Origin of the sequence: Lacrimispora amygdalina (genome assembly GCF_003432035.1) — a bacterium.
In the GTDB taxonomy this organism is placed as follows: Bacteria; Bacillota; Clostridia; order Lachnospirales; family Lachnospiraceae; genus Lacrimispora; species Lacrimispora amygdalina.
Genome location: NZ_QOHO01000012.1, coordinates 115,344 through 162,889, shown reverse-complemented (window position 1 = coordinate 162,889; position 47,546 = coordinate 115,344). Strand labels below are relative to the sequence as shown.

Below are 47,546 nucleotides of genomic sequence, written 5' to 3'. Positions count from 1 at the left end.
AGGTATATCATACCAAAGCTTTCGACAAAAGTCAACACTTATTATGAATATTTTGTCGATAACTTTTTAAGGTTTCAAACTATGTTTTTTATCATTAAAGTAACCAAAAATCAATCATATGTGTTATATTATTGTTACAAACTGCCGATATAAATATATATTTCATAACTATATAGAAAAGGAGGTGTTCTCTGCTGCCTGATTGTTTGGATTATTATGTAGTTTTTGATCATTATACAGTACTTCTGTATCCCGGTTTCAGGTAAACCAATCCAGGCATAATACGAAACCATAAACAATCTATATATTTATTTAACCGGCGAATGTAATATGAAGTAACTAAGGTATTGCAGTCTTACATATGATTGCTTTCCTTATGAGAGTGCAATTATGGGGATTACATTATACTCTATTTGCCGACACCGGATAAGATATGTCTGGTAGTCCATATGTTAGGGGAGAAAAAAATGAAAGATAAAAACAGAAAAGGATTCTTTGGCCTTTTTCAAAATGCAAAACGAACTTCAGAGTCTTTGGAAGAAACCGAAACACCGCAATCTGAACCAGTCGAATCACCAGAAAGTGAAGAAAGCGGGGTTATCGATAATAATACATCAACAAGTTCCAATTTGCCCCCAAGTCCTGATCCGTCAGACGAACCAGATCTCAAGGAATCTACTGAGCCTGTATCAATATGGGAACCTTCTGATGATCCTTTGATTCTTCGTGTCAATGAAGATCTTCTGGATGTTGAACGCAGACAATTTGCAATGAAAATGAAAACACTGTCCAATATTTATAAGAAAAATGCAGAAACTATTGCTGAACCATCTGGTGAACCAGAACCAAAAGCTGCTCAGCCACAATTACTTATTTCCAGAGACTGCATGGCTGCATGGGTATACGTCATTCCGTCTTTAAACGGCGGTCCGGATATCACCGAAGAGAATCTGCGGTCTCTTCTTGCGCAGGAACGTGTTAAAACAGGAATATTAGATGAGACGGTAAAATCGATTGCAAAGGAACATATTTATGATCAGGTATTATTGATCGCCAGAGGTGTTCTTGCAAGGAATGGTATTGATGGTTCGATAAAAGACTACTTTGAACGTGTGGTACAGCTGGAGTTCGAAGAGGATGAAAATGGTTCTGTCGATTATAAAAACCTGAATAATATACAGGCGGTGAAAGAGGGCCAGGTCATTTGTGAAATCACTCCAGCTGTTCCCGGAGAAAACGGAATGACCATAGAGGGTCAGGTTTATCCCTGCACCGTTAAAGGTACACCCATAGCGGTTCCCGCCGGACGCAACACACAGCTGTCAGAGGATGGCACACTCCTGATCTCTCAGAAAACCGGGCATGTTACCTTTTCAAATGGTAAATTTCAGGTTGATCCACTGCTGAAGATAAACGGAAATATCGATAATAGTACAGGAAACGTAGATTATGACGGAGATATTTTTATTTCAGGAGATGTAAGAAACGGATTTTCTGTAAAAGCCACCGGAGGTATTGATATCCGGGGATCCGTAGAAGGAGCTGAGATTTCAGCACAGGGACCTATTACGATCGCCAGCGGAATGTCTGGAAACGGACGGGGAACCCTTACTTCTGAATCATACATCAAATGCCGTTATCTGGAACATTGTACCGTAAAAGCCGAAGGCAATGTCTATGCAGAAAGTATTATCAACTCTAAAATACAAAGCGGTGAGGATATTGTAGTAACTTCAGGAATCGGTGTCATTATTGGAGGCTCTCTCCTTGCTGGAAGCAATATCAATGCAAACATTATCGGTTCTAAAGTGCGCCGTCTGATTACAGAATTAATAATTGCGAATGTACCAAAAAACGTAGAAGAATCTTCCCGTCTCACAAGAGAGATGGAACAGCTGCATCACAATCTGTCGGAAATCAGAAAAAATATCAATTATCTTGAATCAGTACAAAGACCTGATAAGCAGCAGCTGCTTGACAGTTTAAAGCAGGCTGCAGACTATTTAAATATCAGAGAACAGGAAATAAACAATCGTTTAAATGAAATTGCTTCAAAAGATTCAGAACAGGTCGGTCTGATAAAATGCAGGCAGCTTTTACCGGTAGTCCGTGTGCGAATGGGCTCCTCCAGTCTTTTAATTCAGGAGGAATGCTCCAGCAGTATTATATATAAAAACAGCGAAGGCGAGATTACTATAGGAACTAATTAGTTCTTAGAAAGGGAAAGATTATGAAAAAGACGATTATGATTGTTGATGATTCCATTTTAATAAGGAATGAAATTGGAAAAATTCTTGAGGGAACAGATTACGAAGTGGTCTGCCAGTGCCGCAGCGGAGAAGAGGCGTTGGAAACATACGAGAAAATAATGCCTGATATCGTCACTATGGATATAATTTTGCCAGGAATAGACGGATTAGAGACTTCCAAACGCATTCTGAATAAGCACCCGAAGGCAGGCATTGTTATTATCAGTTCACTAGTGTATGATAAGACACTGCAGGTTGTTAAGGAACTGGGTCCGGCAATTCCTTTTGTCTTTAAGCCCATTAACAAATCATTTTTTATTGAATCGCTTAAAAAGGTGAGCACTAATTCAGAATCAACTTCATAAATACATAACACACAGTAAGGTTGGTTAGGAATAAGCCGGCATCTGCCAGTGCAAAAAATACACCATCAATTGTATATGCAGCAATTGATGGTGTATTTTTTTCCGCCATTATCTGACCATAAGATCAATAACAGACATAATATTATAATAAACTTCCGTTACTGGAATCATTTACATCAAACTGACCGGATACTCCGCTTGAAGCCATCTGCATCCGAAGCTTCATAAGTTCAATCAGATATAATGAATTCGTTTTCTGAGATGCAAGATCCACATTAGTTCCATCTGCATTTCCAGCTATTGATTTCAGCACATCCAGCCACTGAGATGCCCCATATCCATTAATGGGTCCCTGATCCGAAAAATAGTCTGATAGGCCGGAAACAGTATTTTCAGAATAGCCCGATGCGTATATGGCTGTATCTTCCTGATCATCTGACACGCCCATATCTCTCATGATCTTCTTAACATATTCCTGAGTCTCTTTAAATGGAGGAATACCTCCATACTTTTTCACGTTGTTGCTTCCTGCATTATATGCTGCAAGAGCCAGCGTTACATCTCCATTATACTTATCCAGTTTTTCTCTTAAGTATTTGGCTCCCCCCAGTATATTGCTGCGTGCATCATAGGGGTCGGAAACTCCCAATGATCTGGCTGTAGCCGGCATCAGCTGCATCACTCCTGCTGCACCTTTGGGAGAAGTGGCCGCCGGGTTATAATTAGACTCAGCCTTGGCGACTGCTTTCAGCAGTTTTTTTGAAACCCCATATGTCCTGGAAGCCTCTGAAAAAAAAGATTCCAAGTTTTGGGGCACATCCATAACTGACTTCAGAACCTTTTTAAAATTACCTGCTGAGTTTCCTGTAGTCTTTCCTTTTTCCAATGACTGCGTTCTCCCTAACGCCATCATCTGCAACTGATCTATCGTCGCCACTTTTTCATCCTCCTGCTGCTCTTAACTTCTACTGTATCCATCTTCCGTCAGCACCAATCTGATAACCGCCAATATTTGTGCTGCTTGCCATACTTCCATCAGTATTCATGTAGTACCAGATTCCAGGCTGGGGTTGAATCCAGCCTGTCAGCATCTCTCCGCCTGTTGGATTTAGATAATACCATTTTCCGTTTACAAACTGCCAGCCTGTAAGAAGCTTCCCATCAGTGGGATTTAAATAATACCACCTGATTCCCGTTTGAACCCAGCCGGTCCGGCGTACTCCGTTGCCATCAAAATAGTACCAGTCATTTAAAATCTGCTTCCAGCTGTTTCTCGGCTTACCCCCGTCTTCTTCTACATAGCTGCTGCCCTTCCATGTACCGGAGGTACTTCCTTCATACTCCATAGTTATATCCTGTGAGGTAATATAGTCTCCCTCTTTTAAGTACTTACGGTCATCTGCTGTAAAGCCAATTGCTTTAACTTCATAATAATAAACTGCGTTCTTATCCATAAGATCTGAAAAATCTGCCGTATTGGTTTCTACTGATATTCTCTTTTTTAATTTATCATCTGCATAAAGGGCAACCTGATAACCTGTTGCAAATTCCACTTTATCCCATACTGCTTTTGTCTTCTTACTGTCAGCCCAGCCTGCACGTGCCGTATTACCAAGTTTTACTACCGGAGTATAATCTACTTTCACTTCCAGAGTATGATTGTCCAAAGCTTTCGCAGAGACAAATTTAGCACCTGTGATCTTACATTCTGTACGGTTGTATGTCTCTGCAAAGATCATATTGGAAGAGGTTAAAATAACACTCACACGCTCCTGTTTAGCTGCTTTCCATTTGTCAATATCACGCTTCCACAGCGTATCCTGAATACTGACATCTGCTGTTGTTGTGGTTATCTCCGGCATGAGAATCTCCTGGTCTCCAAACTGACTGGTGAATTTTAAATTCAGACTTCGGATTACCACTGATTCCGCAGCATGAATCCTGATCACTGCTATTCCTGACAGCAGCACTGCTATAAGAACAGCTGATATCAGACAACAGAAATATCTTCTTTTCATACTTATCATTGTTGCCATACTCCATCCTCATCTATGTGATAGCCGTCAATTACCGTGCTGACAGCCATAACACCATCCTGCTGGTTAAAATAACGCCATACTCCGTCCACCTTTTGCCAGCCGGTCAGCATTACTCCATCTTCACCAGTATAGTATGTCTTGCCTTCACGGGTAAACAGCCCCTTTAACATAGCCCCCTCTAAGTTACCCTGTACCGTATTCAGATAATACCATCTTCCGGCCTGATTGATCCAGCCTTTCTGCATGGCACCCTGATTATTAAAATAGTGATGATAGCCATCAACAACCTGCCAGCCGGTTGCAGCCGCGCCCATTGGTGCTTCATAACCATTATCCGGATAGAAATAGTACCAGCTGTTGTCGATCTTATTCCAGCCTTTTACCATGGCTCCCTTTGAATCCATATAATAAATATCGGAGTCTGATACAAACCAGCCTGTTATCATCTTTCCATTCTGGTCAAAGCGGTAGTAAACATCATCCAGCATGAGCCAGGAATTGGCCTGAACACTTCCATCCGCATACCGGTAATACCAGACTCCGGACTGTTCTTCCCAGCCGGTCTTCTTTTCCGGATTGGCTGTCGTTCCCGCAGTCGTATCAGACTCTTTTCCTGTCCCATCTGAAACATCCCTGTCCCTGATGACCAGTTCATCTGACTCAACCCAGCCGCTTTTCTTTCCGTTCTTAAGTTCATCTGCTTTAAATGGAACTGAACGGATCTTAAAGGAATACGTTCCTTCCTCCGTCATATATGGATAAAAATTATAGGTAGTAGCTTTTACCTGTTCTTTCTTAAAAATCACTTTTTTACCGAGGTACAGCCATATCTCATAAGCTCCTGAAGTGTTATCTCCCTTGGACCAGACAGCCTGCCCCAGTCTCGTATCCTTCCAGCCAATATCTTCCGGTTCCGCATACAGTCCCTTAATTGCCTTGGCTCTCAGTGTGACAACCAGATCACTGCCGCTTCGTTTGGCGCTCACATAGGATCCGCCGCTTATCTTAATCTTTGATGCCTCATAGTTCGATTTAAAGTAAGCATCATATTCATCGGAAGGTGTCAGTGTAACATTCATCTTAGGTTCTTCCCCGATTGTCATATCCTTGGAGGTAGAGGTCACCCACTCCGCTTCTCTGATTGTATATTTCTTATCACCGGAATTTACATAACAATCGCCATCAGTCTTATTAATCTGAATGTTGGGCAGCCGGTCACCGGCTTCAATATTCATTGATACTTTGATACTTACTCTGTCGATGGACTCCGTCGCTGTTACCTTCTGAGCTGTCAGACAAAGACAAAGTGCGCTTAGAATGCCCACTGCCAAAGCTTTCCTCTGTTGTTTCATTCAATCGCTCCTTTACTTATAACTTCTTAGGACAATAAAGCCTATAAGTAATGTATCGGCATAAAATGACAAGGTCATAAGCATTTACTGGATTTTTCTTCTTTTCAGCTGTTCCTGAAACGTGAATTTACGAACCATGGACTCCTGATAAGTGGATAAACCGAAATATCGGCTTCCATAGCGGTAAAATGGTTCTTCTCCATTCTCTGAGACTTCTCTGACCCATAAAACGCTTGCCTTAAGTCTGGTATCTCCGGCATCTGTCTCAAACATAAAGGAAAATATCTGATTCTCCTTTAGCTTTTCCGGCGATTCAAATCCGATTCCTCCGGCACTGATGTCTTTTAGCTTTGCTGGCAGGTGGATTACTTTTCCCTGTTCGTCAGCAGTTTCCAGCATAACAGGAATCGAGACCCTTACCTTTAGGTCTCTTCTTCTTTGCTCCACCCCAATGAGCTCATCAATTCTGCAGGGAACCTTATAAATGGCTCTTCCTAAGTCTCCGCTCTCAGTTCCAACTACTTTGACTCTTGCAGACAGACTGCATTTGCATGTTACAAGTCCCTGTATGCCATCATAGAATACAATAACCGATTCCGTATTGACCTTATCCATGTCTTCTTCCTCAAAGATCAGCGCCATACTATCCTTCTCGGAATCAACCACTTTTACCTCTGCAAGAAAAACGCCATCAAATGAATAAATACAAGCCTTATCACATTCCCTTAACATAAATTATTCCACCGTTTCTTCTATTATTGTTTCCTCTTCCTCTGTCTCTTCCAAATCTTCTTTTACTATGTCTTTTTGTTTACCAGGTACATAATCCAGAAAATAAAGGTAGATGTCTACAATAGCCTGGTACAATTCTTCCGGGATCTGACTCCCTAATTCAAGCTGTGTGAGTATGGTAGCAAGGGAATTGTCCTCATAAACAGGGATTCCGTTCTCATTGGCTAATTCCACAATTTTTTCTGCCGTATAACCCATTCCGGATGCAACGATTACCGGAGACGGATTTTTTGCATCATCGTATTTTAAGGCAACCGCCTTTTTATTGAGTGTACTTTTAAATTCTGACATCGACTGAATTCTTCCTTTCCTGTATTTTAGGAAATACCGATACAAGAGAAGAAGGCCCCTCTCCCGCCTGGAGGATCACCCGATCAGCACGGAGGTGATTTTTTTCGAGAATCCCCTTAATTCCTCGCTGGATACTGGCTTCTGATTTTTTCATCTTCTCGGGATAATAGAGCTGGAAGGATGAAGTGTTTTCACCATAAAGCATTAACAGTCTGAACTGGCCAAGCTCTGCTATTTCAAATTTAATGAAAATTCTTGCAACCCGTTCTGCGCCTGCCTGGGTGCTGCTGCCCTCTTCATCCGGATCAATCCACATCTCGGTGAACAGTTTTCTGCCATTAATATCCATAGGAAAAGCCAGATGGAGAAGCGGCATATATACGCTTTCATTCATTACAAGTGACTGGATTATATTCAGAAACATCTGTCTGTTTTCAAGTCCTGCTCCACCGCTGACTCCGGTTCTTAAAAAATCAACAAATTTGTCTGACCACTGATTTTTTCCTGCTGCCTGATCCATATCAACCTGGCTAAGCAGCTCTCCAAACTCTTCTGCAGTCGTGGAACCAAAATGCTTGCGAAATCCCTGATAGCCCGTAAGCTTTGCAAATGCCTGAAGGACTTCCTGCCTGTTTCCGTTTTCATATCTGGCCATAAGCACCGTCAACAGGGAAATTTTGTCACGTATGGTACCCATATCATGGTTTGCAGCAATGTAACGGCCTAAAAACGGAAGGATCTTTTCTTTCAGCAGAGCACTGTTTCCTTCTGTATCTCCTTCTGCTGCATTTGTATCCAGTTCCTTAAGCATCTCCCCGATCTGGGCAGCGGTCTGCTTAAATACATACCCTTCCATATCTTTCACTGTATTAAATATATCATGAAGAATATGCTTTCCGGAAGACATATCGTTAAATTTTTTTATAAAATTTAAAATATCTGCTTTTAAATCCACAGAGCCTGTCTCAGCCATGACCTGCCTTAACTGGTCAAAAATTCCCCCATTGAAGCGGACTGATGATTCTGTCTGCTCTTTTAAAAAGCCCAGAACATCTTCCTCCTGCATCTGGGTGGCTTTAAAAAAAGAAGCGATCTGCCTGGCTGCTTCTTCCCCCATCACACCTCCGGTTAACATCTCTTCTCCCTGGAAAAAAATATCGGAAAATATCCGGGAAATATCCGGTGAATTTTTTATCATATTGAGAAATGTACCAAAATTGGAACGATACTGAAATGCCAGCTGCTGTTCCTGATTTCCTCCGGAATCAGTCCGGTTATCCCCCCGCATCACTTTCGACGGATCTACAGGATTCTGTATCTGCGGTCCCTGGCCTGCCTGGGGGTTATTTTTAATCGTTGAATTATCATAGCCGGACATTGGAGTTGTTACTTTCAGAATATCTGCCATATTATGCCTCCATACAAGTTGTGTTTCATATATTTTTTTCAAAAGGTTATTCGATTTACTATTATTTTTTTTCCAGCCATACCGATAAATAATTATATACTATACTAGACAAGGCGGTGTAAATATTATGGATAACGGCATGGATAATATGCTTGATATGTATCTCTTTGAAACCAATTCCCTATTGGAGCAATTGGATGAACTCCTGATAGAAGCCGAAAAAGCAGGAGATTTTACGGTGGACGATGTGAATGAAATTTTTCGTATCATGCATACCGTTAAGGGTTCTTCTGCAATGATGGAGTTTAATTCTTTGATGCAGATCGCTCATCACATTGAAGATTTATTCTTTTTTATCCGTGAGAACGGTTTGGATTCACTTGAAAGTTCTCACAAAAGCACCCTTTTTGATTTAATGTTCCGCTCTACCGATTTACTTCGTGCTGAAGTTTCAAAGATTCAAAACAATGAACCACTTAGTGATAATGTCGACAATCTGACCGAGGAAATTAATAGTTTCCTGAAAAAAATCAGTAAGGATAATAAAGATGCACCTGCAGAAGCCAAGAAACCGGAAAAGCCGGCAGTAAAAGAATGTGCAAAACCGGCAGCTTCTTCTCCCGTTACAGCTGTGGATCTGGACGAAGTCCGCATGGATCTTGCAGAATGCCCGGATGATAACTCCCCCTATTTTCTCCGTATCTTTTTTGACGAAGGCTGCGGAATGGAGAACCTCCGCGCATTTATGCTCATCAGCTCATTAAAGGAATCCGGTCTGGAATTTAATTTTTATCCCAGCGATGTGGAAACCAACAGTCAGAGCAGTTCTTTCATTATTGAGAAGGGATTTTTTCTCGCTCTTGACTCCCGTGAGACTGCAGATACAGCAATCTCCCAGATTAACAACATGAATAACCTCCGTTCTTATGAGCTGATTCAGAATGTACGGGCAAAGAGTGCAGTGGAAGAAAAGACAGCAGAGACTGCCGCCGCTCCCGTTAACCGTGAAAATACCGCACCCGCAAGCACACCCGCCGCAAGCACCAGTCATCAGATGCCCAGCAAGCAGAATCTGATCAGTGTTAATTTAGCAAAGCTTGATAACCTCGTTGCAATTGTTGGAGAGATCGTCATAACTGAATCCATGGTAACCTCTTCACCTGAAATCCAGAATCTGAAGAATCTGGACAGTTTCTTAAAGGCCACCAGACAGCTTCGCAAGCTGACAGATGATCTGCAGGATATTGTTATGTCTCTGCGCATGGTTCCTGTTTCCGGTGTATTCCAGAAAATGAACCGTATTGTAAGAGATATGAAGCAGAAACTGAAAAAAGATGTCCGCCTTACAATTGTGGGCGAGAATACGGAAGTTGACAAATCTATTGTGGACAGTATCGGTGATCCGATTATGCACATTGTACGTAACTCAATGGATCATGGAATCGAGGAGACTGCGGAAGAACGTATCAGAGTTGGGAAAAATCCTCAGGGCGAAATCATTCTTTCTGCCAGCCATACGACCAATGAAGTCATTATTTCCATACGTGATGACGGACGGGGTGTGAATCCTGCCGGTGTTCTTGCAAAAGCAAAGAGAAACGGAATTCTTACAAAGCCGGAAAGCGAATACACTCAGAAAGAGATTCTTGCTCTCCTGTTAGCTCCGGGCTTTTCCACCAACGAAACCGTTACCGAGTTTTCAGGCCGCGGCGTGGGTATGGATGTAGTGAAGAAGAACGTGGAAGCAATCGGCGGAACCGTTACCATTACAAGCGAACTCGGAAAGGGAATGTGCACCACCTTAAAGATCCCGCTTACCATGGCAATTGTTGACGGTATGGAGATCTCTGTTGGTAAATCAGTATTTACGATTCCGATTGCCAATATCCGCCAGTCTTTCAAGGTGAAAAACGAAGAAGTTATTTATGATACAGAAGGAAATGAAATTATCAGATGCATGAACCAGTTCTATCCGATTATCCGGATTCACAGACTCTACAATATTGAGACAGAAGTGACCAATATTGAAGACGGTATCCTGGTATGGGTTGAGTCCGGTGATAAATCCTATTGTCTTTTCGTAGATGACCTTCTGGGCGAACAGCAGGTTGTTGTGAAGCCTCTGCCGGTATACTTAAACAGCTTTAATATCAAAGATTCCGGTATCAGCGGATGTACCATTCTTGGTGACGGCAATATCAGCATCATATTAGACGTTTTAAATCTGTATGCTGCAGCTCATAATTAATTTTAATTAGAAATGGAGGAATACAAATGTCAGCAGAAAGTACTAAAACAGCTATGGATGGTGCAGATAATTTATCACATGACGATTTTATTTCTGGCGCAACGGAAGCCATGGAGCGTTATCTCACCTTTCGCACCGATAATTTAATTTTTGGTGTAAGCACAAACTATATAATAGAAATCATTACCAATCATGTCATTACTGCCATGCCTATGATGCCAAATTACGTAAAGGGCATTATCAATTTAAGAGGCCAGATCGTACCGATCATCGATATACGTCTGAGGCTGGGGAAGCCGGCCATTGAATACACCAGCACTACCTGCGTCATCGTGCTGAATGTTGATTCTGTATTCATCGGCATTATTGTAGATGCAGTGGAGCAGGTACTGGATATCGATTATTCCAGAATTTCCTCTGTTCCTGCAAGCAACCGGGAAGAACTGGTCAGCGGCATGATATCCATGCCGGACAACAAAGTTGTTCTGCTTCTGGATTGCGAAACATTAGTTAATAACTCATAAAGGACGGCTATCTATGTTAACACTCTCACAGCAAGACTTCACACGGCTGGTTCAGTTCGTGAAAAAAAATTACGGCATCGATCTTTCTAAAAAGATGCAGCTGATTATGGGGCGGTTATCCAATACCATTATCTCTATGGGATACACCTCCTTTACGGATTATATAGATCAGATCACCTCATCAAGAAACCCAGCCGACCTTGAAGTAATGCTGAATAAGCTTACAACAAATTATACTTATTTTATGAGGGAAGAAGCCCATTTTAATTTCTTCCGGGATACCATTCTCCCATATTTGTTAGCCACTAAGAAAAACAAGGTTTTAAGTATATGGAGTGCAGGCTGTTCTTCTGGTGAGGAACCCTATACAATTTCAATGATTATAAAGGAAACCCTGGGGGCGCAGGCCGCCCTCTGGGATACCCGGGTTCTGGCTACCGATATATCCCAGAACGCTTTGCGGGCTGCAAAGGAGGCCGTGTACGACGAGGACTCCCTCAAAAATTTATCACCTGCATGGATATCCAAATATTTTGTTAAAACAGCAGAAAAGGGGATCTATGCGGTAGCACCTTCCATTAAATCCAATGTTATTTTCCAGACATTTAATTTAATGGATCCCATTCGGTTCCGATTGAAATTTGATGTCATTTTCTGCAGAAATGTAATGATTTATTTTGACCAGAACACCAAAGACGCTTTAATCCAGCGTTTCTATGATGCGACTGCTCCAGGCGGCTATTTACTGATTGGACATTCGGAGACGATAAACAAGGAAAAAACACCTTATAAATATCTCATGCCAGCTACATACCGAAAAGAATAATCTGCCTAATATAAAATCTATTTACTGGTGTTAAACCCGGTAAATGGATTTTATATTACACAGATTTATCCATATAATATGGATGACCATAAAATCATTTTCTGACTGTATAGTTTCAGTATAAAGAATGGAGTATATTATGAATGAGAAAATTAAAGTTTTTATAGTAGATGATTCCATGCTTTTTCGCAAGGTTTTAATTGATAATCTCTCACAGAATCCAAATATAGAAGTAGTCGGGTATGCCATTGATGCATTTGATGCAGAGCGCAAAATCCCAGCAGTAAAACCTGATGTGGTTACGGTAGATGTGGAAATGCCTCGTTTAAACGGGATTGATTTTGTAAAAAAACTGCTACCGATCTATCCGGTTCCTGTAATTTTAGTTTCATCCCTGAATTTAAATGTATTTGAGGCTCTTTCTGCAGGAGCTGTAGACTTTGTAAGGAAGCCGGATATGTCTATGAGCATTAATACCAATACATTTCTTAATACATTAATGAGCAAGATATTTATAGCCTCCCGTGCAAAAATCAAGGTTCCAGCAAAAGCGGTTCCTCCTGCCGTTCCTGTCGCTGCATTAGGAGGGAATAAGCCTTTCGGCCTGAATGCCTATAATACAGTTATTGCGATCGGCGCTTCAACCGGAGGAACCGAGGCCACGCTCCAGGTTTTAAAAGATCTTCCTGCAGACACGCCCGGCATCGTAGTTACGCAGCACATGCCAGAGGGTTTTACCAAGATGTATGCAGACCGTTTAAACCGTCTCTGCCATATGAAAGTGAAAGAGGCACAAAGCGGTGATGCGATTGAACGGGGTCAGGTACTGATTGCTCCCGGTGATTACCAGATGAAAGTGGTCCGTGTGGGAAACCGTTACAGTGTAAACTGCTATTCCGGTGAAAAGGTAAGCGGACACCGGCCTTCTGTAGATGTACTGTTTCAGTCCGTCGCAGACACAGCAGGCGCTTCCTCCGTTGGTATTATTATGACCGGTATGGGCCGTGACGGAGCAGACGGACTTCTCAGTATGAAGAAGAAAGGTGCTTTCACAATCGGACAGGATGCGGAAAGCTGTGTGGTGTACGGAATGCCCATGGTCGCCTACAACATAGGTGCTGTGAAGACCCAAGTTTCCTGTTCTAACATTTCCAATGTGCTTTTAAAGCATTTATACTCACTTTAATAAAGAAAATACAAGATAAAAAGTTAATATTTCTTATAAATTGACGATAATATAACTGTGATATAAAAGTAAAGTTATATAGAAGCTCTCAGAAAGGAGTAATTTCATGCGTATCTCATCGAATTATCTTAATACGCTGTATAATACATCCATGATACGACAAAATCAGGACTCCAGCAGCCCGGCTTATGAATCAGCAAAAACCAATTACGATGAAATCACCATACGTTCCGCTTCCCTGGAAGATATGGATTCCAAATTTGCTGCCACGCTAAAGAATATGCTCATGAATGAAATCAAGAATCCGGCGTCCGACGAAAAGCTGAATCAGTTAAAGGAACGAATGGAAAGCGGTACCTATCAGGTAGATGCCAATAAGATCGCAGAGAAGATTCTCTGGTACAAAGGAGCAGATAGCAATGAATGAGTTTACAGCTGTAGTGGAAGATCTGGTTGAACTCTTCGAAGAGTTGATCGAGATAGAACAGATAAAAATAGAAGCGGTAAAGAAGAACATGGTCTCTTATGTGGAGGACTGCATGAACAGGGAACAGGCTGCAGTGTTAAAGCTGAGAGGTCTGGAGAAAAAACGGGAAACCTGCCAGAAGAACATGGGTTTTGAGGGATATACCTTTAAACAGATACTGGAAAACACAACAGGTGAAGAACACAGCCGGCTCCAGATGCTGTTTGACACACTCTCCCACCATGTCAGCCTTTTTCAGGATACAAACGAAAGTGCCCGGGCTATGCTTGAAATAAGCTTACATAATATTAACAAAGCCATCCTGCGCACACATCAGAATAACGCAAAAGATAAAAAGAATTGGGAGGGTCTCATATGACACGATCTACATTTTCCGGCTTTACAATTGCTCAGCTTGCTATGTCCGCCAGTCAGCGAGCCCTTGATGTTACCGGACAGAATATTGCCAATATTAACACGAAGGGGTATACAAGACAGCAGGTCGACCTTGTCAGCCTTAATTTAAGGGGGGCCGATCCCACCAGCAGTAACCCGGGATCAAAGATTGGTTATGGTGTTGAGATCACAGGAATCTCCCAAGTCAGAGATCCGTTTCTCGATGTACAGTATCGTAACCAGATTGCGAAAGTAGGCACTGCTGATGCCCGCCAGGCAGGTCTGGACCAACTGGCGGATATCTTTGACGAAACAGACAGAGATGCTTTAAAAACGGCTCTCAGTAATTTAAGCAGCAGTTTAGACCAGTTATCTTCTAATGCAAACAACAGCGAATTTGACAGTATTGTGCGTTCCAGATCTCAGGTTCTTTTAAACTATATTCATCAAAAGGCTACAGATTTAAAGACCACCCGGGAAGAGACAATATACGGTCTGGAGAACACAGATATAAAAACCGTTAACGGCCTTCTCTCTGATATTGGTGAATTAAACGATACTATTTGGAATGGTCAGATATTGGGTAACCCATCTCTGGAACTGATGGATCAGAGAAATAACAAGCTGGATGAGCTTGCTGGTTATCTTCCTATCAGTGTAAGCTACAAAGAGGTTACTATTGGATCCAGTGAAAAATATAATTACCCTGTTGTGACATTTAATGGATCCAATGGGCTGAGCTATGAACTGACAGCCGGAGAGCATGGAGAAAATTTTGCTACCTTTTCCATGGAGGAGCATAAGGACTCAGACGGAAACCCTGATGGAACCGTTCGCATTTCTATGATTCCAGCCACCAATTATCCCAAGGGTGTGGATACTTCTTCTCTGAAGACGGATGTTACCGATTATTTAAAAGATGGTTCTATAAAAGGTACAGTGGATTTGCTAAATAAATCCGGCGAGCTGGATGATCCTGCTACGGATTTCAGAGGATTTGGATATTACGAAAAAACACTCGATTCCTTTGTTCAGACCTTTGCAAAGACCTTTAATGATTTAAATGGTAACATGCAGCCTTACACAGGAGCCAATGTCATGCCATCTTCCGGTGCAGCCAATGCCATGACAACCAATGGAACACAGAAAGCAGAATTTGCTTTCGGGTTTTCCAATACAATCGGCAACTTTTTAACTGGTGAGACAATTAATTTTAATGGTACTGAATATACATTTGGTGACGGTTCAGCAGGTACCATTGAAATTGGTGACACCCTGGATAAAAGCCTTGAAAATCTGGCAGTTAAGCTTAATACAGGTTTTGCCAGCTTAAATGTGAATGGCTCATCTGTACCTGGTCAGTGGAAATATAGTGTCAGTGGCAAAAAACTGGTTTGGACCAGTGATTCAGCCATGGCTTCCGGAACAGTCATCACAAAAGACAGCATTAAGTTTACAGACAATAACACAATCAGCTTTTTGTACAAAGCAAATCCTTACAACGTTAAAAATTTCGATTTATTCAAGACATCTGACGGCAGTAAGAAATTTACTGCATCAAATATTAAAATAAACGACGACTGGATGAATAACTCCATTCATATTATTTCTTCCCATGATCCGAATGCAGGATCTACAGCTAATGACAATATTCTTAAGATGCTTAAATCATTAACTGACAGCAGAGAATTTAAATATGAATATACCAAATTGGATAGCGGCGGTAATAAGACAACCAATTATATATCATTTTATACGGGAAACTTTTCCCAGTGCTATTCAACTCTGGAGAATAATCAGGGTATTGACAGTTCAACAAACAAGGCAATACTGGATAATCATGTTTCAGTTGTAAAGCAGACTGCCAATAATAAGGATTCAGTATCCGGTGTATCATTAGATGAGGAAGGTATAAATCTGATGCATTATCAGAAATCCTTCAGTGCAGCTGCCCGTTTTATGACAACTCTGGACCAGGCACTCGATACTCTAATCAACAATACTGGAGTAGTTGGCAGATAAAAGGAGGTTAGTAAATGAGAATCACCACAAATGCGATTATAAGAGATTACAAAACCAATCTTTCAACATCAATCAATAACTTAAATATTTCACGAACCCATGTTATGACTCAGCGAAGTTTTAATAGTGCCGCTGAGGATCCTGCTTCTGCCGCCAGAGCCTCACAGCTTCACCGGAAATATTACAAGAACCAGGATAACTTAAAAATGCTGGATGAAGTGCAGTCCAGACAGGATGGTCAGGAAGATTCACTGAGACAGGTTTCTGATATGGTTAAAACGATCAGTAAAAATTATAATATTCAGGCATTGAATGGAACCAATCAGACTAAGGAAGTACGTCAGAGTTATGCTTCTGCTATCCGCCAGTTTCAGCAGTCCATGGTACTTAGTCTGAATTCATCTTATGAGGACACTTTTCTTTTTGCGGGCTCCGATGGAAAGAACCCACCCTTTGAACTGACATCTGATGGTACTCTTAACTATCGTGGAATTGATGTCAATGCACCCAAAGGATCTGCTGACTACGAAAAACTAAAGACCTTGTCAAATGAAAACCTGTATGTTGATCTTGGAATGGGATTATCAATGGATGATTTTGATCAGGTTGTTTCTTCCAGTGCCTTTAACATGTCTCTTCCAGGAATCAATGCGGTTGGATACGGGGTTGATGATAAAGGAATGAGCAATAACATAATTGTAATGGCCGGTAAGCTTGCAGATGCATTGGAAGCAGAGACTTTTGATGCAGATCAGTACCGTGATCTAATGGTCAAGTTTGATACTCTCAATACCAGTCTGCAAAATCAAATTACAGAGTTAGGTGTTAAATCCGAATTTTTAACCACTACAAAAGACCGGCTTGATAATGCCGAAATATCGATACAGGAACAGATGTCAAGTGTGGAAGGCGTTGACATGGCGGAGGCTATTACCAATTACTCTTGGGATCAATACGCTTATAATGCTGCATTGAAAGTCGGAACCAGCATTTTATCCTCGTCATTCATCGATTTCATGCGCTAAGGTTTACAGGAGGGATTTTATATGGAACCATTGCTTCAGATAAAAACCATACCAATAAAATATGAGATGAAGATACAGAAGGCCGAACTCAGATATACAAAATCTAAGACCGATGTATTAATAAATAATGAACACGGTGGCCTGGACATTAACAGCAAACCGATTAAGCTGTACCTTGATACTTACGATGCCCGCAGTTCAATTTCTCCAACCACCATGGAAAGCGTCCGTCAGGCCGCTGCTTCCGGATTGGAGGCTGCATCAGAAGCTACTGCTACCTATACAGAGGAGGCTGCACTATTGTTAGACGCCAAAGTTTCTAATCCCCTTGATCAGATTTTCCGTCAGCGTGCTCAAATGCCCACAGGAGAATTTGGATTAGCTTTTATTCCAACTACAGGTCCGGATCTCGAATGGTCTGCCCCGGATCTGAATATTAAGTATCAAATGGATAAGATTAGTTTTGACATCAGGGCCGCTAAGGGAGATTTTGAATTCATACCTGGCAGCATTGAAATTTCCATCACTCAAATGCCAGATGTAGAAATAGAATATATCGGCAAGCCGATGTATGTTCCTCCCAGTGCTGCTAAATATTTTGATCACACCCCGATTGATGTCCTGGCTTAAATTTATATTTGGAGGTACACATGGAAATAAAAACGCAATATTTTGGTTCAATTCCCTGTTCTGAGGAGGAACTGATTCATTTTTCTGACGGTTTATTTGGATTCTCAGAATTAAAAAATTATGTACCCCTTGCATTTCAGGATAACAGTGATGCCCTGATATCTCTGCAATCAATTGATGATTGTAGAATATCATTTATACTTATGAATCCGTTTCAGCTATATTCCGAATACGCTCCTGTTTTATCTGCAGAAGACAGCAATTTATTAAAAGCTTCCTATGATGAAAAAAATATTTCTTATTATGTGATCTGTGTCATACATGACCAGATGGAAGAAAGTACTGTTAATTTAAAGGCCCCCATCGCAGTTAATACAGATACCAGAGAAGCAAAACAGATAATTTTAGATAACCCTCTTTATAAATTCCGCCATCCAATCAAAGACTTTATGAAAAGGGGGAAATAATATGCTGATACTTCAGAGAAAAAAGGAACAGGCTCTAAACATTGGCGATAACATTTCGATTACTGTACTGGAAATCGGAAATGATTGGGTCAAATTAGCAATTGATGCTCCCAGAGATGTATCTATATTAAGATCCGAATTGGTAGAAGCAGTTTCTGCTAATCAGGAAGCAGTTTCTATTCCTCTGAATGCCGGATCAATTTCTAAAATAAAAGAGTTTTTTTCAGAGCAACACAAAAACAGCGAAAATACCTGATATTACTTGGGTATTTCCGCTGTTTCTTTTGATTCTTCCTCTGTATTCTCACTCTTTGCTTTCTTATTAATAATAGGGAGCCTTTTTACTGCCTTCTGAAACAAGCTTTTTAACTTTGGAAACACGTTGTTCCGTAAAGGGTTTGTGCATAATCTGCTTAAATATCGCAATAACCGTATTATCCAAAATAACGGCAATAAAATTCTAATCTTCCCTAATAAGGGATATATCGTTTCCATATATCTTCGATCAGGAAAAAGCCAGGCAACCATCTTTCTCATTTCTTCCAATCTTCGGTTCCTTGCATAGCAATCTGCAACCGTCTTAATCAAAGGCAGAAGCTTTGAGCTGATCTCTCTTCCATCTGTTCCCTTTGACAGGATATAAGACTCCATAGCTTCATAGATTTCAACATTTTCAATAACTGCACCAGTTCCAAACCATCGCAGGATCAAATGTTCCAGGCGCTCTGCAAAATCAGCTATTTTTAATTTTTTTAATCTGCCATATATATATGGCCAATTAAAATTTTCACCATAAGTCTTATAAAAAATCCAAAAATCCATAATCTGGCTTAAACTGATATTTCCCCTCGCATAACTATCAGTCAGTCTGCACATCAAAAACAGGTATCTGTCATCAAGGGGCAGTTCACGAATATATCTGCTTCCAGCCTGGAGTGGAGATAATTTAAGCAGGCTCCTAAAAAACCTGCGCATGGAGGCACTGAAAAAAAGTGTATAGTCAAAATTTAACACTCTTATTCCAGGAATACGATAATACAACCTTCCAGCCTCATCTGTTCTGCGTTCTTCGAAATCTATCTTTTCCAGAATCCCCCATATCACACTGGTACATTTTCTACTGGACCCAATCTCAATCGACTCACGGCAGCACATCTCTTCGATTGGATAATGTTTTACTATATCTGAATAACTGAGATAAAAGCAGTTAATTCTTTCACGTTCCAACAGTGCCACCAGCTGCGTCTCGCTTTTCTGTAAACGTCCTACCCGATAAACTGATTCTAAATATTTATCGAAAAACTGTTGTCTTACCGCTTGGGGTATCTCCTCGTCAAGCCCCAGAATACCATAATGTACAGCATGTGCCACACCATGGTAATCAGCTAACCGAAACATCTTTTCCCAATCAAGTGATCGTATGGGCTCTGGTGAAGGTTTCTGATTCATCACTGCAGATAGTAATATTAGTAAATACCGCTCTTCATAACCTTTAATCATTCATTTTTCCATCCTTAATTAAATCCCATGTGCCACACACCGCCTGCAATATCATACAGGTCTATAATATATATATCGGACTTTTCATCTCAATCTTAACTTTATGGAGTGTCTATCCGATAAATAACATATAATATTAAAGTTAAAGGTGAGCCGTATGAACAGATTATTTAAAACACTATTCAAGACCCTGTTCGTAATCGTCATCCCGTTTGCGATTTTTTCTTCAAATTATCAGATTGACGGATCAGCCGCTGATGTCTCTCAACCTACAACCTCGCTACTGCCTGAGACAGTTGAAGCAGATATTCCTCAGGAAGGCAAATACGATGTAATGCTGGACAGCGTTTGCGGTCCTCTCACTTATTATAATCAGGCTGATGCCAGATGGGGAAATTATCTGTGGGGGGGAAGAGATCCTCTGGTTACCTATGGATGCGGACCTACTGTTATGGCCATGGTCATAACCAGTCTGACTGGTAATCAGGTCCTTCCAACCGATATGGCAAACTGGGCCGCAGTCAATAACAGCTGGTGCCCCGGACAGGGTTCTTATCACCGCCTCATTCCTGACAGTGCGTCAGCATATGGTCTTTTAGTTTCACCGATTAAAAACCGTACCGTAGAGGGGATTAGGAATGCATTGGATTCCGGACAACTGGTTATTGCCTTAATGAGAAAGGGACATTTTACTCAGCAGGGACATTTTATTATCATAACAAGTTATACCGCTGACGGTTCCTTTCGTATCGCGGATTCTAATAATTATGATAATACAAAGTGCAATTGGGATCCTGCTGTGATACTGCATGAACTGAATTACCGAGCATCCAATGGAGGACCACTTTGGGCTATTTCTCCTCCAAAGTAAAAAGCTATATTTAATTATAAAAGGAATGGGTACCTGCGATACGCGTACTGATGTGTCTGTCGATTTCAATAGTACGTTTCAGTATATGCTGGATATTCTTTCCTTTTTCCATTATTTTTTCTGATATCTGTTCATTTGGATTCCAGTTTTCCTGCCCTTTCACCCAATTATCCACTTTGGCAGCTTCTTCCGGAGGCAGAACAGATATAAGACAGTTTATATTTTTAGTAAACATATCAGCCTTATCCATCTCCTCCTGGCGCATTCCCAAAAGCATCTGTACTGAAGTCTGGTCATTGCGGGAAAGGAATTCACCAACTTCACGGGTTATCCTCTCTATTTCTGCCATACACTGATATTTTTTCTGCATCTCTTTTAGAATCTCCAACAGTATGGATTCTTCCATTTGTACTTCCTCCTGTTTGCAGCTTATTGATAAATGGCTGGAGAGAACGTTCCTCTCCAGCCTGAATAAAATCAACCGCCGATGCGCTGTGCCTCTCTAAAGGAGTCCCTCAGATCCACAATCAATGGTCTGATCTCTCCTATTACTGCAGAATTCCTGCCTGCTTTAATACGAACTAATTCATAAAGGAAAAACTCATAAAGACGTTTTAATTCATTACTTATTTCATATTGAAAATTAAGAGTATCTCTTAAGTATGTAACTATATCCATAGACCGTTGTATGGACTGCTCGAAAAGTTCATAATCTTTATTTTCCAATGCCAATTCTGATCTGGTCAGCCGCTTTAATAATTCATCATATAAAAGATTAAGCATTTCGCCCGGAGTCATTGTATTCACGGTCTGTTCCTTGTAATGTTGATATCCATTTACTGCCATCTTACACTCCGTTCCTTATGAACCAAAGGATTGACTCAACCAGCTGCTTTGAGAATTCATCTGGGAAATCAATGTTTCCAAATTGGTAAATTGCTTGATATACCGGTCTGTCTCTGTTTTAAGCTGTTTGTTAAGCCGGTCAATTACAGTATCCTGGCTGTCCATGGACTTCTGTAAAGAATTCTTAAGAATACTGGTAGGTGCATAAACGGAACCAGCTTTTTCAATCAGAATACCCTTTGTCGCGCCTGTTGTACTAGCATACTTTTCCGTAATCTCAGACATTCTGGCCATGACACCGCCTTTGTCGCCTGTTGATGGATCCGCAGCTCTTGTGAACAATTTCTGTAAATCTGCTGAATTCGATTCCAATGATGCCCTGAATTTTGTCTCATCAAGAACCAGCTTACCGTTATCACCGTAATTTGTGCTTGTCGATATTCCAAAAGAAGCCAAAGCAGCTTTATCAGCAGAACCACTTTCAAAAATAAACCTCATGCTGTCAGAAAGGCCACGTAAATCTGAATCATTAAAAAGCAGGCCTGTTTTAGCCTTTTCTTCCCATTTTTTAATCTGATCCTCTGTCATATCCGCTTTCTGTTCATCTGTAAGAGGCTCATAACTGCGGTTTGGTTTGGTGGAAACCTCTTTATTCACCAGTTCAATCATATCATTATAATCTTTAATCATATCTGTGACAGCTTTCACAATACTGTCAGAATCAGTCTTGGCATTAAATTTAACAGGTTCTGTTCCTTCAATCAATGTATCTCCGCTATAGCCGAATGTACCATTCAGTGTGATATTCAGACCATCCATATTGAACGTGTTACTTTCACGCGTCAGATTTACCACATCATCGGATCCGGCATATTTAACACTGACAATAGCGTCTTGTCCCTGGGTTACAGTATAGTCTGTATCCTTTACACCAAACAGCATCTCTGCATCAGAACCCTCGATTTTAACATCACCGGCTACCCCGCCAACGGTAGACTGAATCAAAAATTTATCTGCATTCTTCATATAGCTGATTGAAACTTTGGCATCCGAACTATTTATCTTGTTCATAATGTCGGTAATTGTGGAATTATACGTTAAGCCTTTTATGTCCACACCATTAATTTTTAATTTCATCTCACGGCTGTCTACGTAAGAATTCAGCTTGGTGTTCAAATCACCAACATTGGCTGCTGACTCATAATCTATAGCATCATTAATACTGCTTAAATCCTGATCTGACATGTTAGGATTTTTTGTAGCGATCAACTGTTTTAAATCGGCTATAGATGTACTGTCATTTACAAGGCTTCCAAGTTCCTTAATCGCAGCCTGAGCCTTTATGGATCCTGAAAAATAGGTAGTGTCCTGATCCAGTTTACCTTTTGCGATCAGGTTTTGCTCAATATTTTTTAAACCTGAGTCTGCTAAAGATGCATACGTATTCAGGCGGTTTGATTCGCCGCTTGAAACTCTTAATGCACCATTTTTACCAAGTACACCGTTATCTGCACTTGATAAAGACAGAATTGATGATGTATCATCTAAACCTGTAGCTGCATCTTTTGTCTTAAATACAAGCTGATATTTTCCGTCAACAGTATTCAGCTGAGTATCGACTTTTATTCTTCCAGTACCAAACTGATTGTCCAGTTTTCCCTGCAGATCGGCAGCAACAGACTTGAGGGCTGTTTCATCATTGCCTCCTGCATCTGTTACCATCTGCTGGATATCTGCAGCACTGGCAAACTGAATAGACTTAGTTGTACCGTTATAAGTAAAGCTGATATTCGTATCGCCAACACGCTGGGCAAATGTCTTCGGTTCAAAAAATTTCTGATTATTCATAAAATCAGCTGTAAAACCTGTACTGGTAATGGTTCGTGCTTCAGTACTTAAACTATTAAAATTTGTAAATCCAAGAGCTTTAATCGCGGTTTCACTTCCACCGTCGAAAAGAATTGTATTGCCTGCTGTATCAGCAGATTTGAAATTCAGTTTAAAAGGGGTACCTTCAAGATTCGCCGGATCAGCCGGATCAGCCGTAACTTTAATCACATCTGCCAATGTTTTTCCGTCACCAATGGACACCTCTTTTAAAGACCTTGTAATAGACTCCTGAGCCTTTATACCATTGGAATAATCATAGGTATATCCATCTGTAGTAGTACCGCTTTTTAAAGAGACAGAGTATGATTTGGTCCCATACTTAAAATACAGATACTGTCCTTCCAGATTACTCACCTGGCTTTCTCCCAGGTTAATGCTGCCAGTTGTAAGACTATTATCAGATACTACTGTTTTAGAGGTCATGGATGCATTCTTGGCAAGCTGTTTTACCCCTACTATAGACATTGAGTCAGATAGGGCTGAACTGCCGGATACGCTGACATAATTGCTGTTAGCGCCCACAGGTGTAATACTGCTTTTAGCCCAAAAGCTGGGACTGGATAAATTGGTAGACTGATTCGTATAAGAGGTGTATTTTTTGGAGAACTCCACAAGCTTTGAGCTGATGGAACGATACGACTCCTGTTGCCATGCATAGGTCTGTTTCTTCTTCTGCTGTTTTGCAATCTTCGCCTTTGTGGATGCTGTCATGCCCTCAATCAGAGTATCTCTGTCCAGACCACTTGCCAGACCACCGTAACCCCTTAAGGAAGAGGCTGAACTGTTTTTGATACTATTCAATGCTGTTGCCATACGAATAACTCCTTTCTTAACTATCTAAATAATCCATTTTTCGTCAAAAATCGGTTTTTTTTATGTTTTGGCTATACTTATTTATCGTCATATTGTATACTAAAGATAATAGTATTATCTTAATTTACGAATGGAGGAATACAATTTGTCAACTGTAATTACTATTACAAATCAAAAGGGCGGCGTAGGCAAAACCACCACTTCCTGTTCCCTTGCCTGCGGTCTTGCCATGAACAATAAAAGAGTACTGGCCGTTGATTTAGACCCTCAGGGTAATCTGGGATTTAGTCTGGGACTGGAAATTGAAAACTGTGCAACAATCTACGAGGTATTTCAGGGTTCTGCCACTCTGCAGGAGGCTATCCGTCCTGCAAAATATTGCGACGTGATATCATCTAATATTCTTTTAAGCGGCGCTGAGCTGGAATTTACCGGAAAGCAGAGAGAGAGTATGTTAAAGAATTTACTGTCTACTGTTGCCGGTTATTACGATTATATTATTATTGATACTCCCCCCGCTCTGAATATTTTAACAGTTAATGCCTATGCTGCTGCGGATTATCTGATTATTCCCATGGTTCCTGAGATTCTTAGTCTTCTTGGAGTTTCCCAGATCAAGGATACCATTAATACTGTCCGTGCTTCTGTTAACCCAAATCTGGTCGTACTGGGAATTCTGCTGAATAAATTTAATCCCAGAACGCTGCTGTCCAGAGAAGTGAAGGAGATGGCTCAAAGCATTGCTTCTCAGATCGGGACACGTGTTTTTGAAACGCATATAAGATCCAGTGTCAGTGTCGCGGAAGCCCCCGCTCAGGGAGAAAGCCTGCTGGATTATGCCCCAAGATCCAATCCTGCTCAGGATTACAAAGCTTTGGTAACGGAAGTTCTTGACCTGATTAAAAAATCAAAATAATTTAACTTGAGAGGAGCATATAAACATGGCTAGGAAAAGCAGCAAAACAGCTCATGTCATGAATCTTCTGGCCGGAGGTGAGGCTGAATCTTCGAAATCAGAAGCTGCTAAGGAAAATCTTGCTGCCAGCCAGGCAGCCGAGTCAAAGGGAACAATTAAAGAATTGACAGTATTGGCTCAGCAGGCCTCCATACAAATGCAGGAGGGACCCTTGTCTCCCAGCCCAATTTCTATTATTGACCTTTCTTCTTCCGTACAGGATCCGGTAGCTGAATTAATCAGGCAGCAGCTTGAGGAAGATGAGAAGGCAGAGAACCAAACTGACTTAAATCAAGACGGGGCAGATAATGCAATTGCAGAACCTGAAGAGGAATCTGTTTCTGACTTAACGGAACCGGATTTTGATGAGAAACCACCAACTGATACAGAAGAATTACCAGCAGCCGAACCGTACACCGAACCGTCTGACAATCAGACAAATACGGAGAATGAACATAGTAATTCAGATGGATTCGATACTGATGATGGAGTTCCAACGGATCTGTCAGATAGTGATAACCGTATAGCAGCGGATCTGTCGGACACTGATATACAGATTCCAGTTGATCTGCCGGTCGCAGACGACCAGATTCCAGCTGATATATCAGACACTGATGAGCAGCTTCCAGCTGATCTGCCGGTCGCAGATGACCAGATTCTAAGAGATCTGTCGATCACTGATAATCCTTCCCCTCCTCTCACTCCTAATTTTAAATATTTAAATGTTATGGAACATGTAGTGGAGAATATTGCAAAGGATTATATGGAGCGGCTTGGTGGCTGTACCTGTGAGCGCTGTATTGCTGATGTCATTGCACTGACATTGACAAAACTTCCTCCCAAATATGTGGTGGTAGAACCTCCGGCTGCCTCTCCCCTGCTGAATTTCTATTCCAGCCGTTTCGCTCCTCAAGTAATTGTAGAAGTGACAAAATCCTGCTTTACAGTAAAAGAAAACCCACACCATTAAGTCAATGTCATTAAGTTAACTTTGGTACAAGGACTAGGGATTTCGAAAAGAGGTTGAAGAATTGTTTTCTTCAGCCTCTTTTCTGTATTTTTAGATACTACAATTAGACGGATACAATTGCTTATTTTCAATGACTACGTGCGAGGTAATCATTTCTGCAAAGGTATACATTATTAGATGCGCATAAATTTCCTGCTGGATACACATCACCTTTTTTGAATGAAAATCTAGCATTCCAATCGTATATTTCAAATCCCTAAAAGATGTCTCAATTCCCCAACGCGACGCGCAATACGTTTGTGGGTTATCCGCAACACTTTTGATTTCAGACATTAACAGTTTCCTTACATGTTTTGGTTTTATGTGTTTCCTCCTTGCAATCATTTTTTTCTTAATTACAACGGCACTCTCGCTACCTCTTTAACCAATCAGTAGCGAGAGCGGTCGCACATTTCTTTTCTCATGTCAGCATTTTCTCTGAAAAAGCAGTAAAAAAGACCCCATACCATTGTTTGGTATGGAGATCTCATTCTTTCAACTTAACTTAATGACATTGACCATTAAGTGCGGGTTTTTTTACTTACAGGCATTTCAGCTTCCTGCTCTGTATTGCTGCTTGTCAAACCGTTCCAGATCTCATTAACAGCTTCTACACAATCCATATAAGTCTGTGCCAGCTGTCCGGATGGTATATTCAGCTTATCGGAAAGCTGCTTTACTTTTTTCCATTCTGCGCTTTCATAGCTAAGAATCAATTCGTATAAATCACCGCAGATTCCTTCCTTACGGATAAGTGCATCTTTTATTTCCTGGGCAACGGGAACTTCTTCAAGTATCTCTTCCAAAGGTGCATTGATCATGTATTGAAGTGTAGAAAACATACCCATCATATATACTTCCGACCGTATAATGGGAAGGTTCTCAATATGATCTGAAATAGTCATTGCAAAACTTGCTCTGAGGAATGACAGCTTCATCATCGCTTCCAGAGATTCTTCATTATCAATGTCATTATTGAAACTTAGTAAATATACCCATTGCTTCAACTGACTGATTCCCATGGTAACCAGAGCCTGGCGTATGGAAGAAACCCTGCGTCGAAGGGCAAAGTATGCGGAATTAACGATCTTTAGAAGGGCATAGCTTAATGCGGCATCTCTGCTTATAATTTCTTCAATCTTTTCAATATCCGGTTCATCTTTGGATACTTCGACTACCAGCTGGAAGAAGTTACCCTCTAAGAATTCCATGCGGTTTACTTTTCCGGCCATGGCTTCCGCGACATAGCTTCCTTCTGCATAATCTGCGCCAACCTCAATTGCAAGATCATAATCAGCCATGGAGCTGACCCCTGTGACGATACACTTCTTATCAAATCCCTTCATTGTATTAATGAGATTTTTAAGAGAGATCCGTTCTTTCCCTTCCTGCTTGTTTCTGATATCAATCTTTATGTAGGTAACATAATCCAGCATGGAGAAATATTTGGGAGAAAACTGGAAATCATTGATCGCAAACACATACCCCTCTGCCTTGTATTTTCTTATGATGGTTGGAGACAACGGGTGAATCATGACGTGATCTTCTATCTGAATCACCATCTTCTCCTTATCAAAAATCTTCGGTGTGTTCCGAAACAATAAAGAAGGAGTAAATGTAACAAAAGTAAGCTTATCATGGAAAATGCTTTCTGTATTCTGCATCAGGAATCCTGCAATTGTGTCAGCAGCAGCTACATCGGAGCTGCTGTAAAGCGAATCATAGTCCTTCTGAAACAATACTTCATAGCCGATAATCCTGTCCTCCTTCAATGCCTTTATAGGCTGCCGGGTGACATACTTATCCATTCGTCTTCCTCCTCTGAAGTAAATGATCAATTACTTCCACCAGATGGGCGATTTCCGGCTTGCTCAGCTGTTCATCTGCTCCCAACTGTTTTCCTTTTATCATCAGTTCCTGATTAATCATGGAAGAGAATATTACCAAAGGAATGTGTTTTAGTTTCTTATCTTCTTTTACCAGCTTTGTAAGACGGTGTCCATCCATCTCTGGCATCTCAATATCTGTAATAATCAGGCTTACCTTTTCATCTAAATCTGAATCGTCTCTTATCTGGCTTAAATAATTCCAGGCTTCCTGACCATTGTTCTTAAAGGTAAGATTTTCATAGCCGGCTTTTTTAAGAGCAGCCTCAATCATTTTCGTTAAAAGGATAGAATCTTCTGCAATCAGAATTGGATTGGCAACAGATGCTCTCTTTCCAAGCTTATTAATATCATCCAGCTGGATTCCGGTCTCAGGAGCAATGTCAGCAACGATTTTTTCAAAGTCAAGGATCGTAACAAGATCAGTTCCACACTGAGCGATTCCAGTCGCTACTCCTTCATCTCCACGGCTTATGGTGTCATCCGGCTTCTGGATATTCTTCCATGAAATGCGGCTGATACCCACTACGCTATGAACACGGAAAGCAATGTGCAGCTTGTTGAAATTGGTGATAATAAACAGATCCTTGCCTTGTTTTTCACCTTTATTTCCAGTCAGGTAATAAGGGAGATCGATTACGGTAAGAAGAAGATCCCTTGGTTTAAAAATACCCTCTACGGCTGGGTGGGCATGGGGGATCGGCTTCACCTTATCTGACATCATAATCTCACGTACTTTAGCAACGTTAATTCCATAAAGCTCACCGTAAATGGTAAATTCCATTATTTCAATTTCATTCGTCCCTGATTCTAATAAAATCTCTGTTTCTGCCATACTTTTTCTCCTTTATCCCAATATAATCCAGCAAAAACAACTGCCTGTTAATTTATCGGCAGCTTTCTGCAAGTTCATAATGTTTACAAAACAATTTCTGCTCTGCCGTAAGTTCTGATTTTAACCTGCCCCGTGCTTACATCCATAGACATCGTACGTGCATAATTTTCTCCGACATCCAAAGCTGCCAGCCGGATTCCCTCTTTTTGAAGAATCTGTTTTACACTTACAATATTGCGGGCACCAATATTACCGAGAGTACTGTTTCCCTGCAGCTCGAACATTTTAGCCCCCCCTGCAATCTTTGCGATAAGCCTTTGCTTTCTGGCTCCCAGGATTTCTATCTTTCTGAATGTCTCAGCAAGTCCCGTATCTGCATACTTAAATATATTTCCGTCTCCTGATCCATATACTTCAGGAAGCATAATATGTACAAGTGCCCCCAGTTTTATCATCGGATCGTACAAACAGATGCCAATGCAGGACCCCAGCGCATAGGTGATCAGTGTCCCCTCCTGTCTGGCAAATTTCATGTCCGCAATTCCTACCGTTATCTGTTTATCCATTTACAATCCCCAACTTTTCCATTAAAAAGTTCAATGACATGATATCCGGCATCATCAGTAAGTCACTGTGAAGGACTTTTCCTCCTATTATAAACTGTCCGCTTATCATCATCATCTTATCTGTCTGATATCCGAATTCCACCATGGGAACGCTTAAGATCCCTCCCAGCATATTAACTGCAATATCAGGTACAGAAAGATTAATTGTAACCTCACTGAGTGTTGACATTGCATTTACATAAGACGAAATAATAATATTACCAATCTCTTCTAATGCGGAAGTCTCTAAAACATTGAGCTGGTAATAATCTTCAATCTCCTCCTGCATGACACTGGATAAGACTTCATTAATAAAATCCATTTTTAAAATGAACAGCATTAAACCATTGATTTCTCCTGTCATCTTTACCAGGATAGCCGCCACAATCTCCTCCGGATCTCCCAGAAATTTAATGGCTTCGTTATATCCAAGAATCTGAACATCCGGAAGTGTCATTCGAACTGTCTTGTTCAGCATGGAAGAAAGTGCGGTAGCCGCATTGCCTGTACCAATACTGCCTATTTCCCGTATCAGATCAAGTCCAAGCCCATTCATTTCGTCATAACGTGTTATTTTCATATGATCGCCCTCTTTCATCGAACTCTGCTATATTTACCGCAGAGAATTTATTGTCGACTCAACTTCATCGGAAGTCTGTACCATTTTAAGAGCATAGGAATATGCTCTCTGGGCCTCCATCATTCTTGTCATCTCCAATGCAAAATCTGTGCCGGACTGCTCCAGCGAACCAGATACCACTTTTGCGTTCTCCAGCAGAATGGGGGTGCCATTGGCTGCTGTTGCAGCAAAAACATTATCTCCTATGGGTTTTAGACCATTGGTATTTGCAAAGGTATAAATTCCAATAGCATGAGGATCATGTTCATCTTCCTGCAGTTCTTCCGTTTCTTCTTCCTCTTCTTCGTTTTCTTCGGAAGGGTAGGATGCCGGTTTTACATCATAGGAGATTTCTTCCTGGTCCATATTAAGAACTCTTTTGCCATCCACATTTACAAGGTAAAATTTATCCGTCGTCTTCGCAAGCTGGAAACGTCCGTCTCTGCTATATGTAATTTCCCCGGTTACAGGATCTTTCAGCATGAAAAATCCATCGCCTTCCACCGCATAATCATGTTCCTGTCCTGTGGACTGATACGGCATCGCTGTCATATTGGTTTTTATCTGGTCAATTTTAGTCCCGCTGCCGGTTTTTACGTTAGCTGACTCAAGGGAGTTCCGTGTCTGTGCATAAACCAGATCGGAAAACACACTGTATTCAGGTTTATAACCGACTGTATTGACATTTGCAATGTTGTTAGATACCACATTCAGTTTTGTCTGCTGACCCATGGCGCCCAGCGCGCCTATGTAAAAGGATTGATTCATCCGCTGTTCCTCCCTTATACTCTGCCAATATCAGTTACTATTTTTCCCATCAGCTGATCGTACATCTTAAGCACCTGAGCCGCACTCTGGGAAGCTCTCTGACTGGTCATCATGGATGTCATCTGTTCAATGGGGTCGATGTTTGAGCGTTCCACAGACTTCCACATCAGTCCTCCGTCAACAGCTTTCGCTTCTGCCTGGGAAGTGAAGGTTCCGTTATCGCCTTTTACAAGCTGGGTTTCATCATCAAAATTTACCACTCCGATTTTTCCAAGAAGGGTTGGCTCTTCCTCCTCAGCATCAGCGTTGTCTTCATCGGTTTTAAGCCCTTTTAACGGTACTTCATATATATTCCCCGACTGATCGACTGTAATGTGATTAGAGGTCATTTCAATGGGATTTCCATCTTCGCCAAGTACTCTGCCCAACTTTGACAGGCAAAGATACCCATCCTGATCAATATCAAAAGAACCGTTCCTTGTATAAAGACGATTCCCGTCAGCACCCTCAATGGTAAAAAATCCAGGCTTTGTTAAAGCAAAGTCTAAATTTCCACCGGTCTCTTCCACATTCCCCTGATTAAAACTGGTCTTCACACCCGCTACGGTACGCATCATGGATGCAGTACCAATCTGAACGGGATTGCTTTTATTGATATTCCCGCTCCTGTAAAGCATCTCATCTTTAAATGTGGTGCTGGTCATTCGGTCTGATTTAAAACCAGGAGTGCTAACATTTACCATATTATTACTGATGGTATTTAAATTCCGGTTTTGATAAAGCATTCCGGAAGCCAGATTATAAAATCCTTGAAACATCCCGCTATTCCCCTTTCCTATTTCCCATTTATAAAATTAGTCAGATTCAGTCTCAGCTTTTGAATCGCATTCGAGTGGATCTGTGAAATTCTCGGTTCACTGACATTCATGATCCTGGCAATCTCTTTCATATTTAATTCGTCCATATAATATAAAGAAATAACCTTTTGTTCATTTTCTTTCAGATTATTTATGGCAGATACCAGAATCTGCTTAAATTCCTCCTGAAGATAGTGAGATTCCGGCTGGTCATTCTCACTGATGGATGGCAGCTGGACTGTCTTCTTGTTATCATTGCTTCCCTCTAAAACCATGTCAAGGGATATCACACTGTAAACATTCGTCTTTCCCAATGCTTCCTGATATTTATCCAGGGATACATTTAAATAATCAGCAGTTTCTTTTGAAGATGGAAAACGCCCCAGACGGTTGCATAATTCCATAACCGTATTATCCAGCTCCTTGGCATTTTTCCTGACACTTCTTGGTATCCAGTCCTGCTTTCTTGCCATATCTATAATCATACCACGAATTCGCTTGGAAATATACGTTTCAAACTTCACATTCATATCAGGATCAAATTTTTCAATCCCATTCATGATCGTCAATACACCTTCATTAACGATATCCTCTATTTGAGCAAAGCTTAAATAGACATCACGCATTTGAATAGAAATGCTCTTCACCATATACATGTAACGCATTACCAGCTCGTGCTTGATTTTAATATCCTTAGTACGCTTATATTTAATTAGTAAATCTTCATTGGTATATTGGCTTAACTCCTGCTCCATTCCGATTAACACTGCCTTTCTGACATTAAACCCTGTCAAACGGTAATATTTCCGACTGCCTGGATCTGAATATTATTTGCAATTTCATTAAATGAAAGAACATAAACATTTGGATAGAACTGCTCGATCAGGCGGTAAAAATACAGCCTTACTACCTGACTTGTAAGAATTACAGGCTTTTGTTCCAGGTCATTGAACTTCTTAATCTGTTCTCCCAGCTGGCCGATCACCGACTGCATCACATCTGGGCTGAGCGCCAGGTATACACCCTGCTCGCCCTTGGCCATGCTGCCGATAATATTTTTCTCCAGATCTGCATCCAGAGTCAGAACTTTCATCTGACCTCCATCACAGAACATTCTGGTAATGGTTCTCTTTAAAGCAATTCTGATATTCTCAGTTATGAGATCAATGTCTCTGGTTGTTGAAAGAGCATCGACAATGGTCTCTAAAATGGTCTCCATATCTTTAATCGGCACGCCTTCCTTTAACAGACTGTTGAGTATTTTCTGAAAGTTGCCGTAGGACAGCTGGCCTGGAAACAGTTCTTCAACAAGTTCTGCCGAATGCTTCTTAACATTATCTAATAGCTGCATCACTTCCTGCCTTCCAAGCAGCTCATATGCATGCTGTTTGATTGTCTCCGACAAATGGGTCAGCATGACTGACAGGGGATCAATGACTGTATAACCATAAATTTCCGCCATTTCTTTATTTTCGGGACGGATCCATTTACTTGGAATTCCATAAGCAGGCTCTATCGTTTCAATTCCATCCACCTCCCCGGAAAGGACCGGCGGCTCCAGTGCAAGATAGTAGTCTACAAGGATTTCACCCTTTGCAACCTCTTCGCCTCTGATTTTAATCACATACTGGTTTGTATTTAAACTGGAACTGTCCCTCAGTCTTACTGATGGAATGACAAATCCCATGTCCTGAGCATACTGTCTGCGGAAAATGACAATACGGTTAATCATTTTTCCTCCGCTGCCTTCATCAATCAGAGGAATCAGACTGTAACCAAATTCCAGCTCTATGGGTTCTACACTGATAAGGGAATAAACATTATTTACATCCCTGTAATAGGATTCCTCATCGGAAGGTGTCTGCTGGCTGGAATCTTCCATGAACGGATTCTGATGCTGCTCCACTTCTTTAAAGGCCGCCTGTTTTACCTTACGTTCCAGCTGATAGCCGGTACCTACAAGCAGAATCGCCATAAGACCAAGCTGAAATTTAGGCATTCCGGGTACAAGCATCAATACAACCATTACGAACCCGGTTAACATAATGGCCCTTGGCTGGGCCAAAAACTGGGCTGATACATCTTCGTTCAAACTGCCGTCTGATACGGCTCTGGTAACAACCATACCGGTAGCTACCGCTATCATAAGGGAAGGTAGCTGGGATACCAGTCCATCACCTACCGTAGCAATACTATATACAGTGAGAACCTCATTAAAGGGCATATTTGACTGAACCATACCAATGATTGCACCACCGATAAAATTGACAGCGGTAATAATCAGAGAAACAATCGCATCGCCCTTAACAAATTTGGTGGCACCATCCATGGCACCGTAGAAGTCTGCTTCCTTCTGGATTTTATATCGTCTCAGCTTTGCTTCCTGCTCATTGATCAGACCGGAACTTAAATCTGCATCAATCGCCATCTGCTTACCAGGCATGGCATCCAGGGTAAATCTGGCTGCAACCTCAGATACACGCTCTGTACCTTTTGTAATAACCAGAAAGTTTACTAATACAATAATGAGGAATATAATAAAACCTACTACAACATTTCCCTGTAAAACGAAATCACCAAAGGCTTTAATGACAAGACCAGATGATCCCATTCTGGTTAAAATATTACGGGTGGAAGATACGTTAAGTCCAAGCCGCAGCAGTGTGGTTATTAACAGAAGCGATGGGAATATGGAAAATTCCAGAGGCTCCTTAATGTTCATGGTTATCAACAGGATAATCATGGAAAGGGAAATATTTATTATAATCATTACATCCATAAAAAATGGAGGCAATGGGATGATCAAAAGAAGCACAATTGTAATGACAAATACTACAACGGAATTTCTAAGTAAAGTCTTCATTCTTTTTACACCATTTCTTTCAAGTATCTATGCCGCATTTTCTACTCTATGATCTTGTTATTCATACGGTATACGTATACCAGAATCTCAGCGACCATACCATAATATTCCGGAGGGATTTGTTCCCCCACTTTGGTACTGGCAAAAATTCCTCTTGCAAGAGGCTTGTTTTCCAGCACATAGATTCCATTTTCCTCGCCTATGGCTACAATCCTTAAAGCAAGTTCATCCTGACCCTTGGCAAGCAGAACAGGTGCATTATCTTTTTCTATGTCATAGCGCAGCGCTACCGCGTAATGGGTCGGGTTACGAATAATTACATCTGCAGTAGGAACTGACTGCATCATCCTGCTGCGGGCTCTTTCTCTTTGTAAGTTCCGGATACGCCCCTTTATTTCCGGATTTCCTTCCGTCTGCTTGTATTCTTCTTTCATCTCCTGCTTTGACATCTTAATCTGACGTTCATAATCCCACCACTGGTAGAAATAATCAAAGCCGGCTATTGCCATAAATACAATCGATACCTTTATCACCATATCCATAATGGCATCCAGAACGTATACTGCCGAATCCATTAAATTCATATCAATGGTTCTGGCCACTGCTCTTAAATCACTTTTTATGATCTGATAAAGAATTACTGAAAGTATGGTAATTTTAACCATATTCTTGATAAGCTCCACCAGACTTTTCAAAGACAGCAGATTTTTAATCCCTTTAATGGGATTCAGTCTTTCAAACTTGGGAGCCATATTACTTTTTGTAAATAAAAATCCTGTCTGTATTCCTGTTCCAAGAATTGCCAGAGAGGTGGAAACAAGAATGATTGGAATCGCTGCTTTTGAAATAGCAATTACTGTATCCCAGAAAACTCCTGTTGTATAATCCGACAGTGTATCTGCTGCCGGAGCCAGACTGACATATTTGATCATATAATCCCGCATGGTCCGATACATGAGCGGAAGCAATGCTTTCAGCATCACGAAAGTTCCAAGAAGCGTAGCGATCATAACCACATCCTTACTAACTGCAACATGACCCTTTTTACGTTCATCCCGCCGTTTTTTCGGTGTGGCCTTCTCGGTTTTGGAATCATCTGCCATTTCCGTTCATCACATCCTTTGCGCTATAAAATCCTGATCATATTCTCGACTGCCAGAAGCATCTGACTGATAATAACACCTACATAATCTGACATAGGTGAAAATAAGAATATAAGCATTAACAAACCTACTAAAACCTTTGCCTGAATATTAACTACAAATACATTGATCTGTGGGATAATCTTCATTAAAATTCCTACTGCTATTTCTGTTATAAACTCAATTGCCATAATCGGAAAAGCAAATTTAAGTGCCATAACAATACATTGAATAAATATTTCAAGAATGGCCCATGCAACTTTTGTCCCAATCACAGCCTGTCCGTAAGGCACAATTTCCGACGACTGGATCAGAAGCTTAAACAAAGCCAGATGACCATCTACTGCAAAAAACAATAATATGAAATATGCGTGAAAAATGCTTCCGGTAACCGCAACCTGTGCGTTACTCTGAGGATCAAATACGGTGGCCATGGATAGTCCCATCTGGAAATCTATAATAGTTCCCGCATATGTGATAATCATGACAAACAGTTCCATAACAAATCCAATTGCATACCCCATCGCAAATTCTTTAATAAGAAGCACCGCATATTCGATGGAAGTAACCGGCTCCGGAACCTGAGAAGAAGAAAACGAATACAGAAGAAGGGTAAACACCATAATCGTACCGCCCTTCACATAACCGGGTATATTCCGTCTTCCTAAAATCGGATTCAGAAGTATAAAACCTGACATCCGCATGAAAATCAGGGAGAAAAGCATCATCTGTCCTATATCCGGCATTTAACTCTTCCTTTCGTCTGTAAAACCCTACCCCAGCATGGTATTGAATATATGTACGGTAAAATCACTGAGCGTCTTCATCATATTACTGCCCATAATCAAGAGCATGAGTCCTACAACAAGCAGCTTGGGCACAAAGGTAATAGTCTGTTCATGGATCTGGGTTGCAGCCTGCAGTATGGAAATAAGAATACCGATGATCATACTGACCACCAGAACCGGCCCTGCCAGTTTAACGGCTGCTCCGAACATTTCATACATCAGGGTGCTGAGCGCAACTTCTGTCATAAAGATTCCTCCTGTCATTAATGAAAGCTTTTAACGAGATTTGTGAATAATAACTCCCAGCCATTAACTGTAACAAACAAAAGAAGCTTAAACGGAAGCGATATCATGGCCGGCGGCAGCATTACCATACCCATAGACATCAGCGTACTGGAAACTACAATATCCACCAGCATAAATGGAAGAAAAATCATAAAGCCTGCAGTGAATGCACGTTTTAACTCCGATGTCATAAATGATGGAATGATTACTGTCATTGGTAAATCTTCAATTTTTTCCGTTTTTTCTGTTTTGGATAGATCTACAAACAGATTTAACGTACTTGTTTCCGTCTGCTTCAGCATAAAACGCTTCATGGGTATCTGAGCCCGTTTGAGTGCCTCCGACTGGTTTATTTCTTCTTTAATGTATGGCTGGTAAGCCTCCGTATTGATATCTTTTATAACTGGATCCATAATAAACAGTGTTAAAAACAACGCAATACCTACCAGAACAATATTGGGCGGCGTCTGCTGTACTCCAAGAGCATTCCTGGTAAAAGAAAGGATAATGATGATTCTGGTAAAGGAAGTCATCATAACCAGAATAGAAGGCATCAGCGATATGATGGTCAGAATGAGGAAAAGTTCCAGGGTAGGCACCCTGCCTCCATTAATATTAACTAAGGCATCTGTATTCATTCTGTTCCTCCTACATGTCTTTCCGGTTTTTGTCCGTATATTTTTTCAGAATACTGATGAAATCAGGGTATCCCTCTCTCACTTGAGGATTTGGGATATCCAGACCTTTTTGAATATCCTCCTCCGTCAGTTCTGCAAGAATCGTAATCTGTGAAGAAGCAATACCAATAAGAAAATAATGGCTGCCTGCACGAACTACCGCAATAGACTTATCCTGCCCAAGGGGAAGCCGGTCCAGCATCTGCATATAAGTTCCCCCGCGTTTTAAGCCCATTCCTTTTCCGATACTTTTCGTAAATAAATAGCTTAAGTACAGAATGAGAATGGTCATAATCAGTACCGATAACAGACTGATCACACTGTTCATCTACAGGCCCTTCCTCTCTATTCAACGTTCTTTTTGATTATTTCGGTGATACGAATACCAAAATTATCATCAACAACCACTACGTCGCCTTTTGCAATACATCTTCCATTTACATACAGATCAACCTGTTCTCCAGCCAGCTTGTCTAAAATAACGAGTGAACCTTTTGTAAATTCAAGTATTTCTTTGACCAGCTTTCTGGTTCTGCCGATTTCCACGGATACCTCTAAAGGCACTCCCATGATCAGCTCACGGTTTTCTTCCTGCTCCTCGAAGCTTACCTGCCCTTCTGTAAAGGTATTCTGAGGTACGGACTTTACATTGATGGTCTTTGGCTCCGAAGCTTCTTTCTTCGGCATGTTCATCTGTGAATTCTGCATCTGCAGAATCATCTGCTGCATCTGGTTAATCATCTGCTGCTGCATCTGCATCTGATTCATCATCTGCTGCATGGCAGAATTGTCTGTATCCGGCATCTGGTTTGCCATTGTCGGCATGGAAAATACCGGCTGTGCAGCAGGTGCAGGTGTTGGGACTGGTGTTGGTGTAGGTGCCGGCGCTGCGTCCGTTGCATTGCTTCCGTTTAACAGCATCTCAATTTCCTCCTGGGACAAGATACCACCTGAAGACTCCTGCTTTGGAGGTGTCTGCGGCTGGGGCTGTGGTTCTGGAGCTGAACTGCCTGCAAGAAGTTTTTCAATTTCTTCCTGGGACAAAATGCCGCCTGATGAAGCCGGTTCAGAAACAGGTTCCGGAGCCTTTACAGGAGCAGTTTCTACTTCCGGTTCGCTCTCTGCCTGAGGAAAGAATCCTGCCACCAGTTCTTTTGCAAGAGCGGGAGGCATCACGTTAATAAACTCACTGGCCATCTGATCCGCTATCTTTAAATTAAAGCCAACAACAACCATTAAATCTTCGTCATGATAGTATTTTTCTTTAAAATCTCCCACATCTTCAATCTCAAAAGAAGTAGGGGTTGAAATATTGACCGTCTTGCTTAAAAATTCGCTGAGAGCGGTTGCCGAAGCCCCCATCATCTGATTCATTACTTCACAGATAGCACTGATATTTAATTCATTTAATTCAAAATCCTCTTCCGGGGTTTCCGTTCCCATCAGCATATCTACGATAACCTTAACATCATGCTTTTTCAGGAGCATAATATTGCTTCCGCTAAGACCCGCAATGTAAGTAATCTCCACACCCACTGCCGGTTCCAGGTTTGATATTTCGAACTCACTTTTAGTCAAAACCCTTACTACTGGTGTGGTGATATCAACTCTGGCATTGAGCATGGTAGATACTGCAGTGGCTGAGGCACCCAGGCTTATGTTTAGAATTTCACCTATGGCATCAATCTCAAATGCGCTAAAATTATTCGAATCCATACAACTTTTCTCCCTTTATACTCATTTAGCCCTCTATGCCATATTTTACCTTATTTCCCAATCTCCAAAGCCTTGGAAGCCATCATTTTTATGGCATTAAATGCGGTTATATTGGCTTCATAGGACCTGGTTGCAGACATGCTGTCTACTGTTTCCTTTATCAGATCCACATTAGGCATCTGAACATAGCCGTTCTCATCTGCATCCGGATGCTCCGGGTCGTAAACGGATTTCAAAGGACTGGTATCTTCCACTATCTGTGATACCCTGACTCCGCCTGCGCTCTGCTGGCGGCTTTTTCCTGCTGCATTCATTAAGGTTCTGCGGAAATTGTTTTCATTCTGCGCTTCAAGGACCACCATTCTTCTTCGGTATGGGCCGCCGGAAGCCGTTTTGGTGGTATCGATATTCGCGATATTTTGTGATGCAATATCAAGTCTGAGACGCTGAGCAGTCATAGCTGACGCACTAATATTCATCGAACTTAAAAACGACATTTGTACCCTCCTCAATGAATCAGCTTAACCGATTATACCAGTAACTGTCTTTAAAATTCTGTCCGGTTTGAATGGCTTAACAATAAAATCCTTTGCTCCTGATTTAATAGCTTCAATTACCATACTTTCCTGTCCCATGGCTGAGCACATAACAACGACTGCATTGGGATCCTTTGCTTTAATCGCTTTTAACGCTTCCAGTCCATCCATATTGGGCATGGTAATATCCATGATGATAAGATCAGGGCTTATCTCTGTAAACATCTGAACAGCCTGAGCTCCGTCAGCTGCTTCATACAGATCGGTATATCCGTTCTTTGTCAGCGTGTCCTTAATCATCATTCTCATAAATGCTGCATCATCTACCAATAATATTTTTGCCATTTTTTACATCTCCTTTATTATCCTATAATTCTTTATGTAATCCCTGACTCAGCTTTCACTGGTCTGGTAATTTCCATTTTCAGCCTGCTCATCAATTTTAACAGCCATATCATCAATTTTAACAGCTACATTCCGCTTATGAACGCCCAGCTGACCTTTAAACCATGGCTGGCCTTCTACAAAAAGCTTTACATCAGAATCTTTTGGCGTATTCAAATTGATTACATCTCCAACATGAAGATTATATACATCATCAAGTGAAATTGAGGTATCATCAAGCTGGGCCCTGACAAGTAAATCTGAGGATTTAATACTATGCATAATCTCTCTCCTGTTGTCCTGGCTGTTGGCTTCTTCACCCAGCGCACTATGTTTGCGCTTGTCCATGATGTCAAAAATATTCATAAGAAGAGAACCTGGAATGCATACATTCAGTCTTCCTGAGCACTCCTTCATATCTACATCTATCACTACAATAACAATGGTTTCATCCACACCAATTTCCTGAAACATACTTGGATTTTCTTCCAGCCTTGTCAGTTCGAAATTTAAATTAATATAGCTGGACCAGGAATCCCTTAAAGCACCGATTATATATTGAATCACTCTGTGATACAGAGCCATTTCAATCTCTGTATATGTATAAGATTCATCTACATTAATATCAGCCCCAACACCTCCCAGCATGCGGTCAATTAAATTGAGCATCAGCGTCATACTTGCATTAATAAGAAGCGGAGGATTTTTACTGTTGTTGGGCAGTGTTACGTTGACTACAGTAAGAACATCATTATCACTAAGTGCGTTACCAAACTCATAATATCTCTGTTCCTCAACGGTAACTACGGACAATTCGCTGGTAGTCCGAAATATACTGCTGATCTGGGAGCCTGCTATTCTGGAATAATTGTCGAATATACTCTTTAAAATTTTCAGTCTGTCCTTGGTAAATTTCTTCGGACTGTAAAAATCATATTTCCGGTATTTTACTTCATTTTCCTTTTTCTCTATCTCCTCAATAGGCTCGCTGGTTCCACTCAGGGAATTTAAAAGCGCATCGATTTGACTTTGGGATAATACTTCAGCCATTTGTTTCACTCCCGCTTTTTATTTAATTGCCCGCATTGTTCTCACTATTGTGATACACCTGATTGTAATACTCTTCCAGGGACTTTTCAACGGTATCATTTTTAGTTATTAAGATCTCCACACGGCGGTTTTTTGCACGTCCTTCATTGGTATCAAACGGTGCGATAGGGCGAAACTGTCCAAAACTCATCCCTACCAGTTTTTCCGGTGCAACAGCATTCTGACTCTGCAGATAGATAATGACCTCTGCGGAACGCTGCGCAGACAACATACGGTCATTACGTATGTTATTTGGTCTGTCCGGATTACCCTGTGAGGTATGTCCCAACACCTGAACTTCCTTAATATTGTTATTGGCCTGTGCCATGGCAGCTGCAAACTCACTGAGGACATCCTTGCCTTCCTGCCTGAGCACAGAACTGTCTCCATCAAAAAATACTTTATCACGAAATGAGATAAATGTGAAGCCATCTCCACGTGTAATTTCGACAGAATCCTGCATATTCCGATCATCAATTATTTTTTTCAGCATCAGATACAATTCGTCAAAATCTGTACTCTCTCCGCCTTCCGCAGGTGGATTTCCTTTTAATTCCCCCTCACCATCTTTCGCATTGGCATCCAACACAATCTGATCCGATGATTCAACAGCACTGGGATTAAAACTCTGCACCAGAATCTTCCATTTCGACTGGTCAATGGAGGACATTGAATACAGAAGAACAAAAAAGCACAGCAACAATGTAACCATGTCTCCATATGTATCCATCCAGCTTCCAAGCTCTTCCGGCTTTTTATTTTTCTTCATCATTAACCACCTGTTTCCCTGTTAAAATAAATGCTGTAAATTTACTGCTCATCAGGAATCTGCATTATTACCTGAACCGCCTCCGCCTGACCGTTTCTTCAGGATCTTGTTCTGCTGCGCCTGGGAAAGATAAGATAATAGCTTTTCCTCCAGGTATTTCGGATTGTCTCCGGCCTGAATCGACAAAACCCCTTCGATTATAATCTGCTTGTACAATAATTCCTCATCATTCCGAAGCCGGAGTTTTTTTGCCATAGGAACAAATAACAAGTTTGATAAAACACTGCCGTAGAAAGTGGTGATCAGGGCTACCGACATATCCTTTCCTATACTGTTGGATCCGTTGCCATCCATATTCATACCTTTCAGCATGTTTACCAGTCCCACCAGGGTTCCAATCATACCAAATGCAGGCGCCAGTGAGCTTCCTTTTTCATATACGCTGACGTCCTGATCATGACGCTCTGACATAGCTGAAACTTCACTTTCCAACATTTCTCTTATTTTTTCCGCATCCATCGCATCCACGATCAGCATAATGCTCTGTTTCAAAAAGGGATCCTTAATGCCATTAGCCTGCTCTTCCAAAACCAGTAATCCCTTTTTTCTGGCTGTCTTTGCCATGTCAACCATAGTATCAATTACTTTTTCAGCATCGTATCTCTTGGGATTGAGCATGATTGCAATGTGCTTTGGAATCTGCGCTAACGTTTTAAACGGAAAACTTGCTATCAGAGCAGCAATTGTACCACCAACTACAATAAGTACACTGGGCATGTCAATAAAATTTCCCAGCTTATCCATGCCAATTCCATTTATTATCAGAGCGATACCAACTACCCAGCCTACAATCAACGATATGTCCATGAATAACCTCCAACTGTCCAGGCATTTCCCGGATTAATCTTTCATATTCTTCCCGCGGGCATAGATTCGGGCATTGTAATCGATCGCCCGGTCTATAATTTCCTCAACACTTTCCTTCACTACATAATGCTTCCCGCTTACCAGGATAACATTGGATTCCGGTATTGATTCCACCCGCTCAATCTGTGCACAGTTTATAATGAATTCCTCATCATTCAGTCTTGTAAGACGAATCATATATTACCTCTCCTTAAGTCCGGGGAGGCGGAGTTAATACCTCCCCGGATTGTTGTGGAACCAATTATCGTTTCATATTAACTAATTCTTCCAGCATCTGATCGGTTACAGTGATGATTTTGGAGTTCGCCTGGAAACCTCTCTGAGTGGTAATCATATCTGTCATTTCTGTGGCGAGGTCTACTTTGGCCATTTCTAAGTAATTGCCCATGATACGGCCTTCTGAGCCACCGCCCTCAAATACGCTTACATTACCGGCACTGGCACCGACAGTGTAATAATAGCCGGAATCTTTTTCCAGACCGCCCATGTTCTGAACACTTCCCAGCGCTATCTTACCGATATTAACTGGCTGAGAATTTGCGGTAGTACCAACAATAGTTCCATCCGTCTGAATCTTATAGCTTGCAAACTCTGCAAGAGCATCGTCTGTAGATGTTCCACTGCTAGTGCTGCTGCTTGAAGATGCTGCAGTGGTCTGAGCTGTGGTCAAATTAGCCTGTGCCTTCGTTACAGCATTCTTGGCTGCTTCAAGTTTTGTCTCTTCTGTACTCACCGCAATTTTAGCTGCATCGCGAACACTTTGAAGAGAACCATCTTCCAATGTACTCAATTTGTTTGTAAAATCAACCATTGCTTTTTTTGCATCTTCATAATCTTGCTTTATGCCAGCATAACCTGGTAAAGTTGGATCAGCATCACGAAAATCTTCTAATTTGTCCTGATAATTGGTAAAATAATCATCAGGAGTTGGGATGGTACTCTCCGCAGTAGGTGCTATCAGCTGAGCCTTCAGCTCAATTAATTCATAATCAGCCTGTTCATATTCCTTAAGCTTTGCGTAATAAGTATCTCTTAAGGTATTACTCGGGTCTGTTGTAGCATTCTTCCAATTATCATATGCAGTATTCTTAGCCGTTTCTTTAGCTGCTAAATCTAACTCTAAATTACCAATACCTTTAATGGTACCTGCAGCATTTTCTATGGAATCATATTTCGCCTGATAATTAGATTGAGCTGTTACATATGCCTGTCTTGCTGCTGACACAATCGCATTCTGACTATTGTATGCAGCCTGTGCATCACTAAGAGCTTTCTTAGCTGCAGTTACTGCATTGTTGTTATTATCATTTTTTAGCTTATTAATCACCGATTGATTCGGCAACTTTAATGGAACCAGTGATCCCGTTGCATATTCCTTGCTGTCCTGGTCATAACTGAATCCATATACGTAACTACCACTGTCATCTGTTAAGTAACCATTGGGATCCACTTTAAATTTACCAACTCGCGATAAATAAAGACCGCTTGACTTTACTGCATCATCCCTCTCTAATGACAAGGATCCGCCATTTAGCATGGGACCAACAATGAAAAATCCGGTTCCATCAATCATACAATCCAAACCGTTAGCAGAAGGTGACATGCTACCAGTTGAATAATCGTAAGTAATTGCGCCAGTAGTAACTCCATAACCGATTTGGTTCGCATTTACAGCACCGATCCCTCCCGTTTCGGTGTTACCACCAGATCCGGAACTGCTGTTCTGATACATAGCATCCTTAAAAGACATGCTCGCAGCTTTATATCCCCATGTATTTACGTTTGCAATATTATTACCGATAACGTCCATCTTTGACTGATGTGCCCTAAGTCCTGCAACACCAGCGAACATTGATCTGACCATATTTTTTTATCCTTTCTCTCTTTGAAACTGCCGCCTCCTGATGTCAGTCAGACATCCAGGTTAAGCCCCCATAAATGGTCCAGCTATAATAAAACGGCACTGTCAATATTGGTAAAAATGTTCTCTTTCATTTCATTTCCTGACATGGTTGTTACCACTGTGTTATTAGGAACATTCACAATAAACGCCCCCCGCTCACTGATAATAACAACATCTTTCGCGCCTTTTAAACGAGCTTTTTCCACAGCAGATTGCAGATCATCTAAAAATGATGGTGTAACGTCGATCCCCCGCTGATTTGCCCGTTCTGCCGCATGCTTGGAAAAGTGAAGCTTTTCTTCTCCAATCCGGCTGTTAAGAACATCACTGAAGCTGTTGCCGCATTCCGTTACCCCTGCCGCACTGCGAAGTTTCAGCTGCCGGACATCTTCAAATTGATTTATTTTTCCTATCATTTTCAATCACCAACCATATCATACTGAAAACCATTCAGCTATATTGCTTGTTTATACCGTCTGTTTATTATCCGTTGAATCCACGTTAGCACTATCAGCAGCGTTGTTTTCTGTATTCTCAGTGTTTGTATCCGTTTTAGTTTCATCAACCGGCTCATGCCCCTTTTCGTAAACAGACATTACTCCAGACACCAGATATCCTGTCTTCACGTCATCATCAAGATAAAGGGTAGGTATTCCATTATAAATATCCACACGGGTTACCGTTCCGTTATGCTTTTCCACATTACCGTTTTTATCAAGAACGCCCACTAAAACCGACTTTCCCATCATGGAAGTGCCGTAATTGATTGTGTTTACCTGCGCAAAATCATCCATTGATGTGGAGAAGTTATCCATTGCCTGCATCATGGCAATCTGTGTCATCTGGGTCATCATCTCAGAGTTGTCCATTGGACTTGACATATCCTGGTTCTGAAGCTGAGCCGCTAAAAGTTTAAAAAAACCTTCTGTGGATAATTCACTGTTTTGTTTTTCTTTAACCTTTGAATCGGTATCTGTTGCAGCTGAGTTATATAGCAGATTGCCTGTGCCGCCTACTGCATTCGTACTAGCCATTTTTTTCTCCTTATCGTAAATTACTCACTGATCTCATCAGAATCCATGTCTGATATACCAAGTCTCAGTTTCTGTACAAAATCTTCACCAAAATTTTCGGAATGATTCTGCCTGTGTTCCTGCTGTTCTCTCCCATTGCCCTGATGTTCCTGGTTATTATTTAAGTAATCCGGCTGCTGTTTGTCTACAATCACATGAATCGGACGTTCTAAGTTGTTTTCCAGGATACTTCCTAATTCTCCGGCCGACTGGGACAGCATCTTTAAGGTCTTGCTTTCCGTACAGACAACAGATACACTCACCTGATCTTTCTCGTAGGCTACTTTGATAAGAATCTTTCCCAGGTTATGAGGTTCCAGCTGCACTTCCAGACTCTTTCTGCCTGTTTCAATCTGTGATATAATTTTTTCTGAAAGCTTTGCATTCAATTCTTCCAGATTCTGAACCGGTAAGGCAGTGGCAGCTGTTTCAGCTTTGTGGGTACTTAATTCAGACATTTGCCTCGGTGCAATAAGCTTTTCCTGAAACATACCAGGAAACTTATCCTGTGCGGCATCTTCGTCATCCAGACGATTCTTTTCATCTGTTTTCAACCGATATCCTGGTCCATCAGCCTGCGCCAGTTTTTTCTCTGTCACACCGGGGCCATACTCTGTAATAACCTTCTCTGACACAGATTTTTCCAGTCCGCTCATTTTTAAAAGAGCTTCTCCAGGTCCCTTTACTTCTTCCTTTTCTCCAACTTTTAACGGAGCAGCATTTTTATCCTGTTCCACCAGTCCGATTTGGGAATCCGGCACCATCTTTTTTGGCATCAGACTGTTTAATGCATTGAAGTCTTCCTTTTCCTGAATCAAAGTACTGTCATCCTTCGGATTCCAGTTCTTAAGGCGAAATTCCTTAAGCAGCTGAAATGAATCCATAGATTTCGTATCCCCGGATTCTTCCTTTGAATCTAAGGAAACCGGCATCTGACCTTTTAAAGATTCCAGGCCTGCAATCAGCGCATCTTTTTTCTGCTGATCAGGAGCATCAAACGTTTCACGGGTTATTCCATCCTGCTGCGCCTGAGGTACCCCTGCGTTTGAAGCTGCAGTTTCAAGATCCTTATTCAAATCCTTCTTGTCTTTGCTTCCAGTGTCTTTCTTTAAATCTTTCTCTCTCATCATTTTCTTAAAACCGGAAGAATCATTTATTGATGTATCTTCTGTCTTCTGAGATTTTGGCATCTGCCTGATTATAACTTCCACACTGTTTGTTTTCATCTCCATTGTTTTCCCTCCTTTCTCTATTCTGCCTTGAGGCATTGATTTTATGGTAACTGCCGGATTTTGAACCGGCAGGACTACCTGCTGCTGCGAACTGACATCGTATTAGAGACAAACTCTTCGATAAACAGCTCTTCACTTTTTAACACATCTTTGTTGTATTGATCCAGCTTTTTTTCTTTTAATTTATCAATGGAAGCTTTTTCTTTTTTAGCCTCAATCACTTCGGTGCGCTTTTGTTCCTCTTTTTTCTTAAGCTTCAAAAGTATCCCCTGTTCCGTAACAATTCTTTGCTGAATAAACGTTATATAGCGTTCATATTCTCTCATGATATTGACAGTAACCCCGCAGAGGGTATCTTCCCGGTAACGGACAGCCGCACTTTGGCTCTTTTCCATCAATTCCTCAATCCGCTTTTCCTGCTG

Annotated in this window: 51 protein-coding genes and 1 pseudogene (1 of these 52 only partly in view); 16 read left to right on the top strand and 36 right to left on the bottom strand. The window is 41.2% G+C overall.

Annotated features, from left to right (window positions below; translation table 11 throughout):
• Positions 1-467: 467 nt before the first annotated feature.
• Both DS742_RS03910 and DS742_RS03905 read left to right on the top strand, forming a co-directional pair.
• Positions 468-2,210: a flagellar assembly protein A gene (locus DS742_RS03910; RefSeq protein WP_170313356.1), complete on the top strand. Its 1,743-nt coding sequence runs from the start codon at positions 468-470 to the stop codon at positions 2,208-2,210.
• Between the two features lie 20 nt (positions 2,211-2,230).
• Positions 2,231-2,614, top strand: coding sequence for a response regulator transcription factor (locus DS742_RS03905; protein WP_117415717.1), 384 nt, complete (start codon positions 2,231-2,233; stop codon positions 2,612-2,614).
• A gap of 142 nt (positions 2,615-2,756) precedes the next feature.
• On the opposite strand, the gene DS742_RS29730 is transcribed toward DS742_RS03905, so the two are convergent.
• From DS742_RS29730 to DS742_RS03875, 6 genes are all read right to left on the bottom strand, one after another.
• Complete coding sequence (locus DS742_RS29730) at positions 2,757-3,551, bottom strand: lytic transglycosylase domain-containing protein (protein ID WP_278335918.1); 795 nt, start codon at positions 3,549-3,551, stop codon at positions 2,757-2,759.
• A 28-nt stretch (positions 3,552-3,579) separates the two neighbouring features.
• Positions 3,580-4,650, bottom strand: coding sequence for an N-acetylmuramoyl-L-alanine amidase family protein (locus DS742_RS03895; RefSeq protein ID WP_117415716.1), 1,071 nt, complete (start codon positions 4,648-4,650; stop codon positions 3,580-3,582).
• Positions 4,638-6,005 carry an N-acetylmuramoyl-L-alanine amidase family protein gene (locus DS742_RS03890; protein WP_117415715.1) on the bottom strand — a complete coding sequence of 456 codons (1,368 nt, stop codon included), beginning with the start codon at positions 6,003-6,005 and terminating at the stop codon, positions 4,638-4,640. Before DS742_RS03890 ends, DS742_RS03895 begins: the two co-directional genes overlap by 13 nt.
• Before the next feature lie 84 nt (positions 6,006-6,089).
• Entirely contained in the window at positions 6,090-6,737 is a 648-nt protein-coding gene (locus tag DS742_RS03885; protein WP_117415714.1) for a PilZ domain-containing protein, read from the bottom strand.
• 3 nt (positions 6,738-6,740) lie between these two features.
• Positions 6,741-7,088: an EscU/YscU/HrcU family type III secretion system export apparatus switch protein gene (locus tag DS742_RS03880; protein ID WP_117415713.1), complete on the bottom strand. Its 348-nt coding sequence runs from the start codon at positions 7,086-7,088 to the stop codon at positions 6,741-6,743.
• Complete coding sequence (locus tag DS742_RS03875; RefSeq protein WP_117415712.1) at positions 7,075-8,496, bottom strand: hypothetical protein; 1,422 nt, start codon at positions 8,494-8,496, stop codon at positions 7,075-7,077. Before DS742_RS03875 ends, DS742_RS03880 begins: the two co-directional genes overlap by 14 nt.
• Before the next feature lie 127 nt (positions 8,497-8,623).
• Here DS742_RS03875 and DS742_RS03870 point away from each other — a divergent pair, with 127 nt between their 5' ends.
• From DS742_RS03870 to DS742_RS03820, 11 genes are all read left to right on the top strand, one after another.
• Positions 8,624-10,744, top strand: coding sequence for a chemotaxis protein CheA (locus tag DS742_RS03870; RefSeq protein ID WP_170313355.1), 2,121 nt, complete (start codon positions 8,624-8,626; stop codon positions 10,742-10,744).
• Positions 10,745-10,770: 26 nt separating this feature from the next.
• Entirely contained in the window at positions 10,771-11,268 is a 498-nt protein-coding gene (locus tag DS742_RS03865) for a chemotaxis protein CheW (RefSeq protein WP_117415711.1), read from the top strand.
• Between the two features lie 13 nt (positions 11,269-11,281).
• Entirely contained in the window at positions 11,282-12,094 is an 813-nt protein-coding gene (locus DS742_RS03860) for a CheR family methyltransferase (RefSeq protein ID WP_117415710.1), read from the top strand.
• A 139-nt stretch (positions 12,095-12,233) separates the two neighbouring features.
• The gene (locus DS742_RS03855) at positions 12,234-13,280 is read left to right on the top strand and encodes a protein-glutamate methylesterase/protein-glutamine glutaminase (RefSeq protein WP_117415709.1); all 1,047 of its coding nucleotides are present in this window, start codon (positions 12,234-12,236) and stop codon (positions 13,278-13,280) included.
• Between the two features lie 106 nt (positions 13,281-13,386).
• A complete protein-coding gene (locus tag DS742_RS03850) occupies positions 13,387-13,707 on the top strand; it encodes a flagellar biosynthesis anti-sigma factor FlgM (RefSeq protein ID WP_117415708.1) in 321 nt (106 codons plus the stop codon).
• Positions 13,700-14,125, top strand: a complete 426-nt coding sequence (gene flgN, locus DS742_RS03845; RefSeq protein WP_170313354.1) for a flagellar export chaperone FlgN — start codon at positions 13,700-13,702, stop codon at positions 14,123-14,125. Before DS742_RS03850 ends, flgN begins: the two co-directional genes overlap by 8 nt.
• Positions 14,122-16,164, top strand: coding sequence for a flagellar hook-associated protein FlgK (locus tag DS742_RS03840; protein ID WP_117415706.1), 2,043 nt, complete (start codon positions 14,122-14,124; stop codon positions 16,162-16,164). The genes flgN and DS742_RS03840 overlap by 4 nt, the downstream gene beginning before the upstream one ends.
• A 14-nt stretch (positions 16,165-16,178) precedes the next feature.
• Positions 16,179-17,189 (top strand): flagellin N-terminal helical domain-containing protein, encoded by a 1,011-nt coding sequence (locus DS742_RS03835; RefSeq protein ID WP_117415705.1) that lies wholly within the window; start codon positions 16,179-16,181, stop codon positions 17,187-17,189.
• 21 nt (positions 17,190-17,210) lie between these two features.
• Complete coding sequence (locus tag DS742_RS03830) at positions 17,211-17,819, top strand: DUF6470 family protein (protein WP_117415704.1); 609 nt, start codon at positions 17,211-17,213, stop codon at positions 17,817-17,819.
• A gap of 20 nt (positions 17,820-17,839) precedes the next feature.
• Positions 17,840-18,286 carry a flagellar assembly protein FliW gene (fliW, locus tag DS742_RS03825; RefSeq protein ID WP_117415703.1) on the top strand — a complete coding sequence of 149 codons (447 nt, stop codon included), beginning with the start codon at positions 17,840-17,842 and terminating at the stop codon, positions 18,284-18,286.
• 1 nt (position 18,287) lies between these two features.
• On the top strand, positions 18,288-18,542 hold the full coding sequence (locus DS742_RS03820; RefSeq protein WP_117415702.1) for a carbon storage regulator: 255 nt from the start codon (positions 18,288-18,290) through the stop codon (positions 18,540-18,542).
• 2 nt (positions 18,543-18,544) lie between these two features.
• On the opposite strand, the gene DS742_RS03815 is transcribed toward DS742_RS03820, so the two are convergent.
• Complete coding sequence (locus DS742_RS03815) at positions 18,545-19,786, bottom strand: nucleotidyltransferase domain-containing protein (protein WP_117415701.1); 1,242 nt, start codon at positions 19,784-19,786, stop codon at positions 18,545-18,547.
• Positions 19,787-19,943: 157 nt separating this feature from the next.
• Here DS742_RS03815 and DS742_RS03810 point away from each other — a divergent pair, with 157 nt between their 5' ends.
• The gene (locus DS742_RS03810) at positions 19,944-20,657 is read left to right on the top strand and encodes a C39 family peptidase (protein WP_117415700.1); all 714 of its coding nucleotides are present in this window, start codon (positions 19,944-19,946) and stop codon (positions 20,655-20,657) included.
• Between the two features lie 10 nt (positions 20,658-20,667).
• On the opposite strand, the gene DS742_RS03805 is transcribed toward DS742_RS03810, so the two are convergent.
• The 3 genes from DS742_RS03805 to fliD form a co-directional block, all read right to left on the bottom strand.
• Positions 20,668-21,063: a hypothetical protein gene (locus tag DS742_RS03805; RefSeq protein WP_117415699.1), complete on the bottom strand. Its 396-nt coding sequence runs from the start codon at positions 21,061-21,063 to the stop codon at positions 20,668-20,670.
• A gap of 71 nt (positions 21,064-21,134) precedes the next feature.
• Positions 21,135-21,503 carry a flagellar export chaperone FliS gene (gene fliS / locus DS742_RS03800; RefSeq protein WP_117415698.1) on the bottom strand — a complete coding sequence of 123 codons (369 nt, stop codon included), beginning with the start codon at positions 21,501-21,503 and terminating at the stop codon, positions 21,135-21,137.
• Positions 21,504-21,518: 15 nt separating this feature from the next.
• A complete protein-coding gene (fliD, locus tag DS742_RS03795; RefSeq protein ID WP_117415697.1) occupies positions 21,519-24,206 on the bottom strand; it encodes a flagellar filament capping protein FliD in 2,688 nt (895 codons plus the stop codon).
• A gap of 145 nt (positions 24,207-24,351) precedes the next feature.
• Here fliD and DS742_RS03790 point away from each other — a divergent pair, with 145 nt between their 5' ends.
• The gene (locus DS742_RS03790; RefSeq protein WP_117415696.1) at positions 24,352-25,122 is read left to right on the top strand and encodes a ParA family protein; all 771 of its coding nucleotides are present in this window, start codon (positions 24,352-24,354) and stop codon (positions 25,120-25,122) included.
• 25 nt (positions 25,123-25,147) lie between these two features.
• Positions 25,148-26,131 carry a late competence development ComFB family protein gene (locus tag DS742_RS03785; RefSeq protein ID WP_117415695.1) on the top strand — a complete coding sequence of 328 codons (984 nt, stop codon included), beginning with the start codon at positions 25,148-25,150 and terminating at the stop codon, positions 26,129-26,131.
• A 120-nt stretch (positions 26,132-26,251) separates the two neighbouring features.
• Here the strand turns inward: DS742_RS03785 and DS742_RS29725 are convergent.
• The 26 genes and pseudogenes from DS742_RS29725 to fliJ form a co-directional block, all read right to left on the bottom strand.
• Positions 26,252-26,515, bottom strand: a pseudogene (locus tag DS742_RS29725) (transposase); the annotation flags it as partial.
• A gap of 176 nt (positions 26,516-26,691) precedes the next feature.
• Positions 26,692-27,978, bottom strand: a complete 1,287-nt coding sequence (locus DS742_RS03775) for an EAL and HDOD domain-containing protein (protein WP_117415694.1) — start codon at positions 27,976-27,978, stop codon at positions 26,692-26,694.
• Entirely contained in the window at positions 27,971-28,891 is a 921-nt protein-coding gene (locus DS742_RS03770) for a chemotaxis protein (protein ID WP_117415693.1), read from the bottom strand. The genes DS742_RS03775 and DS742_RS03770 overlap by 8 nt, the downstream gene beginning before the upstream one ends.
• Before the next feature lie 83 nt (positions 28,892-28,974).
• Positions 28,975-29,457, bottom strand: a complete 483-nt coding sequence (locus tag DS742_RS03765; protein ID WP_117415692.1) for a chemotaxis protein CheD — start codon at positions 29,455-29,457, stop codon at positions 28,975-28,977.
• On the bottom strand, positions 29,450-30,076 hold the full coding sequence (locus tag DS742_RS03760) for a chemotaxis protein CheC (protein WP_117415691.1): 627 nt from the start codon (positions 30,074-30,076) through the stop codon (positions 29,450-29,452). Before DS742_RS03760 ends, DS742_RS03765 begins: the two co-directional genes overlap by 8 nt.
• 33 nt (positions 30,077-30,109) lie before the next feature.
• On the bottom strand, positions 30,110-30,883 hold the full coding sequence (locus DS742_RS03755; protein ID WP_117415690.1) for a flagellar hook-basal body protein: 774 nt from the start codon (positions 30,881-30,883) through the stop codon (positions 30,110-30,112).
• Positions 30,884-30,897: 14 nt separating this feature from the next.
• Positions 30,898-31,701, bottom strand: a complete 804-nt coding sequence (locus DS742_RS03750; RefSeq protein WP_117415689.1) for a flagellar hook-basal body protein — start codon at positions 31,699-31,701, stop codon at positions 30,898-30,900.
• 17 nt (positions 31,702-31,718) lie between these two features.
• Positions 31,719-32,534 (bottom strand): sigma-70 family RNA polymerase sigma factor, encoded by an 816-nt coding sequence (locus tag DS742_RS03745; RefSeq protein WP_242996381.1) that lies wholly within the window; start codon positions 32,532-32,534, stop codon positions 31,719-31,721.
• Entirely contained in the window at positions 32,531-34,603 is a 2,073-nt protein-coding gene (flhA, locus tag DS742_RS03740) for a flagellar biosynthesis protein FlhA (protein WP_117415688.1), read from the bottom strand. The genes DS742_RS03745 and flhA overlap by 4 nt, the downstream gene beginning before the upstream one ends.
• Positions 34,604-34,644: 41 nt before the next feature.
• A complete protein-coding gene (gene flhB, locus DS742_RS03735) occupies positions 34,645-35,706 on the bottom strand; it encodes a flagellar biosynthesis protein FlhB (RefSeq protein WP_117415687.1) in 1,062 nt (353 codons plus the stop codon).
• Positions 35,707-35,729: 23 nt separating this feature from the next.
• A complete protein-coding gene (fliR, locus tag DS742_RS03730) occupies positions 35,730-36,491 on the bottom strand; it encodes a flagellar biosynthetic protein FliR (protein WP_117415686.1) in 762 nt (253 codons plus the stop codon).
• A 27-nt stretch (positions 36,492-36,518) separates the two neighbouring features.
• The gene (locus DS742_RS03725) at positions 36,519-36,779 is read right to left on the bottom strand and encodes a flagellar biosynthetic protein FliQ (protein WP_117415685.1); all 261 of its coding nucleotides are present in this window, start codon (positions 36,777-36,779) and stop codon (positions 36,519-36,521) included.
• 17 nt (positions 36,780-36,796) lie between these two features.
• Positions 36,797-37,456, bottom strand: a complete 660-nt coding sequence (gene fliP, locus DS742_RS03720; RefSeq protein ID WP_117415684.1) for a flagellar type III secretion system pore protein FliP — start codon at positions 37,454-37,456, stop codon at positions 36,797-36,799.
• A gap of 10 nt (positions 37,457-37,466) precedes the next feature.
• Positions 37,467-37,823, bottom strand: a complete 357-nt coding sequence (locus DS742_RS03715; RefSeq protein ID WP_117415683.1) for a flagellar biosynthetic protein FliO — start codon at positions 37,821-37,823, stop codon at positions 37,467-37,469.
• Positions 37,824-37,840: 17 nt separating this feature from the next.
• Positions 37,841-39,211 carry a flagellar motor switch protein FliN gene (gene fliN / locus DS742_RS03710; protein ID WP_117415682.1) on the bottom strand — a complete coding sequence of 457 codons (1,371 nt, stop codon included), beginning with the start codon at positions 39,209-39,211 and terminating at the stop codon, positions 37,841-37,843.
• Positions 39,212-39,261: 50 nt separating this feature from the next.
• Positions 39,262-39,708 carry a flagellar basal body rod protein FlgC gene (flgC, locus tag DS742_RS03705; RefSeq protein WP_117415681.1) on the bottom strand — a complete coding sequence of 149 codons (447 nt, stop codon included), beginning with the start codon at positions 39,706-39,708 and terminating at the stop codon, positions 39,262-39,264.
• Between the two features lie 24 nt (positions 39,709-39,732).
• A complete protein-coding gene (locus DS742_RS03700) occupies positions 39,733-40,092 on the bottom strand; it encodes a response regulator (RefSeq protein ID WP_104438793.1) in 360 nt (119 codons plus the stop codon).
• 48 nt (positions 40,093-40,140) lie between these two features.
• The gene (locus DS742_RS03695) at positions 40,141-41,181 is read right to left on the bottom strand and encodes a flagellar motor switch protein FliM (protein WP_117415680.1); all 1,041 of its coding nucleotides are present in this window, start codon (positions 41,179-41,181) and stop codon (positions 40,141-40,143) included.
• A 22-nt stretch (positions 41,182-41,203) separates the two neighbouring features.
• Positions 41,204-41,992 (bottom strand): OmpA/MotB family protein, encoded by a 789-nt coding sequence (locus DS742_RS03690; protein ID WP_117415679.1) that lies wholly within the window; start codon positions 41,990-41,992, stop codon positions 41,204-41,206.
• Positions 41,993-42,040: 48 nt separating this feature from the next.
• Positions 42,041-42,856, bottom strand: coding sequence for a motility protein A (locus DS742_RS03685; protein WP_117415678.1), 816 nt, complete (start codon positions 42,854-42,856; stop codon positions 42,041-42,043).
• 33 nt (positions 42,857-42,889) lie between these two features.
• Positions 42,890-43,093, bottom strand: coding sequence for a flagellar FlbD family protein (locus DS742_RS03680; protein ID WP_117415677.1), 204 nt, complete (start codon positions 43,091-43,093; stop codon positions 42,890-42,892).
• A gap of 64 nt (positions 43,094-43,157) precedes the next feature.
• The gene (locus tag DS742_RS03675) at positions 43,158-44,780 is read right to left on the bottom strand and encodes a flagellar hook-basal body complex protein (RefSeq protein WP_117415676.1); all 1,623 of its coding nucleotides are present in this window, start codon (positions 44,778-44,780) and stop codon (positions 43,158-43,160) included.
• An 83-nt stretch (positions 44,781-44,863) separates the two neighbouring features.
• The gene (locus DS742_RS03670) at positions 44,864-45,235 is read right to left on the bottom strand and encodes a TIGR02530 family flagellar biosynthesis protein (RefSeq protein ID WP_117415675.1); all 372 of its coding nucleotides are present in this window, start codon (positions 45,233-45,235) and stop codon (positions 44,864-44,866) included.
• A 51-nt stretch (positions 45,236-45,286) separates the two neighbouring features.
• The gene (locus tag DS742_RS03665) at positions 45,287-45,853 is read right to left on the bottom strand and encodes a flagellar hook assembly protein FlgD (protein ID WP_117415674.1); all 567 of its coding nucleotides are present in this window, start codon (positions 45,851-45,853) and stop codon (positions 45,287-45,289) included.
• Between the two features lie 20 nt (positions 45,854-45,873).
• Complete coding sequence (locus DS742_RS03660; RefSeq protein WP_170313353.1) at positions 45,874-47,124, bottom strand: flagellar hook-length control protein FliK; 1,251 nt, start codon at positions 47,122-47,124, stop codon at positions 45,874-45,876.
• A gap of 74 nt (positions 47,125-47,198) precedes the next feature.
• A protein-coding gene (gene fliJ, locus DS742_RS03655; protein ID WP_117415672.1) for a flagellar export protein FliJ crosses the window boundary here: on the bottom strand, positions 47,199-47,546 show its 3' portion. 102 nt of this gene lie beyond the right edge of the window; the window shows 348 of its 450 coding nt (coding positions 103-450); its start codon lies off the right edge, out of view — the gene reads right to left on this strand; it ends in the stop codon at positions 47,199-47,201.

Coding starts and splice junctions, on each gene's coding strand:
- DS742_RS03910 (WP_170313356.1), top strand. CDS start 468: ATGAAAGATAAAAACAGAAAAGGATTCTTTGGCCTTTTTCAAAATGCA.
- DS742_RS03905 (WP_117415717.1), top strand. CDS start 2,231: ATGAAAAAGACGATTATGATTGTTGATGATTCCATTTTAATAAGGAAT.
- DS742_RS03895 (WP_117415716.1), bottom strand. CDS start 4,650: ATGGCAACAATGATAAGTATGAAAAGAAGATATTTCTGTTGTCTGATA.
- DS742_RS03890 (WP_117415715.1), bottom strand. CDS start 6,005: ATGAAACAACAGAGGAAAGCTTTGGCAGTGGGCATTCTAAGCGCACTT.
- DS742_RS03885 (WP_117415714.1), bottom strand. CDS start 6,737: ATGTTAAGGGAATGTGATAAGGCTTGTATTTATTCATTTGATGGCGTT.
- DS742_RS03880 (WP_117415713.1), bottom strand. CDS start 7,088: ATGTCAGAATTTAAAAGTACACTCAATAAAAAGGCGGTTGCCTTAAAA.
- DS742_RS03875 (WP_117415712.1), bottom strand. CDS start 8,496: ATGGCAGATATTCTGAAAGTAACAACTCCAATGTCCGGCTATGATAAT.
- DS742_RS03870 (WP_170313355.1), top strand. CDS start 8,624: ATGGATAACGGCATGGATAATATGCTTGATATGTATCTCTTTGAAACC.
- DS742_RS03865 (WP_117415711.1), top strand. CDS start 10,771: ATGTCAGCAGAAAGTACTAAAACAGCTATGGATGGTGCAGATAATTTA.
- DS742_RS03860 (WP_117415710.1), top strand. CDS start 11,282: ATGTTAACACTCTCACAGCAAGACTTCACACGGCTGGTTCAGTTCGTG.
- DS742_RS03855 (WP_117415709.1), top strand. CDS start 12,234: ATGAATGAGAAAATTAAAGTTTTTATAGTAGATGATTCCATGCTTTTT.
- DS742_RS03850 (WP_117415708.1), top strand. CDS start 13,387: ATGCGTATCTCATCGAATTATCTTAATACGCTGTATAATACATCCATG.
- flgN (WP_170313354.1), top strand. CDS start 13,700: ATGAATGAGTTTACAGCTGTAGTGGAAGATCTGGTTGAACTCTTCGAA.
- DS742_RS03840 (WP_117415706.1), top strand. CDS start 14,122: ATGACACGATCTACATTTTCCGGCTTTACAATTGCTCAGCTTGCTATG.
- DS742_RS03835 (WP_117415705.1), top strand. CDS start 16,179: ATGAGAATCACCACAAATGCGATTATAAGAGATTACAAAACCAATCTT.
- DS742_RS03830 (WP_117415704.1), top strand. CDS start 17,211: ATGGAACCATTGCTTCAGATAAAAACCATACCAATAAAATATGAGATG.
- fliW (WP_117415703.1), top strand. CDS start 17,840: ATGGAAATAAAAACGCAATATTTTGGTTCAATTCCCTGTTCTGAGGAG.
- DS742_RS03820 (WP_117415702.1), top strand. CDS start 18,288: ATGCTGATACTTCAGAGAAAAAAGGAACAGGCTCTAAACATTGGCGAT.
- DS742_RS03815 (WP_117415701.1), bottom strand. CDS start 19,786: ATGATTAAAGGTTATGAAGAGCGGTATTTACTAATATTACTATCTGCA.
- DS742_RS03810 (WP_117415700.1), top strand. CDS start 19,944: ATGAACAGATTATTTAAAACACTATTCAAGACCCTGTTCGTAATCGTC.
- DS742_RS03805 (WP_117415699.1), bottom strand. CDS start 21,063: ATGGAAGAATCCATACTGTTGGAGATTCTAAAAGAGATGCAGAAAAAA.
- fliS (WP_117415698.1), bottom strand. CDS start 21,503: ATGGCAGTAAATGGATATCAACATTACAAGGAACAGACCGTGAATACA.
- fliD (WP_117415697.1), bottom strand. CDS start 24,206: ATGGCAACAGCATTGAATAGTATCAAAAACAGTTCAGCCTCTTCCTTA.
- DS742_RS03785 (WP_117415695.1), top strand. CDS start 25,148: ATGGCTAGGAAAAGCAGCAAAACAGCTCATGTCATGAATCTTCTGGCC.
- DS742_RS03775 (WP_117415694.1), bottom strand. CDS start 27,978: ATGGATAAGTATGTCACCCGGCAGCCTATAAAGGCATTGAAGGAGGAC.
- DS742_RS03770 (WP_117415693.1), bottom strand. CDS start 28,891: ATGGCAGAAACAGAGATTTTATTAGAATCAGGGACGAATGAAATTGAA.
- DS742_RS03765 (WP_117415692.1), bottom strand. CDS start 29,457: ATGGATAAACAGATAACGGTAGGAATTGCGGACATGAAATTTGCCAGA.
- DS742_RS03760 (WP_117415691.1), bottom strand. CDS start 30,076: ATGAAAATAACACGTTATGACGAAATGAATGGGCTTGGACTTGATCTG.
- DS742_RS03755 (WP_117415690.1), bottom strand. CDS start 30,883: ATGAATCAATCCTTTTACATAGGCGCGCTGGGCGCCATGGGTCAGCAG.
- DS742_RS03750 (WP_117415689.1), bottom strand. CDS start 31,701: ATGTTTCAAGGATTTTATAATCTGGCTTCCGGAATGCTTTATCAAAAC.
- flhA (WP_117415688.1), bottom strand. CDS start 34,603: ATGAAGACTTTACTTAGAAATTCCGTTGTAGTATTTGTCATTACAATT.
- flhB (WP_117415687.1), bottom strand. CDS start 35,706: ATGGCAGATGATTCCAAAACCGAGAAGGCCACACCGAAAAAACGGCGG.
- fliR (WP_117415686.1), bottom strand. CDS start 36,491: ATGCCGGATATAGGACAGATGATGCTTTTCTCCCTGATTTTCATGCGG.
- DS742_RS03725 (WP_117415685.1), bottom strand. CDS start 36,779: ATGACAGAAGTTGCGCTCAGCACCCTGATGTATGAAATGTTCGGAGCA.
- fliP (WP_117415684.1), bottom strand. CDS start 37,456: ATGAATACAGATGCCTTAGTTAATATTAATGGAGGCAGGGTGCCTACC.
- DS742_RS03715 (WP_117415683.1), bottom strand. CDS start 37,823: ATGAACAGTGTGATCAGTCTGTTATCGGTACTGATTATGACCATTCTC.
- fliN (WP_117415682.1), bottom strand. CDS start 39,211: ATGGATTCGAATAATTTTAGCGCATTTGAGATTGATGCCATAGGTGAA.
- flgC (WP_117415681.1), bottom strand. CDS start 39,708: ATGTCGTTTTTAAGTTCGATGAATATTAGTGCGTCAGCTATGACTGCT.
- DS742_RS03700 (WP_104438793.1), bottom strand. CDS start 40,092: ATGGCAAAAATATTATTGGTAGATGATGCAGCATTTATGAGAATGATG.
- DS742_RS03695 (WP_117415680.1), bottom strand. CDS start 41,181: ATGGCTGAAGTATTATCCCAAAGTCAAATCGATGCGCTTTTAAATTCC.
- DS742_RS03690 (WP_117415679.1), bottom strand. CDS start 41,992: ATGATGAAGAAAAATAAAAAGCCGGAAGAGCTTGGAAGCTGGATGGAT.
- DS742_RS03685 (WP_117415678.1), bottom strand. CDS start 42,856: ATGGACATATCGTTGATTGTAGGCTGGGTAGTTGGTATCGCTCTGATA.
- DS742_RS03680 (WP_117415677.1), bottom strand. CDS start 43,093: ATGATTCGTCTTACAAGACTGAATGATGAGGAATTCATTATAAACTGT.
- DS742_RS03675 (WP_117415676.1), bottom strand. CDS start 44,780: ATGGTCAGATCAATGTTCGCTGGTGTTGCAGGACTTAGGGCACATCAG.
- DS742_RS03670 (WP_117415675.1), bottom strand. CDS start 45,235: ATGATAGGAAAAATAAATCAATTTGAAGATGTCCGGCAGCTGAAACTT.
- DS742_RS03665 (WP_117415674.1), bottom strand. CDS start 45,853: ATGGCTAGTACGAATGCAGTAGGCGGCACAGGCAATCTGCTATATAAC.
- DS742_RS03660 (WP_170313353.1), bottom strand. CDS start 47,124: ATGGAGATGAAAACAAACAGTGTGGAAGTTATAATCAGGCAGATGCCA.